Annotated in this window: 47 protein-coding genes (2 of these 47 running past the window's edge); 32 read left to right on the plus strand and 15 right to left on the minus strand. The window is 48.3% G+C overall.

Annotated elements, in window-relative coordinates:
- The 4 genes from TBC1_RS04715 to TBC1_RS04730 all read right to left on the minus strand — a co-directional run.
- Positions 1 to 1553 carry the 5' portion of a TonB-dependent receptor gene (locus tag TBC1_RS04715; protein WP_082189480.1) on the minus strand. It extends 790 nt beyond the left edge of the window, so the window shows 1553 of its 2343 coding nt (coding positions 1-1553); it begins with the start codon at positions 1551 to 1553; its stop codon lies beyond the left edge, outside the window.
- 12 nt (positions 1554 to 1565) lie between these two features.
- Positions 1566 to 2501, minus strand: a complete 936-nt coding sequence (locus TBC1_RS04720; protein ID WP_062039209.1) for a hypothetical protein — start codon at positions 2499 to 2501, stop codon at positions 1566 to 1568.
- Positions 2502 to 3386: a hypothetical protein gene (locus TBC1_RS04725; protein WP_062039211.1), complete on the minus strand. Its 885-nt coding sequence runs from the start codon at positions 3384 to 3386 to the stop codon at positions 2502 to 2504.
- Positions 3387 to 3545: 159 nt separating this feature from the next.
- Complete coding sequence (locus tag TBC1_RS04730; protein WP_062042781.1) at positions 3546 to 5024, minus strand: potassium/proton antiporter; 1479 nt, start codon at positions 5022 to 5024, stop codon at positions 3546 to 3548.
- Between the two features lie 233 nt (positions 5025 to 5257).
- Here TBC1_RS04730 and TBC1_RS04735 point away from each other — a divergent pair, with 233 nt between their 5' ends.
- Both TBC1_RS04735 and TBC1_RS04745 read left to right on the plus strand, forming a co-directional pair.
- Positions 5258 to 5845, plus strand: coding sequence for a c-type cytochrome (locus TBC1_RS04735; protein WP_062039216.1), 588 nt, complete (start codon positions 5258 to 5260; stop codon positions 5843 to 5845).
- A gap of 252 nt (positions 5846 to 6097) precedes the next feature.
- Positions 6098 to 9619, plus strand: a complete 3522-nt coding sequence (locus tag TBC1_RS04745; protein WP_062039222.1) for a hypothetical protein — start codon at positions 6098 to 6100, stop codon at positions 9617 to 9619.
- 93 nt (positions 9620 to 9712) lie between these two features.
- Here the strand turns inward: TBC1_RS04745 and TBC1_RS04750 are convergent, their stop codons facing one another.
- Complete coding sequence (locus TBC1_RS04750) at positions 9713 to 10228, minus strand: GNAT family N-acetyltransferase (RefSeq protein ID WP_172668826.1); 516 nt, start codon at positions 10226 to 10228, stop codon at positions 9713 to 9715.
- Positions 10229 to 10471: 243 nt separating this feature from the next.
- On the opposite strand from TBC1_RS04750, the gene TBC1_RS04755 reads away from it, so the two are divergent.
- The 18 genes from TBC1_RS04755 to TBC1_RS04835 all read left to right on the plus strand — a co-directional run bounded on the left by TBC1_RS04755 (position 10472) and on the right by TBC1_RS04835 (position 30421).
- The gene (locus tag TBC1_RS04755; RefSeq protein ID WP_172668827.1) at positions 10472 to 10816 is read left to right on the plus strand and encodes a hypothetical protein; all 345 of its coding nucleotides are present in this window, start codon (positions 10472 to 10474) and stop codon (positions 10814 to 10816) included.
- A 213-nt stretch (positions 10817 to 11029) separates the two neighbouring features.
- Positions 11030 to 13285: a TonB-dependent receptor gene (locus tag TBC1_RS04760; protein WP_062039231.1), complete on the plus strand. Its 2256-nt coding sequence runs from the start codon at positions 11030 to 11032 to the stop codon at positions 13283 to 13285.
- Between the two features lie 83 nt (positions 13286 to 13368).
- Positions 13369 to 15270, plus strand: coding sequence for an acetate--CoA ligase (gene acs / locus TBC1_RS04765; protein ID WP_062039234.1), 1902 nt, complete (start codon positions 13369 to 13371; stop codon positions 15268 to 15270).
- Between the two features lie 220 nt (positions 15271 to 15490).
- Positions 15491 to 17806: a hydrogen gas-evolving membrane-bound hydrogenase subunit E gene (gene mbhE / locus TBC1_RS04770; protein ID WP_062039238.1), complete on the plus strand. Its 2316-nt coding sequence runs from the start codon at positions 15491 to 15493 to the stop codon at positions 17804 to 17806.
- Positions 17803 to 18216 (plus strand): Na+/H+ antiporter subunit B, encoded by a 414-nt coding sequence (locus TBC1_RS04775; RefSeq protein ID WP_062039241.1) that lies wholly within the window; start codon positions 17803 to 17805, stop codon positions 18214 to 18216. The genes mbhE and TBC1_RS04775 overlap by 4 nt, the downstream gene beginning before the upstream one ends.
- Positions 18217 to 18219: 3 nt before the next feature.
- Positions 18220 to 18570 (plus strand): Na(+)/H(+) antiporter subunit C, encoded by a 351-nt coding sequence (locus TBC1_RS04780; RefSeq protein WP_062039243.1) that lies wholly within the window; start codon positions 18220 to 18222, stop codon positions 18568 to 18570.
- On the plus strand, positions 18567 to 20072 hold the full coding sequence (locus TBC1_RS04785; protein WP_062039246.1) for a Na+/H+ antiporter subunit D: 1506 nt from the start codon (positions 18567 to 18569) through the stop codon (positions 20070 to 20072). Before TBC1_RS04780 ends, TBC1_RS04785 begins: the two co-directional genes overlap by 4 nt.
- A gap of 14 nt (positions 20073 to 20086) precedes the next feature.
- On the plus strand, positions 20087 to 20425 hold the full coding sequence (locus tag TBC1_RS04790) for a Na+/H+ antiporter subunit E (protein WP_062039249.1): 339 nt from the start codon (positions 20087 to 20089) through the stop codon (positions 20423 to 20425).
- Positions 20426 to 20430: 5 nt separating this feature from the next.
- Positions 20431 to 20709, plus strand: coding sequence for a monovalent cation/H+ antiporter complex subunit F (locus tag TBC1_RS04795; RefSeq protein WP_062042783.1), 279 nt, complete (start codon positions 20431 to 20433; stop codon positions 20707 to 20709).
- A complete protein-coding gene (mnhG, locus tag TBC1_RS04800; protein ID WP_062039252.1) occupies positions 20702 to 21076 on the plus strand; it encodes a monovalent cation/H(+) antiporter subunit G in 375 nt (124 codons plus the stop codon). The genes TBC1_RS04795 and mnhG overlap by 8 nt, the downstream gene beginning before the upstream one ends.
- Positions 21077 to 21161: 85 nt before the next feature.
- The gene (locus tag TBC1_RS04805) at positions 21162 to 21494 is read left to right on the plus strand and encodes a cation transporter (RefSeq protein ID WP_082189483.1); all 333 of its coding nucleotides are present in this window, start codon (positions 21162 to 21164) and stop codon (positions 21492 to 21494) included.
- A gap of 356 nt (positions 21495 to 21850) precedes the next feature.
- Positions 21851 to 22072: a DUF4492 domain-containing protein gene (locus TBC1_RS04810; protein WP_062039255.1), complete on the plus strand. Its 222-nt coding sequence runs from the start codon at positions 21851 to 21853 to the stop codon at positions 22070 to 22072.
- A gap of 12 nt (positions 22073 to 22084) precedes the next feature.
- On the plus strand, positions 22085 to 23638 hold the full coding sequence (locus tag TBC1_RS04815) for a cytochrome ubiquinol oxidase subunit I (RefSeq protein WP_062039258.1): 1554 nt from the start codon (positions 22085 to 22087) through the stop codon (positions 23636 to 23638).
- A gap of 1 nt (position 23639) precedes the next feature.
- Positions 23640 to 24797, plus strand: coding sequence for a cytochrome d ubiquinol oxidase subunit II (locus TBC1_RS04820; protein WP_062039261.1), 1158 nt, complete (start codon positions 23640 to 23642; stop codon positions 24795 to 24797).
- Between the two features lie 26 nt (positions 24798 to 24823).
- On the plus strand, positions 24824 to 24961 hold the full coding sequence (locus TBC1_RS17930; protein WP_154669510.1) for a hypothetical protein: 138 nt from the start codon (positions 24824 to 24826) through the stop codon (positions 24959 to 24961).
- A 215-nt stretch (positions 24962 to 25176) separates the two neighbouring features.
- The gene (locus TBC1_RS04825) at positions 25177 to 28848 is read left to right on the plus strand and encodes a PKD domain-containing protein (protein ID WP_172668828.1); all 3672 of its coding nucleotides are present in this window, start codon (positions 25177 to 25179) and stop codon (positions 28846 to 28848) included.
- 169 nt (positions 28849 to 29017) lie between these two features.
- Entirely contained in the window at positions 29018 to 29740 is a 723-nt protein-coding gene (locus TBC1_RS04830; RefSeq protein WP_062039268.1) for an RsmE family RNA methyltransferase, read from the plus strand.
- Positions 29741 to 29758: 18 nt separating this feature from the next.
- Positions 29759 to 30421 (plus strand): DUF4159 domain-containing protein, encoded by a 663-nt coding sequence (locus TBC1_RS04835; RefSeq protein WP_062039271.1) that lies wholly within the window; start codon positions 29759 to 29761, stop codon positions 30419 to 30421.
- A gap of 24 nt (positions 30422 to 30445) precedes the next feature.
- Here the strand turns inward: TBC1_RS04835 and TBC1_RS04840 are convergent, their stop codons facing one another.
- Positions 30446 to 32449 (minus strand): cation:proton antiporter, encoded by a 2004-nt coding sequence (locus TBC1_RS04840; protein ID WP_062039275.1) that lies wholly within the window; start codon positions 32447 to 32449, stop codon positions 30446 to 30448.
- A gap of 225 nt (positions 32450 to 32674) precedes the next feature.
- Between TBC1_RS04840 and TBC1_RS04845 the strand changes: the two genes are divergently transcribed.
- Complete coding sequence (locus TBC1_RS04845) at positions 32675 to 33157, plus strand: DUF6252 family protein (protein WP_062039278.1); 483 nt, start codon at positions 32675 to 32677, stop codon at positions 33155 to 33157.
- 338 nt (positions 33158 to 33495) lie between these two features.
- Here TBC1_RS04845 and TBC1_RS04855 read toward each other — a convergent pair whose 3' ends face one another.
- The 6 genes from TBC1_RS04855 to TBC1_RS04880 all read right to left on the minus strand — a co-directional run bounded on the left by TBC1_RS04855 (position 33496) and on the right by TBC1_RS04880 (position 38883).
- Positions 33496 to 33855 carry an HU family DNA-binding protein gene (locus tag TBC1_RS04855; protein WP_062039283.1) on the minus strand — a complete coding sequence of 120 codons (360 nt, stop codon included), beginning with the start codon at positions 33853 to 33855 and terminating at the stop codon, positions 33496 to 33498.
- Between the two features lie 145 nt (positions 33856 to 34000).
- A complete protein-coding gene (locus tag TBC1_RS04860) occupies positions 34001 to 34519 on the minus strand; it encodes a DUF1648 domain-containing protein (RefSeq protein ID WP_062039285.1) in 519 nt (172 codons plus the stop codon).
- 476 nt (positions 34520 to 34995) lie between these two features.
- The gene (locus tag TBC1_RS17765) at positions 34996 to 35160 is read right to left on the minus strand and encodes a hypothetical protein (RefSeq protein WP_172668829.1); all 165 of its coding nucleotides are present in this window, start codon (positions 35158 to 35160) and stop codon (positions 34996 to 34998) included.
- The gene (locus TBC1_RS04865; protein WP_082189485.1) at positions 35145 to 35444 is read right to left on the minus strand and encodes a glycine zipper domain-containing protein; all 300 of its coding nucleotides are present in this window, start codon (positions 35442 to 35444) and stop codon (positions 35145 to 35147) included. The genes TBC1_RS17765 and TBC1_RS04865 overlap by 16 nt, the downstream gene beginning before the upstream one ends.
- 418 nt (positions 35445 to 35862) lie before the next feature.
- Positions 35863 to 36054 (minus strand): cold-shock protein, encoded by a 192-nt coding sequence (locus tag TBC1_RS04875; protein ID WP_062039294.1) that lies wholly within the window; start codon positions 36052 to 36054, stop codon positions 35863 to 35865.
- A gap of 204 nt (positions 36055 to 36258) precedes the next feature.
- Complete coding sequence (locus tag TBC1_RS04880) at positions 36259 to 38883, minus strand: valine--tRNA ligase (protein WP_062039297.1); 2625 nt, start codon at positions 38881 to 38883, stop codon at positions 36259 to 36261.
- A 726-nt stretch (positions 38884 to 39609) separates the two neighbouring features.
- On the opposite strand from TBC1_RS04880, the gene TBC1_RS04885 reads away from it, so the two are divergent.
- The 6 genes from TBC1_RS04885 to TBC1_RS04910 all read left to right on the plus strand — a co-directional run bounded on the left by TBC1_RS04885 (position 39610) and on the right by TBC1_RS04910 (position 48779).
- Entirely contained in the window at positions 39610 to 40482 is an 873-nt protein-coding gene (locus tag TBC1_RS04885; RefSeq protein WP_062039300.1) for a glycosyltransferase family protein, read from the plus strand.
- A 285-nt stretch (positions 40483 to 40767) separates the two neighbouring features.
- Positions 40768 to 44274, plus strand: coding sequence for a T9SS type B sorting domain-containing protein (locus TBC1_RS04890; protein WP_062039303.1), 3507 nt, complete (start codon positions 40768 to 40770; stop codon positions 44272 to 44274).
- 135 nt (positions 44275 to 44409) lie between these two features.
- On the plus strand, positions 44410 to 45591 hold the full coding sequence (locus TBC1_RS04895) for an ATP-binding protein (protein ID WP_062039306.1): 1182 nt from the start codon (positions 44410 to 44412) through the stop codon (positions 45589 to 45591).
- Positions 45592 to 46531: 940 nt separating this feature from the next.
- Entirely contained in the window at positions 46532 to 46966 is a 435-nt protein-coding gene (locus TBC1_RS04900; protein WP_062042789.1) for a DUF5606 family protein, read from the plus strand.
- 57 nt (positions 46967 to 47023) lie between these two features.
- Positions 47024 to 47833: a dihydroorotate dehydrogenase electron transfer subunit gene (locus tag TBC1_RS04905; protein WP_062039309.1), complete on the plus strand. Its 810-nt coding sequence runs from the start codon at positions 47024 to 47026 to the stop codon at positions 47831 to 47833.
- A 34-nt stretch (positions 47834 to 47867) separates the two neighbouring features.
- On the plus strand, positions 47868 to 48779 hold the full coding sequence (locus TBC1_RS04910; RefSeq protein ID WP_062039312.1) for a dihydroorotate dehydrogenase: 912 nt from the start codon (positions 47868 to 47870) through the stop codon (positions 48777 to 48779).
- 29 nt (positions 48780 to 48808) lie between these two features.
- Here the strand turns inward: TBC1_RS04910 and TBC1_RS04915 are convergent, their stop codons facing one another.
- On the minus strand, positions 48809 to 49165 hold the full coding sequence (locus TBC1_RS04915; protein WP_062039314.1) for a TM2 domain-containing protein: 357 nt from the start codon (positions 49163 to 49165) through the stop codon (positions 48809 to 48811).
- A 17-nt stretch (positions 49166 to 49182) separates the two neighbouring features.
- On the minus strand, positions 49183 to 49485 hold the full coding sequence (locus tag TBC1_RS04920; RefSeq protein ID WP_062039317.1) for a DUF2752 domain-containing protein: 303 nt from the start codon (positions 49483 to 49485) through the stop codon (positions 49183 to 49185).
- A 408-nt stretch (positions 49486 to 49893) separates the two neighbouring features.
- Here TBC1_RS04920 and fusA point away from each other — a divergent pair, with 408 nt between their 5' ends.
- The 4 genes from fusA (at position 49894) to TBC1_RS04940 (ending at position 55024) form a co-directional block, all read left to right on the plus strand.
- On the plus strand, positions 49894 to 51972 hold the full coding sequence (fusA, locus tag TBC1_RS04925) for an elongation factor G (protein ID WP_062039320.1): 2079 nt from the start codon (positions 49894 to 49896) through the stop codon (positions 51970 to 51972).
- A gap of 179 nt (positions 51973 to 52151) precedes the next feature.
- The gene (purD, locus tag TBC1_RS04930; RefSeq protein WP_062039323.1) at positions 52152 to 53435 is read left to right on the plus strand and encodes a phosphoribosylamine--glycine ligase; all 1284 of its coding nucleotides are present in this window, start codon (positions 52152 to 52154) and stop codon (positions 53433 to 53435) included.
- A gap of 7 nt (positions 53436 to 53442) precedes the next feature.
- A complete protein-coding gene (locus tag TBC1_RS04935; protein WP_062039326.1) occupies positions 53443 to 54423 on the plus strand; it encodes a hypothetical protein in 981 nt (326 codons plus the stop codon).
- A 1-nt stretch (position 54424) separates the two neighbouring features.
- Positions 54425 to 55024 carry a ribonuclease HII gene (locus TBC1_RS04940; protein ID WP_062039329.1) on the plus strand — a complete coding sequence of 200 codons (600 nt, stop codon included), beginning with the start codon at positions 54425 to 54427 and terminating at the stop codon, positions 55022 to 55024.
- Between the two features lie 46 nt (positions 55025 to 55070).
- On the opposite strand, the gene TBC1_RS04945 is transcribed toward TBC1_RS04940, so the two are convergent.
- On the minus strand, positions 55071 to 55922 hold the full coding sequence (locus tag TBC1_RS04945) for a hypothetical protein (protein ID WP_236695640.1): 852 nt from the start codon (positions 55920 to 55922) through the stop codon (positions 55071 to 55073).
- Positions 55923 to 56155: 233 nt separating this feature from the next.
- Here TBC1_RS04945 and TBC1_RS04955 point away from each other — a divergent pair, with 233 nt between their 5' ends.
- Positions 56156 to 57671: the 5' portion of a hypothetical protein gene (locus TBC1_RS04955; RefSeq protein WP_062039339.1), read on the plus strand. It continues 1244 nt past the right edge of the window; 1516 of the gene's 2760 nt are visible here — the first part of the coding sequence; its start codon is at positions 56156 to 56158; its stop codon lies off the right edge, out of view.

Genomic DNA, 57671 nt, shown 5'->3' on the forward strand with positions numbered 1-57671 from the left:
ATACGCGGACTTACAGCGCTGCGTGTATGTGTGGGCATGGCCTTGTTCTGGTATGCTTCCATAAAGAACGACTCCTGTGTGGGCGCTTCCGTGTAAAATAAGCCATCATAGAAACGCGCAATATCGTAACGCACCCCGGCAAGAATGCGCACCCTGTCATTGAACAGGCCGATTTCATCCTGGGCAAACATTGACCAGGTGTTCATTTTCCCCGCATTGTAAATGATATCTGTAGAAGTGTAATACTTGTCATAAGCATCCACACTTCCGTTGCGCAGGTCGAAACCTCCCGTCAGTTTATGATTTTTGCCCAGTTCACGCGTAACCGTGGTAAGCCAGCCAAAATCCCTTCTGGTACTGAGCACCTCATACCAGGTGTAATCATCTTTGAGATACTCATTAACCTTTTTGTAGTCCTCATTCAGGAAATAAGCGGAGGAGTGCAGGGTGTAACTACCCAGGTAGCCTTTATAATTCAGGGTGATTCCGTAAGAGTCGTGGTCCGTGGTATTGCCCCGCGGCTGAAACACCTTTTCTCCGGTTCCGCGATTGTCGTTGTAATAACTGAGGCTGGCCCCGATGCTGTGCCTGCTCCCGATGTTGTAGTTCGTTCTGAACGAAGCCCCCCCTTCACGCAGGTCGCTTTTTACAATGTAAGGGTTGGCCTGCTGCTCGGCATCCGGCTGGGTGATATAGCCGTCGCTGGCACGGTAAAAGGTGTTCGCCGTCCAGGTCCAGGAATTGCCGGGTTGTTTAACTTTGATCGCTCCCCCGGCATTTAATCTCCCGCCCATAGTGTTGAATGATCCATATGATAAGCCGGCGTTGACAAACAGCTTCTCAACTGATTTTTTTGTGATGATATTGATGATTCCGCCCATGGCATTCCCTCCATAGATGGCAGAGCCGGCGCCTTTGGTCACTTCCACTTTCTCAATCTGCGCGGCATCAATCATGTTCCAGTCGAAACCGCCCCCATCGCTTTTATTCATCGGAATGCCATCCACCAGTATCAGCACCCTTCCCTGCTCCTTGCCACTCATTCCGCGCATGGTAACCGTAGCTTTGGTACTGAAGATTCCGAATGAACGGCCGTAATTCACCCCCGGAACAACCTTCAGCACCTCATCAACGCTTTGAAGCGGAAGGGCCTGCATTTTGGCCGGGCCAACCTGTTCTATCCTTACCGGGGTATTGGCGATCCTGCTATCGGTACGGGTCGCTGAAACCACAAAGGTTTCCATATCGGTGGTCGCGGGTGAAAGCAGGATGCGGAGACCAGTTGCATCTGCGGCAAAACGCCCGCGAAAGGTCTGATATCCAAGGAAACTGATGGTAAGGGTTACAGAATCCCCTTGTAAAGTACATAACCTGAAAGCCCCGTCCTTATCAGTAGTGGTGCCTTTCCCGGCCTTCACCAGTATGCTTGCTCCCGGCAATGGCGAGAGACTCGCGGCATCGAGCACGCGGCCTCCGAGGCAGGGCTGGGCAATTATACTTTCGGCGGATAACAGCAGGGCGGCAAAGGCCCAGATCATATATCGGTTTCTCATTTTTAAGAAAAATTATTGCTGAATCTTGATTTCGAGCAGCATGGTCCCTTGTTCATGCTCATCGGCCAGAACAATTTTAAGCAGGCCGTATTTACCCTGCTGGGTCTTGAAAGGGATTACCTTGCCTGAATAGGCATATTTGCAGTTACCGCTCACTTTCGTGGGATTGTAACCTGTGACCAGTAAGCTGTCATTTACCGCAGCGTCAAAAGCCGCCGGAGAAATCAGGTCGTTATCTGAAGTATTGTAGTCGAAGAGGGTTGAATTCTTCTCAGGCCAGTTATTGATCAACGGATAATATCCTACCACCGAGGTGTATCCGGGACAGGTAAGCGAAGGCGATGGCAATCCGGAAGTAAAATAGAAGTAAGGAACAATATCAATGGTACTCTCTTTGCCTGCGACGGAAACGTCATCGTAAACCAGACCCAGGTCGGCATCGAGGTATGAAGGGGAAGTGAAATTCTGCTGCATACCCAGCACTAAATCAGCATAGTGGCGGATCGGCCCGTAACTGGTACCGGCCCCTTTGCGCACCACGATACTGGCAGTGGCGGTATCACGGTCGGCATTCATCACCAGCACCCGCCAAACCTCTGAAGCGGCCTGACCCTTCGGAAAACTGAAGTCGGCATCGAAGCCCTCATTGCCGGCATATATCCCCTTATCAAGCTGAACAGTCGTATCATTGCCCGTAATGCGTTCAATGCGCAGGTACGTGAGCGGAGACCCGCTTCCGGAAGCAAGTACGCCGATATTGATCTTGCCGCCAGGGGAGACTTCCTCGCCCGGAGCCGTATAGGCACTCCCGGATTTCAGAATGACCGAAGCACTGTTGATTTCCTCTTCCTGGCTGCAGGAAGCCAGAAAAAATGAACTTACCGAAAACAAACAAAACTGCAGGGCCAGAATAAAGCCCCGCAGTTTCAACAAAGATTTTGTATCCATTTACTGTTTCTGAATTTTAACGGCTATTTCAAGGGTACCGGTTTCCTCTCCCGAAACTGCAATCACCTTGATCAGACCATACAAACCCGACTGGATCTTAATGGCATATACATCACCGGCGGTCAGCACACTGGCTTTTTTACGAGCCTCGTCTGCATTATAAGCATCGATGATAACTGCGTCATTCTCAATAGCATCGAACTGGGCAGCGGTGAGTTCGGTTTTAAAGAAGTTGGTCAGGTTTTTGGTGGTATAATTATCGGGTGAAGAAGCGCCTTCGAAAACTCCGGTAATGTTCGATCCGGGGGAGCCCAGTGACATCATGTTCTGATGTGACACCGTGTTCTCAAAAAAGCAGAAAATGTCGATTTTCTCCTGATTCTGGAAAGCGGTAGCCTGGAAATATTTCGTTGCCTGATTTTCGCTGAATGAAAGGAAACTCTCGGCATCAACATTATCCTGTGCACCCATCAGAATGGTGGTGTAGGCGTTGATCGGCCCGAATTCTCCGGTAATGGTGATGGTTTCTTCTTTTTTGTTGCCGGCGATATCGGTGGCTGTGAATACCCAAACCTCCTGATCGGCAATACTTTTCGTTGTATAAAAATTAAACACAAAGCTCTGGGTATTGATGGTAGAATCGAGCAATACCTGATCGTTGGCTTTGATTCCGAATTTTACAATATTGTCGGTTCCGTTGCCCTGAAGGATAATCCCGAACCTGAGGGTGTCTCCGTATGAAGCAGTAACATCACCGGTAACAAAACCCGCTTGCTGGTTGAAAGCAATTGCCGGGGGAACCGGCTCGTCTTCCTCTTTGGTACAACTGCTGAACATCAGTCCTGACAACAGGGCAAATCCGCATACAATAAGTAGTCTTTTCATGGATGGTGGTTGGTTTAATCGTTGTGAATAAAATTTCATATCGCAGGCAAAAATAGCAGGTGTTTTCCGATTATCAAACCTGTTCGTGAATTTAGAAGGATTCTAAAGACCGGAAATATATGCCATCAATGAAATACAAGAAGAATCAGAATTATTATCTCAGGTAACCCTGTTAATTCCCAGACAAGTGTTAACGCTTGCCAGGTCCTCAGGGCGGTCGGTCATCACCAGCAGGTTATCACCCGGTTCAATGATGGTAGTTCCCTTGGGGGTAATGTATTTTTTATTCCGCTCGATCATAACGATCAGCGCGGTTTGCGGAAACCCAACTTCTACCAGGGGTTTACCCGCTGCACTGCAATCTTCGGGCACTGTAATTTCAACCAGTTCGTTGTGAAATCCTTCGGTAAGATCAAGCTCCAGCGGATATTTCTTTTTAGGCGGTTCCCACCGATACAGTCCAAGCCAGCGGGCGACAGGGGCCAGCGTTGTTCCCTGAACGGCAACAGAAGTCAACACAACAAAGAAAACAATGTTGAAGATCATTTCGGCATTGGGTAAACCCGCCATCAGGGGAAATATCGCAAAAATAATAGGCACAGCCCCCCTGAGTCCGACCCAGGATATCAGCAATTTCTCACGGATCTGCATCTTAAAGAAAGAGAGACTCAGAAACACGCTTAAAGGGCGGGCGACAAAAATAAGCGCGAAAGATACCAGCAACCCGATTCCGATCACCGGAATAATTCTGGATGGATAGACGAGAAGTCCAAGTGCCAGGAACATAATGATCTGCATCAACCATGCCTGGCCATCGAAAAACTTCAGGATACTGCGTTTGTGGATAAAACTGTGGTTGCCAAGAATCACTCCTGCAATGTAGATGGCAAGAAAACCATTTCCTTTGAGAAACGCGGCCAGCGAATAGATCAGCAGCACCATCCCAATAATCAGCACAGGATAAAGGCCATCATAGTCAAGGTGAATGTGGTTAAGCACCCATACCATCAGCCGGCCCAGCAGGGTACCAACCAGGCCTCCAAGACTCATTTGCATCAAAAAAGACAATACACCTTCCCAAATGCTTGTATCCGGAACCAGCAGCAATTGTGTCAGGGTTATGGTAAGGAAGAAAGCCATGGGGTCGTTGCTGCCCGATTCCAGTTCAAGCAAAGGCCTCAGCCGCTTTTTCAGTCCAAGGTTCTTGGAGCGGAGTATTGAAAATACTGCAGCCGCATCGGTAGAAGAGATAATAGCGCCCAGAAGAAGTCCTTCAACAAGCGAAAAATCAGTAAGTTGCCAAACAATCAATCCGACCGTTGCAGCGGTTAACAATACACCGGCAGTCGACAGGATAAGCCCCTTGAACAGAACGGGCTTCACACTTTCCCACCGGGTGTCAAGACCTCCGGAAAACAAAATGATGATCAGGGCAAAAACACCAAGCAACTGAACCAGTGCGGTATTTGAAAAATCAATACCTCCGGGCCCGTCAGTGCCTGCAAGCATACCGATCAGCAGAAAGAGGAGCAAAGAAGGAACCCCGAGTCTCCCGCTTGTTTTACTGGCTACAATACTGAGAAGGAGCAGAATAGCTGCTGTAAGAATCAGGTAATCTATACTTATTGCGGTCAACATTTCTTCATTATGAAGCATTCAATATAAAATCCAAAGTAAAGAAAATTTGCTGAAAATTGATTGCACTTCTCTTCAGATACCCTTAAAAACAAACGGATTAATTGTCAGCACACAAACAATCCCTCTTTTGAACAATCGGATTATCAGATGTGTTCAGTTATCATTCCCGGACAGGCACAGTACTTTCACATCAGCGACCTGTCCTATATAATATAAACTCCATATCTGTCGTTATGAAAACCATTTCCTTAATAATCGCTTTCGCAGCGTCCCTGAGTTTACTTACTTTCTGCGCACAAAAAGAGGTGCGTATTGAACAGAGTCAATCAGCAACCGCCGACACCAGCATGGAGGCCATGCTCGCCCACGGAAAATACCTCGTTACCATCAGCGGATGCCATGATTGCCATTCTCCCAAAAAAATGGGTCCGAACGGCCCGGAGCTCATCGATTCCCTGTTATTGTCGGGATACCCATCCGGCCGGCCGGTCAGGGAAGCAGATGCTGATGCTGTAAAGCAGGGGTGGGCACTTATGAACGAGGACCTTACCATGGCTGCGGGCCCCTGGGGTGTATCTTTCGCCGCCAACATAACATCTGACGAAACGGGTATCGGAACCTGGACGGAAGAACAGTTCAGCAAAGCCCTGAAACAGGGTTGGTATAAAGGGATTGAAGGAGGCAGAAAGCTGCTTCCACCCATGCCATGGCAGAATTTCACAGAGATGAAAGATGAAGACGTCAGGGCGATGTATCTGTATCTCAAAAGCACCAGGCCGGTCAGAAATATTGTCCCTTCGCCTGTGGCTCCCCGGCTTTAAGCATTCACTTCCGGACTGGCAAATCCGGTTTCCCTTTTACGGCATTCCATCAGTGCAGCCGGTTCGGTAATGGACCGGATGCTGTTGCTTTTTAATTGAGTATCTGAGAAAATCATTACAGGTATTTGTTTGACCCCTAATCCATTCTGAAAAATGATCAGACCCGCAATCGATTGCATAAATATTTGTGTATCAGTCGCTTGAATTATGAGTATTTTTGCAGATTCAATCTGTTCCCAAATTCCGGCCAAGATGAAAAACGATAATCACACCACTGCTTTTGCCGAATCCGGCCGCTCATTGACAGCCCGGGACCTGATCCGGTACATCAACCTGAAGCTGGCGACCATGGGTCAGCCGGTATTCGACGACCAGCAGGCCACCGGCATAGAAACTCCCCTGGCAGATCCTGACTTTCTGGATCTCACATCAAATCTTGTAAATATTTACCGAAGCCGTACGCGACTGATTGCCGATGTTTATTCTCCGGTTGACAGGCGCATTCAGGCTTTTATCAACAGCTATCTCGAAGATCTCAGGCTGCCTGAAGTCCCCAGGCTGCCAGCCAACACCCTGGTAAGTGACAAACCCGGGGTTGCGCGGATGCTGAGTCTTCCTCCCCACGAAAACCATTACAGCAGCGAGCTGCTTGACTCATACCGCATCCGGCAGGGGGTGTTGCACAATCCGCGGAACGACCGCCGGACCACCCAGGGCTCCTTTCATATCGTGGAAGGCGGGCTTCCGGTTCCGCCCGACAAGATTGAAGTTCCAAAAATCACCTGGGCAAAATTCCTGGAATCTGCCTTTAATCCACCTGCCGCGCTCAACCGCCTTCCTTTCACATCTGCCCAGGAAAAGCAGGCGGAAGTATTCGTCTCCCTGCTCCTCCGTCCGGTGGTTTGCCCCGAAGTGAAAGGGGTGCTGAAACGCAAAACCATGGAAGTCCGTTTTTTTGCACCTGGCAGCCTGGTTGCCAACATCGACTTTGTGGAATCCATCTTCGGGAATGCCGGCAACCCGTCGAATCCGGCCTGTGATGCGGCCTTGGATCCGGAAAGCTGGACCGGCCATACAGGATGCATCGTGCTGGCCCCGCAATTGACGACATTGACGAAGAAAGCACTGGGTCTTCCCCATTACGACGAGGCCACTGAACGTCAGCGCCGCGACGGAGTATGCTGGAAAGATGAAAACGAACTCTACAACGGCGGACAGGCCTTTAAGATTACCTGCCGTGACGAACGCGGGGTGGTAATCACCCTGATCGCGGATAATTATTTCGGTTATTCCAAAAAAGAGATCAAGACTCAGATCAGCTATAGTGCCAACCTGTTTGGCCTGGTTGAAGAAGAGCATTCCGGAGGGGCCATCGCCTTCAGGAGAAAAAATATTGGCTCGAACTTCAACGGAGCGTTATTTATGAAAAACCGGCTGAAAAAGTCTTTCTATTTTTCTGAAGTGGTTGAAAAGTTCGGTCCACTGATGCACCTGAAACCTGAGGGTTATGGTGTAGACAAAAAATTCGGAAATATCATATACATTCCCGAGGATACGGAAATAGACCTCTACAAAGGCACAGTCCGGTGGAATTACAAAGGCAGCAGTCAAACCATCCCGCTGAGACCCGGGCATTACTATATTTATCCGTCAGGCCACAAGCTGCATATGGAAAAACATCCTTCAGCGCCCTCGTGGCGGCTGGTGAGCACCCATGCCCGTGGCACATTCTGTCACAAGCCCAGCACAGTTTCGGGAGGCGGAAAGTCAGAGATCTCCAAATCCCTGCTTAACGCCATTATTTACGGGTCTTTCTTTGTGGATAATTTTGATCGGGATATGAAAGCGGCCGATGAAATCATCCGCCGGGACTTTTCGGGAAGGTGGAAGAATCCTGAAGAGCACAGTGCGATTTCACGCCCCCTTCTTTCACCTGACCGTACGCTTGGTTCGGTGATCAAACTGCTGAATCCTTCATCCCAGTATACTGATGAGTACAATGATTTCGTCAGGTCGATACCGGCGCATGTCAAAGCGCTGGTTTTCTATGTAAAGCGCTTTTACCGGCCGGAGCGCACCAGTGACGACTGGAAGGAATTCTTCTCCACCGACGTTATCAACGGACGCAAAGGCCATGAACTGCTTTTCAGCAACCGCAAGTTGAGCGCAAGCTACCTCAGGGTGGGTTTTGCAGCCGACAATTCATGGTACCTTCATAAATTACGTTCCGACTTCATTGCCGCAGCCAAAATTCAGATGGAAGATGACATTACCGCTTCAGTCACCCTGCCGGTAAAGCATCTTAAATACCTTAACCCCGACTACACAAATCCCAGCGTTAAGATCACGGAAAACTGCGAAAGCAAGTTCTTCCAGCGACCCGATGAAGCCATTCACAGAGGTTACGACAAAGAAACCGAGGCAGACCTGTCACAGCGCAACAACTTCTGCAGCAATTACCAGCCATTGACTTCTGAAGACGGCAAACGTCTGATTGAAGATGCCATCAACTTTGACCGTTATACCCGTCCCATTCAGAAACTGATTATAGAAGGCAGTAATGACAGTACGGGGAACTATTTTATCACGCCTTCGCATCCAAGAATTGTTAATGGTGCACCTTCCAAAAATCCCCGATACCTTCAGATCAGGCCCGACCTGGTAAATCCCATAGATGATCATCTGGCAGAGGTCGGCATGCGGTTTTCGATGCGCATTCCCCTTTCCGAGCAGATTTACAATCCCATCCATGCCGTATTGCCGGGCCGGCGCAACAATCCGCCTGATCCTGCAGGCAATATCCGAGGGCTGAGTGTTTACGGCCCCATCCACTACCAGGAACTGCCGGAGTTGTTTATGGACTATATCTGCAGCCTGACCGGTAAATCACCGTCAACAACCGGTGCCGGTTCGGAGGGCGCGCTCACCAAAGGGCCTTTCAACATGCTGAGCCCTGTAACTGACCTGAACAATGCCCTGCTGAGCTACATCCTGACCGGATATAACGCTTTTTCGTCGGCTGCCGGGTTTATCGGTACCAAATCAAGGTTCGACCATGATATCTCCCTGCTGATTCCTGAATTATGGAGCCGCATGGAAGTTAAAGACCGGGATCCTGAAAAACTCATTGAAGAAGGATCACTCGAAAAACTGGAAGATTTTGATTACAAGGGCAAAAAAGTGCTTGCTTCACGCTTGGGTTACAGAATTACGGAAAATTTCACTTTCAGCTACCTGAAAAGCATTTTTGATGAACCTCAGGCTGTGTTCAATGAATTGATGCTTCGGCCTGAAAAACAGGACATGGACGCCTTCGTTGACGGAATCAACAATATTGTGGAAGCTCAGCAAAGGGTGGCCCGGGAATATTTTGAGGATGGGAGCGTTGAAGCTGCCATTCCCCCGCTGAAAGCCCTGCTCCATATCATGGCATGGGGAAGTTACGAAGGCAAAACAGCTGAACATCCGGATGTAAGAGGACTTTTTGACAGGGAATACGTGCTGAATTCAATCTGGTATCATGAAAGACTCCAGCGCAAACAGCAGATCGATATCAACTTTCTGGACAAGAGCCTGACCTACCTCAGGCATTTTACTGCACAGGGGATCAATGCCGAGTATATTGAAGCCCTGGACCTTAATGAAAGAATCAGCAATATTGAAAAGGAGCTGGAATTTATCAGTTCAGACGCCTATATTGAATTCCTCACAGGAACCATCGGTGCAGACCCGCTTTTCAGAAAACAGGAGCAACCGGACAACGTGAATGCATGAAATACCGTGAATCTTCTGTTCCAAACGGCACATGATTATTCCTTGATCAACACCGGAAGGTATTTGCGATCGTCTGGTTCCGGAAAGGATCATTCACTGGCCTTCTGCCTGGTCCCTGAAGGCCAGTGTCATATTTACGGACCGCCAGGTTTCACCGCTTTTGCTGAGTATTGACGATTTCAGCGGGTTACGGACGAAGCCTGCCTTTTCGTAACAATGAATGGCCGGGAGGTTCCAATCATAAACATTCAGTTCTATTTGATGAAATCCGAACTCCTCCCGGCAGATACGTACCAACTCTCCGACAAGTTCCTGGCCGAGTCCCCTTCCGCGTTGTCCGGGGTCCGCGATTAAAAGACGGCATAGCTTTCCGCGGGTAGCTGAAAGACGATAAATCTCGGCATGCCCGAGCGGTTTGCCTGAAATGCAGTCCATTACTACATAAGGGAACCTGCTGCTCTCAGCAAGGTATTGCTCAAGCTGAAAGTTATTCAGGGGATATTGAAAAACAGGACCGGCAAACTGATACAACAGCTGTTCGTTGTCGATCCACGCGATCAGCCTTGCAAAATCACGCCTTTCGAAAGGCCTGAGGCAAATATTTTTCATCTTATTACATGCTGAATAAGCGAAATCAGGTCTGCAATTCCCTGTAAATAATCCGTTTTTCTCAGGATAATATTTATCCGGAATTAACCGGGATAAAGATAAATAATCCGGTTTCATGGCACGTGGCATTTTCAGGATATGAAGCAATGCCTCGGTTCTCCGGTTGAACACTTCTGCTGATTCGCTGTTTAAGAACCGATGTTCAACAAAGATCAGGGTAATTTCCGTGTAAGCATTAATTCCATGAAAAAGGCACTGGCCATTTTATTGCTCTTACCGTCGCTCTGGCTGATCACCAACGGGTTGATCAACCGGCATTTACACAGAATGCCGTCGGGACTGATTGTAGAACATGCCCACCCTTTCAAAAGCACCGGAAACACACCTCTACAGAAACATTCGCATTCAGAGGAAGAATATTTTTATTTCGATCAGATAACAACCCTGCAAACCTTAATCATCGTCGCCATCACTATTCTGATGGCAACCGTTTTAATCATGCCGTTAAGGATTGAAAAAAAATCTGATGATGTTTTACAGTTTTTCAATCCCGTTTACCGTTTGCGCCCTCCTCCAGTTATTTTATAAAGTCTGAATTCACAGTTAAAGCTTCCCGGCACTTTCCAGAATTTAACATGATCAGGAATCCTTGCCTGAAATGCCATAACAGAAAATTTTTGCATAATTAACAGTGCAGCTCTCATTCTCTGAAATACATAAGAGCTGGTACTAACGGATTCAGACTTCTTGCCTTGTTGCCAAAATAAAAAAATTACAATTCCTTACAATTTTTCTAACTGAATGAAAATTAAGACAATCAACTTATCCCTGTTTTTACTGCAATGGACAGCAATTTTTGCCCAGTCAGATGCCACGCTATTCGGACATGTTGTGGATGAAACCGGCACGCATATCCCGTTTGTCAACCTCGTCATAAAAGACTCCCGAATCGGTACAGCCACTGATATTACGGGGCATTACATGATGAATAACATTCCTCCCGGAACTCACACCCTTATGATTCAGCACGTCGGGCACAAAACCAAAGAAATGGAATTTACCATTTCGAAGCGGGAAAGCAAAGAGTTTGACATTACTCTTGAGACAGTTACCGTCGCCCTGGAACAGGTAGTGATCAGCGGCAGCCTGAAGGAACAGTCGCTGCGCGATTCACCGGTAAAAATTGAAGTCCTTGGAGCCGCTTTCCTCCGGAAAACCCCATCCAACAACCTGATGCAGTCCATTGGCATGATCAATGGGGTACAGCAGGTAACTGCCTGCGGGGTATGCGGCACCAACGAGATTCGCATCAACGGGCTCGAAGGTTCCAACACAGCGGTGCTGATTGACGGCATGCCCATCATGGGAGCGCTGGCATCGGTCTACGGGCTGAACGGCATCCCCAACGCCCTGATTGAACGGGTTGAAGTAATCAAAGGAGCCTCCTCAACACTTTACGGTTCCGAAGCCATTGGCGGCATCATCAATATCATCACCAGCAGCGCGGAAACGGCACCCAGATTTTTTTTCAATACCAACTGGAGTAACCTCGGCGACCGGAATGCCGATATCGGGTTCTCGCCCTTTCGCGGACGAAAATTTGACGCCCTTTTCAGTGGAAGCATCCATACAATGGAACGCTTTACCGATCTTAATAAAGACAACTTTGCCGACAAAGTCATCATCAGCCCTTCCGTATCGCTCTTCAACAAATGGAGTTTTCAGCGGCCTGCCGGAAAAACTGCCTCATTTGCCGTAAAATTCTACCATGAAAACAGGGCTGGCGGAACTCAGGAATTTCTGGGTGCATATAATTTCAAACCTGACAGTAAAGTCCGGGGAAGTGACAGCCTTTACGGCGAGACCATTTTCACAAACCGTTATGAACTGACGGGATCATACAGTCTTCCGGGAAGTGCCGGTTTGCGGCTGGATATTTCGCAGAGCGGACACTGGCATGACAGCTGGTATGGAACAACCTTTTACAAGGGCGAGCAACACATCAGTTTTGCAAACCTCATCTGGTTGACCAATGCCGGGGAGAGACATAGTATTACTTCAGGATTTACCGCCCGTTACCAGGTTTATGACGACAACACACCGGTAACCGCCTCCGGCAGAGACAAACAGTTTATACCGGGCATCTTTGTGCAGGATGATATCAGGATCAACACAAAGACAAATCTGCTGGCCGGAGCACGTTTGGATCATCACAACAGGCACGGACTGGTCTTTTCACCACGGCTCAGCGCTAAATATGAACTTTCCGGGAATACGATATTCAGGATAAACAGCGGCACCGGTTTCCGCACGGTGAATATATTTACCGAAGACCATGCCGCCCTTTCAGGATTCCGTGAGGTCGTGATCAGCGAAAACCTTAAACCGGAGCAATCCTGGAATGTCTCGATCAGTCTGAATCAGACAATCAATCGCCTGGTAGGGCGCTGGGTTGTGCTGGATGCCGACCTGTTCTACACCCGCTTCAGCAATAAAATCCTGGCTGACTATGATACTGATACGGAGAAAATCATTTACCGCAACCTTCCCGACGGTGATTATGCCGTAAGCCGCGGGGTGGCTGTTTCAGCCAATGGGAGAATCAACGGATTTTTTACCTGGTCAGCCGGATTTACCTGGCAGGATGTGTTTGCGGTGAGCAATACCGGATCAGAAAAAACCGGAAAAGAAGCCCAGCCGTTAAGTCCTGAATTCACAGGCAACTGGTTGTTGAGCTGGGATGCCAGGAAAATCAGAACCACCGTGGACCTGACCGGAACTTTTACCGGAAAAATGCTGTTACCGACAGTTGATCCTGAAGTGGTGAACGATGATCGCCTGTCAAAACCATACAGCCTCATCAACTTACTGGTAAATTACAACCTCAACCAGAGTGTAAGGGTTTATGTAGGGATAAATAATATTCTCGACTGGCGGCAGAACCGCAATCCGGTCATCAACTGGCAGTCTCCGTTTTCGGATGACTTCGATGCCGCCAATGTATACGGGCCGCTTTATGGCAGAACCGTCATGATGGGGATAAGATTGCTGATGTAGGCGAAACTCCGGCACGGCAGTATTCCCGTTCCAAGGTGCAACAATCCGCTTAACCTGATTGTTAAGTAAAAAAAACAGCTTATATGGAAAAGCCCAGCAATACCCTCAAAAAGATTTACCATCCCTCGAAGGAAGTAAAAAAAAGAGCAAATGTAAAGGACTATGAACCCCTGTATCAGGAATCGATCAGCAACCGGGAAGATTTCTGGGCAAAAGAGGCCAAACGGCTGGAATGGTTCAGGAAGTGGGACAAAGTCCTTGATGCATCCAATCACCCTTTTTATGAGTGGTTTCAGGGTGGGCGCATCAACATCGTACACAACGCGCTCGACCGGCACCAGAAAAACGCCACCCGCAATAAATTGGCCATAATCTGGGAGGGGGAGCCGGGCGATCTGCGCACTTTCTCCTATCACGCGCTCCACCGGGAAGTTTCGCGGTTTGCCAATGTCCTTAAATCTATGGGAGCCAGGCCGGGTGAAGTGATTACCATTTACATGCCGCAAATTCCTGAAACAGTTATAGCCATGCTGGCCTGTGCCAAAATCGGCGCCATTCACAGCGTGGTTTACGGAGGATTCAGCGTGGAAGCGCTGGCTGAGCGTATCGAAGACGCCAACAGCCGCATACTGGTTACTGCCGACGGAGGATTCAGACGCGGAAAAGCTGTCGGGCTGAAGAGCATCGCCAATGAAGCGATGAAACGATCACCGACCATCGAAGTCTGCATTACCGTGAAACGTACCGGTGAAGAATGCTATATGGAGAATGACCGTGATTTCTGGTATCACGACCTGATGTCGATGCCGCTGGCTTGTTCCGATTGCGCTACGGTGGAAACCGATGCTGAAGACCCGTTGTTTATACTCTATACTTCCGGCACTACCGGGAAACCCAAAGGCCTGGTCCACACCCACGGGGGATACGCGGTATATACCGCATCCACATTCAGGTATGTTTTCGACATAAAACCGGAGGATCGCTTCTGGTGTGCTGCCGATCCCGGCTGGGTGACCGGACACAGCTACATGGTTTACGGCCCGCTTATCAACGGGGCCACCATGATGATGTACGAAGGCGCCCCTAACCACCCTTACCCTAACCGTTGGTGGCAGATGATTGAAAAATACGGCATCAACATATTATACACCTCACCTACCGCCATTCGCGGCCTTATGCGTTTTGGTCCATCGTGGGCCGACCGGCACAACCTGAGTTCTCTGCGGCTGCTTGGATCCGTAGGTGAACCCATCAACCCCGAAGCCTGGAAATGGTATTACGAGGTAATCGGCAAAGGCCGGTGCCCCATTATGGACACCTGGTGGCAGACGGAAACCGGTGGTCATATGATCACCCCGCTTCCCGTGATACCGCTGAAACCGGGATCTGCCACCAAACCCTTCTTCGGCAACGAAATGGCCATAGTGGACGACAGGGGCAATGAAGTAAAAACCGGGGAAGAAGGCAACCTAGTCATCAAAAACCCATGGCCGGGAATGGCCCGGACCATTCTGGGCGATCCGGATCGTTTTGTGGAAAAATACTGGGAAAAATATAGTGAACAGAAATGGTATCTGGCAGGCGATTCGGCAAGAAAGGATGAAGACGGATATTACTGGATTATCGGAAGGATTGACGATGTAATCAAGGTAAGCGGCTACCGTTTGGGATCCGCCGAAATTGAAAGCGCCCTGGTAAGCCATCCGGCAGTGACCGAAGCTGCAGCCATCGCGCTGCCCGATGAATTGCGCGGCAATATCATTCACACTACCGTGGTCCTGCGACAGGGAGTGGAAGCCGGTGATAAACTGTCAGAAGAACTTAAAGCTCATGTTGAGCACGAAATCGGCCCCATTGCCCGTCCGGCATTTGTCGTGTTTACGGATGCCCTGCCTAAAACAAGAAGCGGAAAAATTATGCGCCGCGTGCTGAAAGCCAGGGCGCTAGGACAGGATACCGGCGACTTAAGTACCCTGGAAGAGTAGTTTCCTGACAAATACTTCTTCCTTTAACCTCCCTGGTTTCCGGGAATATCACCTCTCCCGGACAGCCGGACTTTCTTCTTTGCAGACCGGACAAATATGAGTCTTCACAAACCATGTTTATTAAATCTTCTTAAAAGCTTAAACAAAAAATCAGTATATTCGTTAACCCAATACCAAAAACACGGCCGGCTGGCTGATTGATGATATAAATACCGATTGGATGAACGGGATTCTGGTTTATTTGCTGATATTGCTTATTGCTGCATTATTGTCGCCCGTCATAATTCAAAGGGGTGGCAGGCATGCTGCATGGCTGCTCGGGCTGATCTCGGCAGCTGGCTTTGCCATGTTTCTCACTTATGCACCTCTTACCTCTGCAGGTGAAGAACTTTCCCTGACCATCAACTGGTTGCCGGAACTTTATCTTAATTTCTCGCTCTACCTCGACGGGCTTTCGCTGTTTTTTGCCCTGCTCATCACAGGCATGGGAGCGCTGGTGCTGGTATTTGCCGGCAAATATATGCAGCCCTATCCGCTCAGGCACCGGTTCTTCTTCCTGATTCTGCTGTTTGAATTTGCCATGCTGGCGTTGGTAATTTCGGGCAACCTGTTTACCATGTTTATTTTCTGGGAACTCACCAGTGTAAGCTCATTTCTTCTGGTGGGATTCAGCCATGAGAAACCCGAAGCCCGCAACGCTGCCCTTCAGGCATTGCTTATAACCGTTGCCGGCGGTCTGGCGATGATGGCAGGCTTTATCATACTGGGGCAGGCAGCCGGGACACTTGAAATCCCCCTCCTGCTGAAATCAGGAGATATCATCCGCAATCACCCGCACTACCTTCCGGCCCTGCTGCTCATCCTGGCAGGCGCTTTCACCAAATCAGCACAATTCCCTTTCCATTTCTGGCTTCCCGGGGCCATGCAGGCCCCTTCGCCGGTAAGCGCGTTTCTGCATTCTGCTACCATGGTCAAGGCAGGCATTTATCTGCTGATGCGCCTGAGCCCGGTTATGGGCGGCACCCCTGAATGGAAATATATTCTTACCATTACCGGAGCCATAACTATGCTGCTGGGTGGATATTTCGCCTATTCGCAGACCGACTTCAAAAAAGTGCTTGCCTACACTACCATCAGCGCGTTGGGAATTCTGGTGCTGATGCTGGGAATTGATACGGACATCTCGATCAAGGCAGCCATCATATTCCTGCTTGTACATGCCCTTTATAAAGGCGCTCTCTTTATGATTGCCGGGCTGATCGACAAATCTGCCGGCTCGCGCGATCTGCGGAAACTTGGCGGGTTGTTCAGGGTAATGCCAGTAGCCGCTGTTGCGGCCATTATAAGCCTGCTGAGTATGGCCGGGCTTCCGCCCATGATCGGATTCATAGGTAAAGAACTGATTTATGAAGCGAAAATCGGATTGCCTGACATCGGCAATTTCCTGCTGCTGGCCGGTGTGCTTACCAATGTGATTATGGTCGCCATCTCCCTGGCCCTGATTTTTAACCTTTTTCTCGGTCCGCTGAAATACCCCGGGGAAAAACCTAATCGTCCTGCACTGGCGCTCAGGATAGGACCAATGATCCTGGCGTTCATCAGCCTGATCTTCGGGCTGTTTCCATCAACCGTAGCCGGCCTGCTTCTCCGGCCGGCCATCACATCCATCAGGCCGGGCATCGACACCCTCAAGCTGGCATTGTGGCACGGCTTTAATGAAGTCCTGCTTGTGAGTTTTATCACCGTTGCTGCCGGCGTTGCCCTTTTCCTGCTTTACCGGAAGGTAAATCCCGCCCTCACCCGCTTCAACAACGAGGTAATTACGTTCAGATTTGCCGATGCATTCAACAAAGGGCTCGATTTCTTCCTTTCACTGACCAAAAAGAAAACCGCCCTGGTGCAAAGCGGCTATCAGCGCTATTATCTTATTGCCATCTTCATCATGACCTCTGCACTGGCCTGGTATCAGATAACTTATACCTGGAATGAACCAGCGTTTACGATAATTTCCCCGCCGGGCATTTATGAATTACTGATCGTTGCCCTGATTGTTGCATCAACCTTGTTTGCCACCCTGGCCAGATCGCGGCTGGCGGCCATTCTTTCGCTCGGAACAACCGGCTATGGCATTGCCTTGCTTTTCATTATTTACGGCGCAATCGACGTGGCTATTACCATGATACTTGCCGAAACGCTGGTGCTTGTTTTATTTATGGCGGTAATCTACCACCTGCCGAAATTCACCAACTTTTCTTCAAAAATGACGCGCCTGCGCGATGCAGTTATTGCATTATCTGCAGGGGGATTTATGACAGGTCTGGTACTGAAGGCCGGACAGATAAACCTTAATCCCAAAATATCGGAATTCTATAACGAAAATGCCCTTTCGATGGCACATGGCAAAAACACCGTCAACGTCATACTGGTTGACTTCAGGGCGCTGGATACGCTCGGTGAAATTACCGTACTTGTGATCGCTGCCATCGGTGTTACCGCATTATTGAAACTCATAACAAAGAAAGGGAGCGCAACATGAGGTCACATCTGCTGCAAATGGCGGCTTCCAGGATACTTCCCGTCACAATGATTCTGTCCCTTCTGGTATTTTACCGCGGGCACAACGATCCCGGGGGAGGTTTTATCGGAGGATTGATGGCCGCAGCCGGATTTGTATTTTATGCCCTGGCTTTCGATACCCGGGAAGCAGAGAAAAAACTCAGGGTCAGCCCGATGATGCTGATTGCTTCCGGCCTCTCCGTTGCCTTTATCAGTACCCTTCCGGCTCTCTTTGCGGGCAACCCCTTCTTTACAGGTGAATGGATCAGCATCAGCTTACCCTTCTCAGCAAAACTGAAACTGGGAACACCCATGCTCTTTGATTTCGGCGTTTACCTTACAGTATGGGGGATTATGCTCACCGTCATTTTTAACATTATGGAGGAATAACCAGTGGAAACCATACTCGCATTTGTAATCGGACTATTGTTTGCAGCAGGGGTTTACCTGTTGCTCCGCAGAAGTATCGTAAAGCTGATTCTGGGCATTATGCTGCTCAGTCATTCCATCAACCTGTTGATTTTTACGGCCGGTGGTTTACACAAGGGCAACCCCCAGTTTAGCGACACGGTTATGGAAGCAGGCCTCAGCAATTCTACCGATCCCCTTCCCCAGGCGCTGATCTTAACGGCCATAGTGATCGGCTTTGGGATTACCGCTTTCTTTCTGGCACTCATGTACCGCTTTTATCAGGTTACAGGAACCGAAGACCTTGACGAACTAAAAGAAGGAGACACCAAATGATATTACCCGCATTACCGGTACTCTTTCCGCTGATTACCATTATTTTCCTGCTGATCAATTTCCAGCGGAGAGAATGGCAGCCTTGGATCAGCCTTACCGGATCGCTGCTGCAACTGATGCTGGCTATTTTCATCCTGATCAGGGTAAAACATGAAGGCATTCTGGTATTGCATACAGGAAACTGGCTGGCCCCTTTCGGCATTACCCTTGTCATGGATGCCTTCAGTTCCATTATGATCCTGCTCGCCGGCATCATCGCGGTAAGCATCAGCATCTATTCTTTTGAGGCCATCGACAGGCAACGGCAGTCTTTCTTCTATTTTCCGATGGTTCACGGCCTGCTGATGGGCGTGAACGGAGCTTTTGTCACCGGCGATATTTTCAATCTTTACGTCTGGTTCGAAGTTATGCTGATGGCCTCCTTTGTACTGATTACCCTTGGCGGTGAGAAAAAACAACTGAGGGGCGCCGTAAAATATGTAACGCTAAACCTGGTTTCTTCCCTGCTTTTCCTTGCCGGGATAGGGTTGCTCTATGGCAAAACAGGCACCCTCAACATGGCCGACCTTGCCCTGAAACTTTCAATCGCCGATAACAATATCCTGATCAACACCTCGGCCGTGCTGTTTTTCGTCGCCTTCTCAATAAAATCAGCTGTATTTCCGTTTTTCTTCTGGCTTCCGGCATCCTACCACACCCCGCCGGTCGCCATCACCGCCCTGTTTGCCGGATTGCTCACCAAAGTCGGGGTATATGCCATGATCCGTTTCTATACCCTGTTTTTTGTGCAGGACAAACTTTTCTGGCATCCGCTTTTCCTGTGGATCGGCGGATTCACCATGGTGGTTGGCGTACTGACAGCCGCCTCGCAGTACGATATGCGCAAAATCCTTTCATTCCATATCATCAGCCAGATCGGATACATGATTATGGGCCTGGGCATCTTTACCGTGGCCGGCGTTGCAGGCGCCATTTTTTATATGGCCCACAACATCATCGCCAAAACCAATACTTTCCTGGTAGCCGGACTGATTAACCGCGTTACCGGCAGTTACGACCTCAAATCCATAGGCGGATTATACAAAGTCAGGCCCTGGCTTGCAATTCTGTTTATTATTCCGGCATTCGGACTTGCCGGCATTCCTCCCCTTTCAGGATTTTTCGGAAAGCTGATCCTGATATCGGCAGGTTTCAGCGCCGGCGAATATGTCATTTCATTTGTGGCACTGGCCGTTGGCCTCTTCACCCTCTTTTCTATGGTAAAAATCTGGAATGAAGCCTTCTGGAAAGCCAGGCCTGAAAACAGTGACCCATTTAAAGGTGAAAACGGGAAATTGCCTGTCTCCATGGTGTTACCCGTTGCGTTTCTGGGATTGCTTACACTGACAATGGGATTTGCCGTCAGGCCAATACTGGATTTTGCAATGGATGCATCCATGCAACTGCTCAACCCCGGGCCCTACATCGAAGCTGTGCTGGGAAACAATTACCTGAGTCAATAAAAAGAGAATCTGCTATGCCGAAAATCATCGAAAATACAATTGACTTCTTCATCTTCCTGCTTTTTTACCTGAAGGAAATGGTGATAGCCAACCTTGTACTTGCCCGCGACATTCTAAGCCCTGTAATGAAAATCAGTCCGGGTATTGTGAAAGTCCCCATTGCCGCCAAAAGTGACAGTCAGGTACTAATCCTTTTTAACCTGATTACCATGACACCCGGAAGTCTGTGCATGGACATCAGCGACGACAAGAAGAACATCTATGTGCACGGCATGTATGTTAAAAACCGCAATGCATTTGAAAAAGAAATAAAAGAAGGCATTGAGAAAAAAGTACTGGAGGTATTCGAATGAATGCAATGGCAAATCAACTTCCTGATTGGGTAACCCTGACAAGCCTTGTAATTCTTGCGCTGGCTATGCTGCTGGCGCTGATCGGCCTCTTCAGGGGGCCATCCCTGCCCGACCGAATTGTGGCCCTTGATCTGATTGCCTCGCTCAGCATAGGATTTACCATAGTTTTTGCGGTGTCTTCCGGAAATTACCGGTATCTTGATATTGCTGCAATTGTAGCTCTGGTCATCTTTATCGGAACAGTGGCCTATGCCTCTTACCTTAAAAAAAAGTATTATGATTAAGGTCATTCTCATCTCGGTTTTGCTTATCGCCGGCTCACTGTTTTCCTTGCTGGCGGCCATCGGAGTACTCAGGTTTCCGGATATTTATACACGCATGCACGCAGCCACCAAGGCTCCTGCCTTTGGGATCCTTTTACTGCAAACGGCCGCCGCCATCTATTTCTCAACCTTTTACACAGTTGCCATCAGCCTGATGGTAATTGTGTTCATATTCCTTACCGCCCCGGTTGCCTCCCATGCAATAAGCAGGGTGGCGCATCTCCTCGGCACACCCAAATGGGATAAGACCGTAACCGACGAGCTTGAAAATGACCCTGATGTGTCAATTCCTGAAAAAATAAGCGGAAGCCGGGCAAAACAATCGTAAATCCGGCAAGGGGATACACAAAGTATTCGCTATATTTGTCCTGAGTCACCAATATTTCTCTAACCTCTTAAACGCTAAGCAAAGTATGAAAAAATTTCTTGCGGTTTTCACTGCCGGCCTGTTGTTCATGGCCTGCAACCAGACCAATCAATCCGAAAAAGCCAACTTAGATGTGGCCGCCATCAAAACCATTGAGCTGCATGTTACCGGCATGACCTGCGAAGGCTGCGAAAACACGGTGATGAAAGCCGTAAACGAGCTCGAAGGCGTAACCGAATCCATGGCTTCATACACCGAAGAACTGACCGTTGTGAGCTATGACACTACGCTCACCAACACTGAGGCAATAACAGCGGCTATAGAAAAGGTCGGATATACGGTAGAAGGCCCGGCGACAAAACAAGTGTTGGTGGAATAATTTCAGGCGTAAGTAAGCATAAAAAGCCAAGTAATTTTTCAGGATGCCCATATTACTCCCGGATGGTTTTCAGCACCAATCCGGGATTTTTTTGTCTAATCATTCAACATCATAATAACACATTTCTAAAACATATTACGGTCATTTGTTCATTACGGTCATTTTTGTTTAATTCTTTACTGACATTCATCATATTTATTTTATTACATCTGATTTATTTTCTTTGCTTTAATATAATGGTATTCATGTACCCTATTATTAGTTCATTAAACAATTTAGACATTTTATAAATTACAAATCCGGGATGAAAAACGAAAGTTTCTCGGTATATTTGAAGTCCATCATCCGTACCTTTTATGAAGAAAAAAAATATCATTCTCAGGATTTTCACTTTTTATTATGAAGGGTTCAAAAGCATGACCGTTGGCCGCACTTTATGGGCCATTATTCTGATTAAACTATTCGTCATGTTCGTAATCCTTAAAATATTCTTTTTCCCGAACTTCCTTAAGACGAATTTTGACAACGATGAAGACAGGAGCAATCATGTGATTGAGCAATTAACAAATCCTAAATAAATACACACAATCATGACAGAAACCTTTGACTATTCACTGATTGACTGGTCGCGCGGACAGTTTGCGCTTACAGCCATGTATCACTGGATTTTCGTCCCGCTCACGCTTGGCCTTGGGTTTATTATGGCCATCATGGAGACCATCTACGTGCGCACCGGTAATCCGGAATGGAAGCGCATCACCAAGTTCTGGATGACGATTTTCGGGATCAATTTTGCCATTGGCGTGGCTACCGGCATCATCCTCGAATTTGAGTTCGGTACAAACTGGTCGAATTACTCCTGGTTTGTCGGAGATATCTTCGGGGCCCCCTTGGCCATTGAAGGCATCATGGCATTCTTCATAGAGTCAACTTTTATAGCCGTAATGTTTTTCGGCTGGAATAAGGTGAGCAAAAAATTCCACCTGGTTTCCACCTGGCTGGTTGCTTTCGGTGCAAGCCTTTCAGCCCTTTGGATACTGGTAGCCAACGCCTGGATGCAGATGCCGGTGGGTATGAAATTCAATCCCGATACGGCAAGGAATGAAATGGCGCACTTCTGGGATGTACTGTTCTCTCCCATGGCCGTGAGCAAATTTACCCATACTATTTCTTCTTCCTACATGCTTGCCGCGCTGGTTGTGATTGGAATCAGCTCATGGTTTCTGCTCAAAAAGAGACACCTGGTCTTTGCAAAACGAAGCATCGTGGTAGCCGCCGTATTCGGATTGGTGACCTCATTGTTAACCATTCTTACCGGAGATTACAGCGCCAAGGTTGTTGCCCGTCACCAACCCATGAAATTTGCCGCGTTCGAGGGCCTTTATGTCGGTCAGCGCGGTGCGCCGCTGGTCGCGATCGGGGTGGTTTCATCAACGCCTGAAGATCCCAACAATGAAAATATCAAGGATTTCGTTTTCAAACTTGAAGTACCGAATTTCCTATCCTACATGGCGTTTCAGGATTTCAACGCCTTTATTCCCGGCGTTAAGGACCTGATGGAAGGAAACGAAGAACATGGCATCCCATCTGCTGCCGAAAAAATTGCCCGCGGCAAACTCGCCATTGATGCCCTGGCCGAATACAAGACTGCCAAAGAAGCCGGAGATGAAGTCAAGTTGACTGAGGCCAAAGAAATCCTCGATCAGAACTTTCAGTATTTCGGCTACGGTTACTTTGTGGATGACCCCTCGAGGCTGGTCCCCAACGTCCCGCTGACTTTCTACAGTTTCCACCTGATGGTCGCCCTTGGCATGTGGTTCCTGGTGTTTTTTGCCATCGTACTCCTGCTTGTATACAAGGGAAAAATTTCCAGGTCGAAGTTCTGGCTGACCATAGGCATTGTCAATATCCCCCTGGCCTATATCGCCTCGCAGTCGGGATGGGTTACCGCCGAAATGGGACGTCAGCCATGGGTAATTCAGGACCTGATGCCCACCATGACCGCCGTATCAAGGCTCGACACCAACGCGGTGATAACTACCTTTGTCCTGTTTGCGGTAATCTTTACCACCCTGCTCATTGCCGAGCTCAGGATTATGTTTAAACAAATCAAGTTAGGACCCAAACAAGAAGGAGGACATTAAGATGTTTGAAACTTTTGAATTACTGACACTTCAGCAATACTGGTGGATCATCATTTCACTGCTGGCCAGCCTGCTTGTTTTCCTTATGTTTGTGCAGGGCGGTCAGACCCTTATTTACACCCTGGGCAAAACCGATACCGAACGTTCGATGATCGTAAATACATTGGGCCGTAAATGGGAGCTCACCTTTACCACCCTGGTAACTTTCGGCGGCGCATTCTTTGCCTCCTTTCCCCTCTTCTATTCTACCAGTTTCGGCGGTGCCTACTGGGTGTGGATGGCCATTCTTTTCGCGTTTATCATTCAGGCCATTTCTTATGAATACAGAAGCAAACCCAATAATTTCCTTGGCAAACGCACTTTTGAGACATTTCTCTTCATCAACGGGGCGCTGGGAACTATCCTGATAGGCACGGCGGTCGGCACATTCTTCAACGGAGCCATGTTCTCGGTTGATAAGCTCAACCTGACCAATATCTACGATTCTGCAATTTCCCGTTGGGAAACGCCTTTCCATGGCCTGGAAGCGGTACTCAACTTCCACAATGTCGCACTCGGCCTCTCGGTATTTTTCCTGGCAAGGGTACTGGGCATCCTTTACATCGTCAACAGTGTCAGCGATGAAAACATTCACGGGCGCGCCAGAAAACAGATGTTATACAATGCCTTACCTTTTCTGGTATTTTTCCTCTATTTCGTGATACACCTGCTGCTGAAACAGGGCTTTGCCGTAAACCCGGACACAGGAGAAGTCTTTATGGAAAAATTCAAATATTTCCATAATCTGATTCAGATGCCGGTAGTACTGGTATTGTTCCTGGCCGGGGTCGTGGGCGTACTGGCTGGCATTGGCAGGTTTCTTTTCTGCAGGAGCAACAGGGGCATCTGGTTTACCGGAGCCGGCACCGTACTCGCTGTTTTCGCCTTATTCCTGATTGCCGGGCTAAACAATACAGCTTTCTACCCATCTTTGCATAATCTGCAGCATTCGCTGACCATCCGCAACAGCTCATCGAGCCATTACACGCTTACCGCGATGAGTTATGTTTCTTTGTTCGTTCCGGTTGTAATCACCTATATCTTTTTCGCCTGGAAATCAATCAACAACAAACCGATTGAGAAAGCCGAACTGGATGAGGAAGGCACCCATATTTATTAAAATGTTAAACCTAATAACGCAAAAAAATGTATCTCGATAAAATCCTCTGGTTTCTGGCCTGGCCGGCTATGATCATAGCATCCTATTACCTGAGCCTCTGGGCACTTAAAATTCTTGATAAACAAATCAAGAACGACCCCCTCGGCGAAGACACCATGCCCTGACGCCGGCCCTGCAACTTAAAGTCATTTCTTTTAAATGTGCGAAGTAAGGAAGTTCCGTTCAGGGACTTCCTTTTTTTTATCCCCGTAAACCATAGAAAGCCCTATGGGACTATGTATGGATAAATTCGGAATTAAATATGAATGCGAACTGCGTATGTAAACTGCAAATGATTATTTTTGTGGACCATACTACAATAAATCAAACAAATCCATCCATGAAAAAAACGATCTGGGCAGGAGTGATGCTGACCGCTTTACTTACGGGACTCATACTCAGCACACCTGCTTCGGCGCAAAATGCCGTTAACGACACTGCAAATTACCCCTACTGGGTTGAGATGATGCAGGATCCTTCTGCCAACTTTTTTGAAACGCAAAAAGCATTCAACACATACTGGGAAGGCCGGGAAATTACCAAGGGAAGTGGCTACAAACCTTTCAAGCGCTGGGAATACATGATGCAGCCAAGGGTGTCGGCCGATGGTACCCGCCCCGCCGCCGACCGCGACATCAGGGCATACAATGAATACATCAGCAGAAACAGCAGCCGCACAACAGCCGGCAACTGGACCCCGCTGGGACCATTCACCGTGCCTTCGGGATACAACGGTTACCGTGGCCTTGGCCGTGTCAACGCTATTGCCTTCCATCCCACAGATGCCAACACCATTTACATCGGCGCTCCCTCAGGAGGATTCTGGCAAACCCATGACGGTGGCCAGACATGGGAAAGCTATACCGACATACTGCCTACCCTTGGAGTATCGGCCATAGCAGTTGATTATGCCAACCCTGACGTTATTTATATGGGCACCGGCGACCGCGATGCCGGCGACGCCCCCGGACTCGGAGTCTGGAAAAGCCTGGATGGCGGTTACACCTGGGACCTGTCATCCAACGGCATGGGCAATGCCACCGTTGGCAGGTTGCTGATCCATCCTGTTTTCAATAACATCATACTTGCCGCAACCAGCAACGGATTCTACAAATCCGTTGACGCCGGTGCAAGCTGGGTAAAAAAGGCCAACGGCAACTTCAAGGAAGTGGTTTTTAAGCCAGGCAATCCCGATATCGTTTATGCTGCAGTAGGAGGAACTTTTTACCGTTCGACCGACAACGGCGAAACATTCACGGTAATCAGCAATGGCCTGACCGGCGGCAGCCGCGGGGTCATCGGCGTATCACCTGCCGACCCGGAAATCGTTTATTTTCTTGTTACCAACAGCGATTCCTATAAAGGCATTTACCGCTCAAACGACAGCGGACTATCATTCACCCTGCGTTCAACCACGCCCAACATCATGGCCTGGGACTGCAACGGAGGCAGCGGCGGACAGGCCTGGTATGATCTCGATATTTCGGTTGACCCGGAAAATCCCGACATCATCCACGCCGGTGGGGTCAATATCTTCAAATCAACCAACGGGGGAACCAACTGGTTTATCACCGCCCACTGGTATGGCGGATGCGGCGTTCAGTCGGTTCATGCCGACCTTCATGTACTTGAATATAATCCGCTGAACAACCGCCTTTATGCCGGGAACGACGGCGGGGTTTACTGGACAGCCAACGGAGGACAATCGTGGACCGAAATTTCAAACGGTCTGGTGATCAGTCAGGCATACAAGATCGGACAGAGCGCGACCAACAAAAACTTCGTAATCAACGGCTATCAGGATAACGGCACCTCGACCTACACAGGCACCGAGTGGATTGCCGTAGGCGGCGGAGACGGTATGGAATGCGCCTTCGACCCCACCGACGACCGTTACAGCTATTCAACGGTCTATTATGGTTCGATCAACCGTATCTTCAACCATAACTCCCAGGGACAGATTGCCGGGCAGGGTTCCAATGGCATCACCGAAAGCGGCGCCTGGGTAACCCCCTTCCTGATTGATCATTTCGATGGCAATGTGATGTTTATAGGCTACAAGAATGTGTGGAGAAGCACCAACATCAAGGCGGGCAATACCAACAGCGTAAGCTGGGCAAAAATTTCCAATATCAACACCAGCAACCTGAGTGTACTCAGCCAGTCGAGGGTAAATACCAACATCATGTATGCTGCCAGCGGAAACCTGCTTTATCGCAGCGACAATGTGAAAGAGAGCGCGGTTACCTGGAACACCCTGACCCCTAACCTTCCCTCAGCGGAAACCATTACCGCCATTGAAACCAGCCCGGTTGATGAAAACACGGTCTACATTGTTCAGCAGAACAGCATCTTCAAATCAACAGACAAGGGATACAACTGGACCGAAATCACCGGCACCCTGCCCGATGTGCAGATGAATACACTGGTTTATTACCGCAACAGCCCCGAAGGACTTTACCTGGGTACAGATATAGGGATATTTTACAAAGACGGAACCATGACCGACTGGATCATGTTCTCCGATGGTTTCCCGGCTGCCGGCAAGGTAACTGAACTTGAGATCTATTATGATCCCGCAGGCCCCAACGGAGATGTGATCCGTGCCGGAACTTACGGAAGGGGATTATGGGAGTCTCCCGTAAATTATTCCGCCCCCATGGCCGATTTCAGCGCTTCTGAAACGGTAGTGCCGGCAGGCTGCGCCGTGAATTTCAACGATCTCTCACTCGGCATCCCCTTTGAATGGTACTGGTCGTTCCCCGGAGCAAATACCCCTTCCTCAACGGTAAAGAACCCGACAGGGATTACCTGGGCCACCGAAGGAACCTACTCGGTAAGCCTTACCGTTGCCAACCCTGCCGGTACAAGCACCGAACTGAAAACCGGATTTATCACGGTCAGCAACAGCATTCTGCCCGCGACCGACTTCTCGGCCGATACAAGGGTTTTCTGCTCAAACGACAATGCCATTGTACAGTTTACCGATAACACTGCTTACTGCCCCGAATCCTGGCAATGGAGTTTTGAACCGGCAGATGTAACCTTTGTCAACGGAACAACCGAAAATTCACAGCATCCCCAGGTATCGTTCAACAGCCCGGGCAATTACACAGTTACACTCGAAGCTGCCAATGTCAACGGAGCAACATCTGTTACCAGAGAGCAGTATATTCAGGTGGGCGGTGTCGCCATTCCCTTTGGCGAGGACTGGGAAAGCAATTCGTTGCAGACCAATGGATGGCAGGCAGAAAACCCCGACAACAAAACCACCTGGAGCCTTACACAGGCACAGGGAAGTTCCTCACCGGGCAATGCCATCATGATGAATTTCTTTGATTACGCTTCCGCCCCCGGCCCCCGCGACAGACTGATCTCCCCGCCGCTCAACCTGGAGGGGTTCACCGCTGCGTTCCTTGGCTTTGAACATGCATATGTCCGCAGGTATTCACAGATTACCGATTCGCTGGTAATTTACCTATCCTCCGATTGTGGGCTCAACTGGCAAAGGGTATTTGCCATCGGCGAAGACGGAAGTAATAATTTCAGCACCCATGCGGTGGTGGATACCGGACTGTTTGTTCCGGCACTTCCCGGTGACTGGTGCGGCAACCCGGGCAATCCTTCCTGCTTCCTGATCGACATCAGCCAGTGGGCAGGCCTTAACGACGTGCGCATTGCCTTCGAATCGGTGCACCGCCGCGGCAACAGTCTTTACCTTGACAACATCTACGTGACCGACCTCGTTGGAAGCGACATACGGATCAATCCTGTTTCAGGAATCAGTGTCTTCCCGAATCCCGGAAAGAACGTTTTCAATATCCTGTCCGAAACTATGCTTACAGGAACGGAACTCAGCTTATACAATGTCTATGGCAAAAAGATGCTTACCCGCAATGTTGGTAACGGTCAGCAGTTTACCCTGCAAACCGGCGAACTGCCGGCCGGTATCTACCTGCTGAGCATTACTTCGCGCGAAAAACGCCAGCAACTGAAACTGATCATTGAATAGTAAAAGTTTTAAGCAGAAAGAGCCGCAGCCATCCTGCGGCTTTTTTTTATCCCTTTCAATTCAGGCAGGAACTGAACAACACATAACAAGATAATGGAAGAACAGGTCAGACAAAAGTCCATCAACCGGCTTCTTTACTATCTTTGTGAGTCCGATAAAGAAACCTGACATGCACCTGTTTTACCTGCCCGGAAAGAACCTCGGCGAAGTTTACCGTAACGGCGAAGTGCTGCAAGAGTTGCCTGCCGATGAAGCTGGCCACCTCAGGGTAATGCGGCTCAAAACCGGTGAACGGCTCAGGCTTACCGACGGACTCGGCAACTTTGCTGAGGCCATCCTCGAAGATCCGGGACCCAAAAAATTCACGGTCAGGATAACCGGGATAACCCCGGAAGACCCGCGCAGTTTCCGGCTGATCATGGCGGTTGCCCCGACGAAAAACATCGCCCGCTTCGAATGGTTTATCGAGAAGGCAACCGAGTTCGGGGTGGACGAGATTATCCCGGTATGGTGCGAACATTCCGAGCGCACAAAGCTGAGGACCGACCGGCTGCAGAAAGTAGCCGTCGCAGCCATGAAACAGTCGCTCAAGGCTACCCTGCCTTTAATCCATGAACCCGTGTCATTGCAGCAGTTGTTCAAACGCCCCGAAGCCGCTGATCACCGCTTTATCGCATGGATCGACGATCAGGTAACCCTGCACCTGAAAGACAGTTGTCAGCCACGGAAAGACACCCTGGTCCTGATCGGCCCGGAAGGCGATTTCAGCAAACAGGAAGTACAACAGGCCGTTCAGGCTGACTTCAGACCGGTGAGCCTGGGCAAAGCCCGCCTCAGGACAGAAACCGCCGCCCTGACCGCCTGTTTTATTGTTAACCTGATCAATACTTAATTTACCAACACAAAACTGATGCGAAAAGTAAAACTAAAAATACTGCTGCTGGCCCTGCCCCTGCTGCTGATGGCAGGATCTGCCCCCGCTCCTGTACAGATCGCCCTGCTGAAATACCGCGGCGGCGGCGACTGGTACGCCAACCCCACAGCGCTGCCTAACCTGATAGAATTCTGCAATAAAAATCTCAGAACCAATATTGACCCTGACTATGCCACAGTGGATGCCGGCAGCCCCGACATCTTTAACTATCCGTTCGTACATATGACCGGCCACGGCAACGTCCTTTTCGACGGGCAGGAAGCGGCTAACCTGCGCAATTACCTGATAGCGGGAGGATTTCTGCATATCGACGATAACTATGGCATGGATCCTTACATCAGGCCACAGATGAAAAAAGTATTTCCCGAACTCGATTTCATTGAACTTCCCTTTTCGCACCCCATCTACAATCAGCGGTTTCCTTTTCCAAACGGGCTTCCCAAAATTCATGAACACGACAACAAGCCACCGCAGGGCTTCGGACTGATATGGGAAGGAAGACTGGTATGCTTCTACTCTTACGAAACCGACCTGGGCGATGGTTGGGAAGACCCTGCCGTACACAACGATTCGGAAGAGACACGGCTGAAAGCGCTGAGGATGGGGGCCAACCTGATTCAATATGCATTTACAAAATAAAAAAATCACGCTGCAATCTATCTCTTACAAGACAAAATACCTGTTCACCTCAGATATTTTCTCAGGACTTCCAAATAAAAAGAGCATGTCATCGGTTCTGATCGTAGTAGAGGGGGTAATTTCAGTAATATAACGCTTATCCCTGCGAATAGCGAGCACTGTGATATTAAACTTTGACTTGAGCCCGCTCTCAATCAATGTTTTGCCCACGATTCGATTATTATCCTGCTGTACCGGAAGTACTGCAATCACCATGTCCGGTATGTGCGATTGTATCTGCGCCTGACCTTCCATACCAATTCCTTTACTACTCAGCACTTCATAATTATGAGCCCTGATCTGCCCGGTAAAATGCTGGATTTTGTCCCATGGTATCAGGTAACGGTTCAACACCCGGGTAAATATCTGAATTGATGTTTCAAACTCTTCAGGAATCACTTCATCGGCACCAAGCCTTAGTGTTTCCTCAATTTCCGTAACATATCGGGTACGCACAATCACATGGGCTGTTTCGGTAAGCCTGCGTATCATGCTGATGATCTTACGCGTGGCATGAGGGTCAGAAATGGCGATCACCACTACCCTGGCTTCATGGGTATTTACATGCTGCAGAATCATTTCATCAGCAGCGTCACCAAATACAATCGGCTCCCCTTCGGCCTTTGCCTGATGGAAAATTTCCGGATCAAGTTCGATTACAGCGTAGGATATCCCTGCTTTGGCAGCAGCCCTGGCTACATTGTGGCCGTTGATCCCGAACCCGACCAAAAGCAGATGATCGTGCCATGTTGTTGAAGAAGAATCTTCCGGCAGTTTCCTGCGGTTACGGACCTGCATCAAACGATCGCGCACCCGGGCCGGTAAACCCGCCCTGATCAGCCAGTCGCTTATTGCAGGGGCATAAGCAATCATAAAGGGGGTCATCCCCATAGTTAGTATGGATATCGCCAGAAAATTCTGGTAAACATCCTGCTCAAGCAAATTATGGCGCAAACCAATGGTTGACAGCAAAAAGGCAAACTCCCCAACCTGAAAAAGTGTAAAACCGGAGATCAGCGCGGTTCGTAGCGGATAACGCATCAGCATCACCGTTACTATGATTATCAATAGCTTAAGTACGATCACCGCCAGGGTAAATAAAAGCAGAACCGGAAGATTTCCGACAAAATATTGCAGGTCAGTGAGCATCCCCACCGATACAAAGAAAAAGCTGATGAAGATTTCCCGGAAAGGGAGGATGCTTGCCGTTGCCTGATGACTGTACTCTGACTCGGATATGATCAACCCGGCAAAAAATGCTCCCAGCGCCAACGACAATCCAACCGAAGAAGTAAGCCAGGCTGTGGCAAAGCAAATGACCACCATGGTTAAAATAAAAAGTTCGCGACTCCTGGCCTTCACTACCCGGTCGAGCAACAATGGTACAACATACCGGGCCAGAATATACAGCAAGCCAACCACCATCAGAAACTTGCCCGACATCAGCAACAACGACATCAGTAAATTGCCGCTATTGCCGGCAAGCAGTGGGGTGACCAGTATCATAGGGACAACGATCAGATCCTGAAATATCAGAATAGCAAGCGCAATTTTTCCGTTGGGCGTATTCATCTGCCCCCGCTCCTGCAATAGTTTCAATACGATAGCTGTGCTGCTCAGCGAAATCAGGAAACCCATAAAAACCGCCTTTGGCAACGACAGTCCAAGAAGATAAGCAAATGCGGTTGTCAGTATTAGCGTTCCTCCCACCTGCATCAAGCCACCCAATAACACCGTATGCCTGATCTTTATCAGCCCCCTGATGGAGAACTCAATCCCGATGATAAACAATAAAAATATAATCCCGATCTCCGACAATATCTCTACTTCATGGGCTGCCCCGATCAGGCTGAGTCCATTAGGGCCGGCGATCATCCCTGTAATCAGAAAGCCGAGAATGGATGGCAGCTTCATCCGCTGAAAAATCAGTATAATCAGCACAGATAAGCCCAGAATAATTACGACTTCTTTTAAAAGGGGAAGTTCCATAAAGGAAAACAGTTTTTGGCAGAACCCGGCAATGCTCTTTCAAATATAGAATATTTTGCCTTACAGACCGGAAAAAACCGGATGCCGGCCGAAAACGGATTCCGCATACTATTCCGGCATTTTTAATTTGCTATATTTGCCGCATACATCTTTGCCATAGACTAAAACAAGATATTTCTGACAGATGCTGAGTGATCTCTTAAACAATTAATCAATCTTAACTTTATGAAAAAACTGAAATTTGCCGGCCTGTTGCTGGCCGCTATGACCATGATTGTTGCATGTTCAAAAGATAATGATGATGAAAACAAAGAAGAACCCGCCAGTCTTTCGGTAGAGTACAACGGCGTAACCTGGGAATCCACAACCGTTACGGCTGTTTACACTTCAGCGAATGGCAGCACCTCCATCAGCGCTTCAAGAAATTCGCCTTCCGACCAGGTGGCGGTTTCATTCAGCATAACCACAGGCACTGAGGAAATTACGGAACCAGGCGAAGGGGCCATGTTCAGCATTTCCACACCCGGGCTGGGCACCTACACCACCTTGTTTGTCAATGGCGTGGTGGGCGAACTGACGATTACCAAATACGACATGGAGAAAAAACTGGTTTCGGGTACATTCCACTGCAGGGCTAAAAACTTCGACTACGATGTTGTGGAATTTACCAACGGACAGTTTACCAATGTTCCTGTAACAATCTATTAAAATTATTCCGGGACACTCAAAATCCTCCCGGGCATTATAACCAGCAGCAATCAGAAATCATACGGTCCGCCGGCCCTGAAAAGTGCCGGCGGGCTCTTTTTTAAAACGGGCAGGCAAAGAAATAATGGGTTGGGTAACATCGCATAAAACTATCGGACCGTAACTTTGCCCGGATCCTGACACGCTTATTCCGCGCGATTTTAATCCCGCTTGTGAATTGCTTTTGAATTGCATCTTTGAGAGGAACATTACTGCAAGTTGATTCCCGGTTTTCATCACCAACATACTTCAAGCCAGACGCTTGCGCAAAGCGCGTCTAAAGCTGCAGGACCGGAGCCTCAAAGTATGGTCGTTTCAATCCACGCGCCCGGACGGAACACGATGCGGCTGCCACGGATCAGCCCGCTGTTGAACTGCGCTTTCGTTCCGGCACCTTCGCCATATAAGGTAAAGCGGAAACTGCCGAAGTCGCAAAGGTTAACAATGCGGCCTTTCCCCAGCTCCGCGACCATCTCCTGTATCAGCGCATCCGGCACAGCCAGGATATCGGAAGAGGTGACCGTGCACCTGGCCGCCATATTTTTGCTGAGTTGTTTCAGATGAATGCTGCCTGAGGCTTTGGCCTGGGCATAGTACTTGCGCGGCACCGCTGAATCCATCGGATTGGGCCGCGCTACCAATACATAATTAACCGGCATAACTAAAGATTAAGATGATAATTGACAATCAATAAATGATTGAACCGAAAACAGCAGACCTGCTGCAAACTATCATATGAATATCCTTCTGCATTCCCTGAACACCGTTTCCACCCCTGTTATTTCCGGCACCGGGCTGAAATGTTCAGGTTTTCCGGAGCCTGCCGGTTACGAATAAGAGCACGGGAATAAATGTCAGTGCAATAAAAACCGGCAGAAACCATCCGCCCAGTCCCGCTGAATTCCCTTTTGCCTGCTGAATGGTCCGGAAGGCCAGATAACCGAAGGCCGCAGCCATGATCAGCTTCGTTGAGACCAGCAGAAGTATAATGCCGCCATATTTCCGCCCCGCCTCCAAAGGGCTCAGGGTTTCTTTAAGGCTCAGCATACGGGGCAGGAAGCTGACGAGGCTGACCACGATAAATATTACCGTGGAAATCACCGGCAGCATAAGTATGGCTGACTTTGCACCGTATGCGTCGGCCTGCCCGGCCGCGTCGAAATGCGTGGGGATAATGTAGGGCAGATGCTCGTAGCTGATCAGTACAAACAGCCAGGTGGCGGCAAGCACAACCCACCCGGCAGATTCAAGGACAACTCCGTAGCGGGGAGGCCGGTAAGGCTTCAGGGGATTGCGGATCTTCTTGTTTTTTCTTGTTAACATAACTGTGTGATATCAGGCCCGATCGAAGGTAGTAAGCAGTCCGCTTTTATACCATCAGAATAGAGGCACAGGCTTTTATCCCTGCCTGCTTCTTATTAAATTATTATTACCGGAAGGATCTCTTTTCAATGAATCTGAACAAGTTGTGTTTAGAATTATAAGCTAAATTCCCATATGCTGATCATTCAATTCATCCGGTATTATCAATCTGCTCCGGGCATTCAAATAATACTCCCGGGTTCTAAAGATTTATATGTTAAAATTATGAAAAAAATCAGCACAAAAGCAACGGATATATAAAAATCTGCCTCAAAAGCAATTTATTAATATTTTTCTGACATTCCCGTTACTTGTATAAGTTCATCAGCCAACCGCGCACAATGGTTTATGATATTTTCATGTCCGGTTATTGTCAGCTACTTTAATTACAGCTTCTGAGACAGATTTTGATGCTTCAATGAACCTTGCCGGTAAATTTAAAAAACATACCCGAGCGACAGGCCGAATCCAACATTCTTTGTATTGTTATCGGGCTTTTGGCCGTTGAATGAGGGCTCAATGTTGGCGATGCCCAATGAGGCTTTCAGGATGACCTGCAGTCCTGCTGGCAGTTCATATCCGGCCATCACTTTGGCGCCCATATCAAAAGGCTTGTAATACTTGGCCAGTTCATCGTCATCAGGCACTTTGCGCATGATTTCCCCGGCTTTTTTTCCATCTGTTTAACGATAAAGGCCCCGGCCACTCCACCGACGGTGGCGCCGATAACCGCACCGGCGCTGGTATTGCCTGCCGTTTTTCCTATGATGACTCCCAGGGCGGCTCCGGTGGCGGCTCCGACTGCAGCACCACGCTGCGTGCGGGTGGTTTTAGAACCCGCTATCACCATCGATAATGCAACTAAAATCATCAAAAATCGCTTCATACTAATTGATTTAAGGTTTGAATCAAAAAGTACGATTCCCTCAACTCCTTCAAAGTAACACAGAACTAAATAATTCTCCGGTGCACCTTAGCAAGAAGAAGGCCGGAAAGTATCCTGAATGTCGAATTGAATTTGCCCGCAGCTCTGAAATGCAGCTTTAAGATGATAATGCCGAAAAAAATTCATTAATGATAAAACTTATATCGCTTTATTACAGCTCATTAATAAAAACAAAATGATAAAATACAGGGAAACAGATCAGCGGGATATAAATGATGAAATAAGCCGGGAATGAATGGCCGGATGTTGTCAGCGTATGGCAGCTTGTCTGAAATTTTCCACAGCCTGAGGAGTCCGGTGGTAAAAAAAAGAGGCTGTCTCCCGACAGCCCCATAAGATTAAAGCGCAAACTATAGAGTTAGGCTAATTTAACCTTTACGGCATTTAAGCCTTTCTTTCCTTCCTGAAGTTCAAACGTTACTGAATCACCTTCATTGATACGGTCGATGAGGCCGGTAGCATGAACGAAGTACTCTTTTCCTGACTCGTCGTCAAGAATAAATCCGTAACCTTTTGATTCGTTGAAGAATTTTACTTTTCCTGTTTTCATGATATTGGTAAAAATTAAAAAATAAGCGCAAATATAATCTAATTCTCAATTACCAAACAAATACAGTAAAAAATTTTCACATTTTTCACCGGCAGATGGTTTTTACACTTTGATTACAATCCGTCCGTCTCAGTAATACACAATATTTCAACATGTTACAGGTAATTCCTGATTTCTGCAACACGCGTAATAAACACCGGAAATCTATTTCAATTCTCCGAGCCGGGCTTTGAGCAGTTGAATTTTTGCTTCAGCATCGGCCTGCTTACGCTTTTCATTATCAACAATTTCAGGTTTTGCATTGCTGACGAAGCGTTCGTTGCCCAGTTTTTTCATCACTGAATCAAGAAATCCCTGCATATAATCCAGTTCTTTTTGCAATTTTTCACGCTCCTCAGCCAGGTCCACGCCTTCGCCAAGGGGAATGTAATATTCAGTGGATTTTACAAGAAAACCTGCGGCAGCCGATGGTTTATCATCCACATATCTTAAGGCGCTCACATTCCCCAGCTTGGCCACCACCCCGTCATAAGCGGATGCAGGGTTCTCCCCTTTAATAAGCAGTTCAATACTGTCCTTAAAGGCAATGTTTTTCTCCTTGCGCATGTTTCTGATACCGATCACGACCTGTTCTGCATGTTCGAAGGCCGACAGCAACGCTGAATCATAAGTTCCGGAGACCGGTATTGTACTTACCATAATGCTTTCGCCTGGTTTACGCTCTTCGAGCAGTTGCCATATTTCCTCGGTAATAAAAGGCATAAAGGGGTGCAGCACCTGCATCAGCCTGCCGAAAAATGCTGTGGTTGCCGACATGGTAGCCGGGTCGATGGGTTGCTGATAGCCGGGCTTCACCATCTCGAGGTACCATGCGCAAAAGTCGTCCCACACCAGTTTATACACTGCCATCAGGGCTTCCGACAGCCTGTATTTACTGAAGTTCTCCTCAATCTGCGCCAGGGCATCGTTAAACCGCGACTCAAACCACTGCACAGCCACCGTGGCATAGGCGGGCTGGGGTAACTCCGGGTCGATGGTCCATCCTTTGACCAGCCGGAGTGCATTCCATATTTTATTGCTGAAGTTGCGTCCCTGCTCGCAGAGGCTTTCATCAAACGGAAGGTCGTTCCCTGCCGGGGATGTGAGCAGCATTCCCACCCTTACTCCGTCGGCGCCGAACCGTGAAATCAGCTCCAGCGGATCGGGCGAATTGCCGAGTGACTTCGACATCTTACGGCCAAGCTTATCTCTTACAATCCCAGTCAGGTAAACATTTTTAAACGGGATATCATGCTGATATTCAAGCCCTGCCATGATCATCCGGGCAACCCAGAAGAACAGGATCTCCGGCGCGGTTACCAGATCGTTGGTCGGGTAATAGTATTTTATATCGGGATTACCCGGATTACGGATGCCGTCGAATACAGAGATGGGCCACAGCCAGGAGGAAAACCAGGTATCCAGCACATCCTCGTCCTGCCTGAGGTCCTGAGGGAGCAATGCGGAATTTCCGGTGAGAATACGGGCTTTTTCGAGCGCCTCCTCAATCGATTTCGCAACGATAACCTCTCCTGTTTTAAGATAATAGGCGGGAATCCGCTGTCCCCACCAAAGCTGACGGCTGATGCACCAGTCGCGTACATTCTCCATCCAGTGGCGGTAGGTATTTTTGAATTTCTCGGGATGAAACTTCACCGTGTCGTTCATCACCACATCCAGGGCCGGTTTGGCCATTTCATCCATTTTCATGAACCACTGCACCGAAAGCTTGGGTTCAATCACCTCGTCGGTACGCTCCGAGAAACCAACGTTATTCACATAGTCCTCAATTTTAAGGATATGGCCGTGATTCAGCAGGTCTTCAACAATCCGTTCGCGCACGGCAAAACGGTCCTGTCCGACGTATAGCAGGGCTTTCTCGTTCAGCGTTCCGTTGTTGTTGAAAATATCGATGGACTCCAGATTGTGTTTCAGCCCGATATTGTAGTCGTTGATATCGTGGGCAGGCGTGATTTTAAGGCATCCGGTACCAAACTCGCGATCCACATATTCATCGGCGATCATAGGAACCGACCGTTTGACCAGGGGCACCAGTACGCGTTTCCCGGCAAGGTGTTTAAACCGCTCGTCTTCAGGATGGTAACATACCGCCGTATCGCCCAGAATGGTCTCGGGACGGGTGGTGGCGATGGTAACCCATTCGTCGGCGCTGTCTTCAACCTTATAACGGACGTAATAAAGTTTTGATTTAACTTCTTTGTAAATCACCTCCTCATCGCTGAGGGCGGTCAGGGCTTTGGGGTCCCAGTTCACCATACGCACCCCGCGGTAGATAAGTCCCTTGTTGTACAGGTCAATAAACACATCGATCACCGACTCGTACATGGATTCGTCCATGGTAAACTTTGTGCGTTCCCAGTCGCAGGAAGCGCCGAGTTTCTTCAGCTGTTCCAGGATGATACCACCGTGTTTTTCCTTCCATTCCCAGGCATGTGCCAGAAACTCTTCACGGGTAAGCGACGATTTTTCGATGCCTTCTTCTTTAAGTTTGGCCACCACCTTGGCTTCCGTCGCGATGGAAGCATGATCCGTTCCCGGCAGCCACAGGGCGTTTTTCCCCTGCATCCGGGCACGCCGCACCAGCACATCCTGAATGGTATTGTTGAGCATGTGGCCCATGTGAAGCACTCCGGTAACGTTGGGCGGAGGGATCACTATGGTATATGGTTCGCGCTCGTCCGGAACCGAATGAAAGAATTTATTGTCGAGCCAGTATTGGTACCATTTGTTCTCAATGCCCGAAGGGTCGTATTTGGCGGGAATTTCCATGTGTAATGAAAGCTGATTTCTTAGAAGGTGCAAAAGTAGTAAAAAAAACGGAGCCGGAAGCCGGATTGAAATTCACGCTGAGAGTAAGATTTTGAGACTGCCGGAGTAGAGGTTGAGGTTGTGTTTCGGCTTGGCTCGGCTGGTTTCGGCTTGGCTCGGCTGGTCTCGGCTGGTCTCGGCTCCGCTCGACCACCGTCGCTCGACCACCGTCGCTCGATCACCGTCCCTCGACCACCGTCGCTCAGCAACCAGGGTTGGGGCTGAGGTTGAGGTTGTGCTTCGGCTGGTCTCGTTCCGATAGTCCCGATGGCGATCGGGATCGGAATCGCTTGACCACCGTCGTTCAGCAACCAGGGTTGAGGCTGAGGTTGTGTTTCGGCTTGGTTCGGCTGGTCTCGGCTGGTCTCGGCTACGCTCGACCACCATCGCTCGACCACCGTCGCTCACCAACCGTCGCTCAGCAACCAGGGTTGAGGTTAGAATTATAAAATAACTGGTTTACCTGAAATTATGTCCGGCATCTGAGACCTCCTGATCCTGTCAATACTGTCAACCAATTAAATCCTGTCAATCCTGTTAATCCTGCCAAACTATTAAATCCTGTAAATCCTGTGAATCCTGTCTTTATGAAAAACAACCATCAGCACGGTCAATCATATCAATCCGAATTCAAAAATCAAAAATCCGAAATATCAAAACTCCTTACTTTTGCAAAAACTCAAACCAATGAAAGTCTCCGGTTTCACCTTTATCCGCAATGCCGTTAAATTCGATTATCCTGTGGTGGAAGCCATCACCTCCATACTTCCGATCTGCGATGAATTCGTGGTGGCAGTCGGCAATTCCGAGGACGGCACCCGTGACCTGATCCTGGGCATAGGTTCCCCCAAGATCCGGATCATCGATACCGTTTGGGACGACAGTCTGCGTGAAGGCGGACGCGTGCTGGCTTTGGAAACCGATAAGGCCTTTGACGCCCTGAACAGCGACAGCGACTGGGCATTTTACATACAGGGCGATGAGGTGTTGCACGAGCAATACCTGGAGCCTGTCAGAGAAGCGATGCTGCGTTGGAAGGATGATCCACGGGTGGAAGGACTGCTGCTGAATTACACCCATTTTTACGGCTCCTACGACTACATCGGCGACAGCCGGCGCTGGTACCGGCGCGAGGTGAGGGTAATCCGCAACGATAAGTCAATCCGCTCCTACCGCGACGCCCAGGGCTTCCGCAAAGACGGCCGTCCGCTGAACGTGAAACCCGTTGAAGCAACCATGTATCACTATGGCTGGGTAAAACCACCCGAGCTGCAGCAGGCCAAGCAGGAATACTTCCATAAACTCTGGCACAACGATGAGTGGGTGGAGAAGAAAATCCCGAAAGCTGACAGTTTCGACTATTCCGGCATCGACTCCCTGGCCCTTTTCAAAGGAACCCATCCGGCTGTAATGCAGAACCGCATCAACCGGCTTAACTGGCTGTTCAGTTTCGATCCCACCCAAAAACGCCTGCCCTTTAAATCAAGATTGCTGCATTTCATCGAAAGCCTTACTGGATGGAGGATTGGAGAGTACCGGAATTACCGGGTAATAAAATAAATGTGAGAATGTGAGAATGTGAAGAAGTGATAATTTATGCATATGAAAATTTAAGAATAACTTGAATTAGGAAATTAGCAATACGGAAATCATTGAGAGATAAGCCTTTTCATACCGCACTAATATATTCGGCAAAGCGGAGCGTCTGAAGAAAAGTAAAGCATCCGGACCAAGGCCGGATATTTTCCCGGATAATTTCATGGCATTTTACTCATAAAGAACTGACGATTTTATAAATAATAGCTATTTTTGGGAAAATCATCTGCAATAGTTAAACAATTTTACATGAAGCGATTGCTGATACTGGGCCTTTGCATTATTTCCCTCAGTGTTTCGGCCCAGCGCGAAGCCGATAACTGGATTTTCGGCTGGAGTTCCTGGATCAGTTTTTCCTCGGGCTCACCGGCATACGTTCCCGCTCCCAACGGACTCTTTTCATTCTATGGTTCAACGTCCTTATCCGATAGTGCCGGAAATTTATTGTTTTATTCTGACGGGATAGAACTTTTTAACAGAAACTATGATTTAATGTTGAACAGCGACGGGTTGATGGCTGCAGCTTTTGCGACCAACCCGTGCATTGCATTTCCCAAACCGGGCGATCCGGGCAAATTCTATTTTTTCACGGTTGGCGGAAGATCAGGCACTACCAACAGGGCAGGCTCGGAATACTCGGTCATCGACATGGCCCTTGACGGGGGTCTGGGCGGAATCATTGAAGGCCAGAAAAACATACCCCTGATTGCCGCCGACAGCACCTACGAAACCATTCAGGGAGTAAAACACGGAAGCCGGGATGCCTACTGGGTCATCCTGCGCAACCACCGCAGCCCCAATAAGTTTCTCAGCTATCTGGTGGATCAGTCAGGAGTAAACCAGACTCCGGTAGTTTCAAACTGCATCCTCAACTTTCCGGCCGAAGGAAATCAGTCGGAATACATGAAAATTTCGGCTGACGGCAAGTATCTTGTGTTTGCTGACCGCAACGGCACCGCAGGGCATCAGGGAATGACCGAAATATACCGTTTCAACAATGTTACCGGACAACTTACACCGGTGCTGCTATTCAACAGGGGGTCACAGTCGGTACAGGGCATTGAGTTCTCGGCAAATTCCGACTATCTTTACATGAGTGAAGGAATCTACCGGCCGTCGGTTGCTTTGCATGAAAGATGGATCGCGCAGTATGAAATGAGTAAAGCAGCTGACCTTACCCAGTTCATGGATGCAAAAGTTGTAATGGTCAGAGACTCATCTGTTTTTGGCTACGGAAACCTGCTTTTAGCAAATAACGGTAAAATATATTTTGCCCAGTCCGAAGATAACGGAACCAGTATCAACGGATATCTTTCAGCCATCAACAATCCTTCGGCAAAAGGCGAAGCATGCAATATTGAATTAATGGTCGTTGAAACCTTCAATCCCTGGGAGGGACTCCCGACTTTTATCAGTTCATTTATGGCCGAATTCGAGTGGGCGGGAAGCTGTGAAGGTGATACCATTAAGTTTGATTCAAGATTTTCACCGGCACCCGTTTCCTGGCTCTGGAATTTCGGCGATCCGGCAAGCGGCGCAGCCAACACAAGTACGGACGCCGACCCCTGGCACATCTACACAACGCCCGGCGAATACGAGGTGTCGGTTACCGTTGTTTTTCCTAACGGCACGCAGCATACTTCCACCAGAAGCGTTCATATTTTCGGTTTGCCTGTTTTTTCGCTGGGCGATACCATAAAAATCTGTGCAGGCGGAAACACGGTACTGACCCCCGGACCCGGATATGCTTCTTATCTGTGGAGCAATGGCTCCTTCAGTCCGCAGATAACCGTGAACACTCCCGGCGAATACTGGGTTGAAGTTCGTAACGAAGGTGATTGCGCGTTTACCGATACTGTTCAGGTGGTGCATCACCCTTCAGCCGTCCTTATTACAGACAATCTTGTTGTAAGCCCGACCACCTGCGGCGGACAGACGGGGGCCATAACCGGACTCGGCATTAACGGGCAGGCACCGTTTACTTATAACTGGACGGAAATAATTTCCGGCAACCCTGCAGGCCAAACACCCAACCTTTATAATCTGGGGGTGGGTGTTTATCAGCTGACTTTCACCGATGGAAATGGATGCAACATGCCTGCAACCAATTTCGAAATCAGGGATGTCGGAAACCTCCTGATTGACACGGTTACAAATACAAACGCCCTGTGTAATGAGGCCAATGCGGAAATATTTGTCATTGCCGTATCCGGGCTGGGTTCAAGAATTCAATACTTCATCAGGCGTGAAAACGATACCCTGACGCAATGGCACAACGGCCTGTTTACCGGCCTTGCCCCGGGGATTTATTATGCCTGGGCCTCCGATTCAACCGGATGTACCAGCGTTTACGGGCAACCGGTAATGGTCACAAGCCCTGACGGGCCGGAGATCACAGACCATCTGATGCTGCCTGCAACGGCCGGACAGTCGGATGGTACAATTATCCTTACAGCGCAGTCCGCGGCAGGCGACACCATTTACTATACCGTAAACGGCATCACGCAGATCAACGATGGCTACTTCGACGACCTCCCCGCCGGGGATTATCTTTGCGAAGTAACCGATGAAAACGGATGCAGTACCTACATTTCCATCACCATCACCACCCTTGAAATTGTTTATCTCAATGCCATCGTCGGTGACGGGTCGGCCTGTTCGGGCAACCCGGCGTTTTCCCCGCTGTATGTCAGCAATTTCAACGGGGTCAGATCGTTTAAGGTTACGCTTGACTACAATCCTGCCATCATGGAATGTCTTGGATATACGGATGTCCACGGTCAGCTTCAGGCCGGCATGCAGCCTTACCTGATCCCTGAAGCCGGAAAAATTATAATTGAATGGTCAGGTTCCGGCGTCGTGTCGCTCCCTGACAATGCGAAAATACTGGATCTGGTTTTCGAAGCCGGTCCGGAAGGGGCCTCAGAACTGAGATGGGATGCCGCACCGGGTGTAAACCTGTTCCTCGATAACAATGGTCTTTCGATTCCGGTTGATTACACGAATGGAAACATGGTCGTGACATCAGCACCCGGCCTTGCTGAATCTTATGTAACTGCAATCTGCGAAGGCAGCAGTTTTACCTATACTCTTGAAATCTCTGGTGGCACCGGTGAAATGACCTATCAATGGAAAGCACCTTCCGGGGAAACCTCTGCGCAGGCCGGACTTACTGTGACCAATGCAACGATTGACAATGCCGGCACATACGCACTGATAGTTACCGACGCCCTTGGCTGCAGCGATTCCACCCTGCTCACCCTGCAGGTTATGCCGAATCCACGCGACTGGTTTTTGCAGGATACCATTCTGTTTGAAAACGAATACCTGCTTGCCGGCCCTGCGGGTTATGCCTCTTACCTGTGGAGTACCGGCGACACCCTGCCCGAAATCACCGTAAACACCGAAGGCCTTTACACCCTTCAGCTCACCACTCACGACCTATGCGCGGGTGCTGATTCCACTTATCTTAAAATGCCGGAAGCCGAATCACCTTTTCTTGTCCCCAACGCCTTCACCCCCAACAACGACGGACTTAACGACACCTTCCGCCCGGTAGTTGATTACGAAAGGGTGCGGCAGTTCAGCATGGTAATCTACAATCGTTGGGGGCAACTGATCTTCGAAACCACCAACCCGGCAGAGGGATGGAATGGGAAGGATGCACCGGCCGGAGTGTATAGCTGGGTGATCAGTTATTCGGATATGGCGGGGAAGGTGGTGAAGATGAGGGGGAGTGTGGCGTTGGTGAAGTAAAACCTTGCCCTACCCTCTCCTCAAGTTAATGCCATTTGGCATTGCAAAGAAATAGCGCGGTGCGATATTATTGTAACAATAGCATACATTTTATCCCCTTTTTTGTATTATATTTGTACAAATTTTCCAAAAGCAATGATAATCAGAAAAGCATTTCCCCTTCTTGCCAGGCATCTTTCGAAAAAACAAATTACTGTGATCACTGGCCTCAGGAGGGTTGGTAAGTCTACCGCCCTGAATTATCTTCTTGATCAGGTTCCACATAAAAATAAACTTTACCTTGACTTTGAAAGAATCGAGAACAGGGCATTATTTAATGAAGATTCCTATAAAACGATTGAGCGTGGCCTGGAATTCCTCGGATTGGATCTGAGCAATTCCCCTGTTTTGGCACTTGATGAAATACAACTGGTGCCTAATAGTACCAGCGTAATCAAGAGCCTTTATGATTCTTTTGATATTAAGATTTTAGCTACCGGTTCGAGCTCATTTTATTTAAAAAATCATTTTTCTGAAAGTCTGGCAGGTCGCAAACAAATATTTGAATTGTGGCCGCTGGATTTTGAAGAATATTTACTTTTTAATGATGCAGATATTCGCAAATTGAAGGATGCATCTCTTATAGATTTTCATCATGTGTTTTATGAGTATTATAATCACCATTATGAGCATTATATTAAATATGGAGGATTTCCTGAGGTAGCATTGACACATGATCCCGAAGATAAAATCAACTACCTGAAGGACATTCTGAACTCCTATATTGAACTTGACATAAAGCTGCTATCAGATTTTTCAGCCAGTGATGGGTTGTATAAATTAATCAAACTTCTGGCAAACAGGGTTGGAAGTCGTGTTGATTATTCAAAGATAGCTGCAATCACCGGTCTGAACCGCCATAAGGTGAAAGAATATATCAACCTGCTGGAATACACCTACTTCATTCGATTGGTTAAACCTTTTACATCAGGTATTGATAAAGAAGTAAGCAAACAGGCAAAGATCTATTTTACCGACAACGGGTTATTAAATATAACGGGCACGTTGAGTAGCGGTGCTATATTTGAGAACGCAATATGTGGGCAACTTTCATTAAGAGGTGATTTGAATTTCTTTGAAAAATCATCAGGAACCGAAATAGACTTTATACTTGACCGGCAAACAGCCTTTGAGGTAAAAGAAACCTGTACGGCTTCAGACCTTAAAACTCTTGAAGCAAGAGCTGCAATGGTTGATTTGAAAAATTATAAACTTATAGGTCGTTATCCTCCACTATCTGGTTTCAGAAACTTTATCTGGGGAGGGAGTATTTATTAAATCGTGCAGGAATTTCAGATAAACGGATAACTTGCCCCCTTCACCGGTAGGATTATCTGATAATTACCCCATGAGCTTTAAAAAAATGCTGACTTGAAAGGGAGTGTAGCCCTGAATATAATAGCACCTCAACCCGGCTTCTCATGAATTCTGCCGGGGTCGGGCTTTGCCCTCTTAGTGATGGTATAGAAAGAATGTGCCAACGGGGATTTATTTGCCGGGTAATAAGTTATTCGGATATGGAGGGGAAGGTTGTGAGGATGAGGGGGAGTGTAGCCTTGATGAGGTAACTCCATAACCTACATCTGACGAAGGAGGAATCTCAACCCGGGAATCCCTCTATTCCATCAATTTTCTCGCTACGCTCAAAATGACGAACCGCTTTTTATTCAGCGGGAGCGGGTGGCGGCTGAACTGAAGCAGGCATCCTTTTTGCCGCCACCCGCGTCAGTCTTTTACCAACAGGCAAGCCGTCATTCCGACGAAGGAGGAATCTCAATCCGGGTATTGCTCTTTTCCATCAGATTTCTCGCTGCGCCCGATATGACGGGCCGCCTTTTATTAAACTGGAGCGGTTGGCGGCTGATCAGAAGCAGGTGTCCGTATTGCCGCCACCCGCGTCAGTCTTTTACCAACAGGCAAGCCGTCATTCCGACGAAGGAGGAATCTCAAGCCGGAAATTGCTCTTTTCCATCAGATTTCCCGCTAGGCTTGAAATGACGGATCGCCTTTTATTGAGCAGGTGGCGGCTGAAAAGAAACAGGTGACTGCTTTGCCACCACGCGCTCCCCATAACCACCTGCTGCACAAAGTCATTCCGACAAAGGAGGAATCACAAATCGACAGAGGGCGGGGGCTGAGGCAGATTCATACACATTTTAAAATTCGCGAATGCAGAATTCCCGATATTTTATACTTTTGCAAAAAATCAGGAATTTTTATGGACTTGAAAGAGATTATGGCCATTGGCGGCAAACCGGGACTCTACAAAATGGTCGCCCAGGCGAAAAACGGAATTATAGTTGAATCACTGATTGACCAGAAGCGGATTCAGGCGTTTGCCCACGAGAAAATCAGTTCTCTTGAAGAAATCAGCATTTTCACTGAAACTGAAGACAAGCCGCTCAGGGAAATCCTGAAAGATATTTATACGAAGTTAGAAGGTAAAGCAGCACCGGATTTCAGGAATGACAATGCAAAGCTAAAGACCTTCTTCGGAGAGATGGTTCCGGATTATGATAAAGAAAGGGTGTACGTTTCGCATATGCAGAAAGTAGTGTCATGGTACAACCTCCTGCAGCAGCATAACATGCTGGACTTCTCCGAACCTGAAACCACTTCGGAAAGCGGCGGCGAATCCACAGTTGATGAATAAAAGTCAGTCCGTAAAGTTTACGGACTTTTTTTTACTTTTATCCCATGACCCTGACCTATGAAAAAATACATACTTGATCTTAAAGTGCTCTCCAACAGGGCACTTAACCAGAATCACCACCTGCTCGAACTGGGGAGTAACGAACCTTTGCCGGTGATGTTTCCCGGTCAGTTTGCTGAAGTGCGGGTGGATGGTTCGCCCTCTACCTATTTGCGGCGGCCGTTTTCCATCCACCGGGTCGATCGCGGCGCCAATACTATGCATCTGCTTATAAAATCAGTCGGCGAAGGTACCCGGCATTTGTCGGCACTCAAAAAAGACGATATCCTGAACATTATGATGCCCCTGGGCAACGGTTTCACGCTTACGCGCAATTCGGAAGTACTGCTGGTGGGCGGAGGATGCGGTGTAGCTCCCTTATACTTCCTTGCAGAACAGCTTTTCAGACAGGGCAATAAGGTGAATATGCTTATCGGCGGCAAATCGGCGGGCGACGTACTGCTGGCCGACGATTACCGGGCGTTTGGCACTGTTTACGTCTCCACCGAAGACGGCACCCTGGGCGAAAAAGGTATGGTTACCGCTCACCCGGTTCTTGCTAAAAGGGTTCAGTCGTTCAGCAAAATTTATTGTTGCGGCCCCGACGGTATGATGCGGGCTGTAGCACATATCGCTGAAACAAACCATATCGACTGCGAGGTTTCCCTCGAAAACACCATGGCTTGCGGAATAGGCGCCTGCCTCTGCTGCGTGGTGGAAACACACAAGGGTAATCAGTGCGTCTGCACGGAAGGACCTGTATTTAATCCGAAAAAGCTTATAAACTGGACATCCGAAACCGAAACCGGATGCAGCCTCGATCAGTAATAAATATTCACCGGAATAATTTAAACATCAATCCATGCCTGACCTGAACGTTAAAATTCACAACCTAACGCTGAAAAATCCGGTACTGACTGCTTCCGGCACCTTTGGGTACGGCGAAGAGTTCGACGACTTCATCGATGTTAACACACTGGGAGGTATTATCGTTAAAGCCACCACCTCTAAACACAGGGAAGGAAATCCTTATCCCCGTATGGCTGAAACGCCAATGGGAATGCTTAATGCGGTAGGTCTGCAGAACAAAGGGGTGGACTATTTTGTGGAAAACATTTACCCTAAGCTGCTAAAATATAACAATTGCGTCATAGCCAATGTATCCGATTCAACCGTGGAAGGTTATGTTGAAGTAGCGGAGAAAATAAACCGCCTCGATCATATTCAGGCCATTGAACTGAACATCTCATGCCCCAATGTGAAAGAAGGGGGAATGGCATTCGGCACCAGCTGTCCTTCAGCAACTGCGGTAACCCGTGCCGTACGGGAAGTTTACGACAAAACCCTCATAGTAAAACTTTCTCCCAATGTAACCAGCATCACCGATATCGCTCTGGCAGTGGAAGAGGCGGGAGCCGATGCGATATCGCTTATCAATACCCTTCTGGGGATGGCCATTAACCCGGAAACAAGAAAACCGGTACTTTCCACCGTTACTGGCGGTTTATCAGGACCAGCCATAAAACCCGTCGCTTTACGAATGGTATGGCAGGTGGCTAAAGCCGTTAAGATCCCCGTGATCGGGATTGGGGGCATAGGTTCAGCCGCCGACGCCATAGAATTCCTTCTGGCCGGGGCTTCGGCGATACAGGTTGGCACTGCCAACTTTAACGACCCCCGGACTACGGTTAAAATTATAGCCGGCATCGAAGACTATCTCCGCCGGCATAGCATTGCAGAGGTTAAAGAACTGACCGGAGGACTGTTGCTTTAACTTCTTAAGTTCCGGCAGTACTTAACCAATCAGTCAGTAAGTGATTTAGCAAGAGGAGCTACCTCGGAGGCAACCTGCCGGTTATACTCAAAAGCCAGCGATTGATAGTTAACCGCATCGACGATGGTGCCGATAAAGCACAACCCGGCCGTCAGAAAATAGAGAATTCCCATCCCGACCTGATTCAGAATAAACCGGTGAATGCCGGCAACGCCGAGCAACCCTACCAGGCATGTCAACAAAACCATCTGTGGGTCTTTACGACGGGCACGGTATATGGCAGCAAACTGCTGTGCCTGTTTATCGCTGAAGTCCTTGATCAGCATCTGAATGTGATTCAGTTCCATCCCCTGCAGTTCGGGCAGGTGTAAAAGTACGTTTGCCATGATTTTAAAGTTTACTGTTAATAATAAAAAACTGGTTTTCTTAGTATTGTAAAAACTCTCCAGAGCAGAATTGCGACAGCGGCCAACCCCAGAGGATGTGCATGAAACGATTGAACGAACTCGCCCCTGAACAACCAGGCGATGGAATGTCCCAGACCGCAACCCGGGCAGAAGCCAAGCCCCGACAACCTCAGCGGGCAAAAGCTTGCATGCGCTTCAGCAGGCTGCATTGTCGCCATCAGCGTCAAACCGGTGATCCAGACAAGGGCTTCGAACCTTGACCTGAAGTACTGCCAACCGTGCCGGAGTTTCTCTTTCATCGCTTGCTGCTATGAATGACAAATATAGATAAGTCTGCGTCCTGTGTGCAATTTAAAATAGCTGAAATGTGAATCAGCGGATGTGGGCGGGGCAAAAAAGCGCTTGGACGGTAGAAACTGAATCCGGAACCGGAACCCCATAATGCAAACCTGCATTATAGGATCTGCGCTTTGTCAAGTCTTAAAAACAATGGATATAATGATTCAATTTCTGCCAAACAAAATAATTTCATCAGCTAAGCAGGTGTTATAATAAAATTTGTACCTTTGCCGGCCATTTCGGAGCACCGGTTAGTATTGACTTGAGTAAACTTAACGATTATTTAACATCTTGACAATCAATAGTTCACGAAGTTACACTATTTTTGCCCGCCCGATCATAAGTCTTTAATTCAGCTTTAACATAAGATGCCTTTAAACAACCTCAGAAACATTGGTATTGCCGCACACATTGATGCCGGCAAAACAACCACCACCGAACGACTGCTTTTTTTTACCGGCGTAAACAGGAAAGTCGGTGAAACCCACGACGGGCAATCAACCATGGACTTTATGAAACAAGAGCAGGAGCGCGGCATCACCATTGCCTCCGCAGCCATTTCCTGTTCATGGAACGGTACCCAGATCAATATCATCGATACACCCGGTCACGTTGACTTCACCGTTGAGGTGGAACGTTCCCTGCGTGTAATCGACGGCATGGTTGCCTTGTTCTGCGCGGTAGGCGGTGTGGAGCCCCAGAGTGAAACCGTATGGAACCAGGCAGAGCGTTATAAAGTCCCCAGAATCGCGTTTGTAAACAAGATAGACCGTACCGGGGCCGATTACCACGATGTCATCAAACAGATGAACGACAACCTCGATGCCCGTGCCGTTGCCTTTCAGATTCCGGTTGGACAGGAAGATGAATTCAAGGGAATCATCGACCTGATGAATTGCAAACTTTATACATTCAACGAAGCCGAGACCATTGTTTCTGAGATCCCCGAAGAGTTCAGGACTCAGGCGCGCGATTTCAAAGCCCAACTGGTTGAACGCCTGGCCGATTTTAATGAGGAAATTCTGGAATTGTTTCTGGAAGACAAAGAAGTTCCGGGTGAATTGCTGAAAAGGGCAGCCCGTGAAGCCACGCTCAAATTACTGATTACTCCTGTATTCTGTGGTGCTGCCTATAAAAACAAAGGAATCACCCAACTGCTGGATGCGATTGTAGATTATCTGCCGTCTCCGGTAGACAAAGGCGCCGTTGTAGGCATGGATGTTGACGATCATGAAAAAGCCCGTCACCGCAATCCTTCGCCCAAGGAGCCATTTGCTGCCCTTGCCTTTAAACTCATCCACGATCCTTATGTAGGTCAGCAGACTTTTGTCAGGGTTTATTCCGGTTCACTCCGGTCAGGCATGCAACTCATGAATTCCACCAAGGGCAAACCCGAGCGCATCGGACGTATCCTGAAAATCCGCGCCAAAGACCGCGAAGAGGTCAGTGAGGCAGGCCCGGGCGATATTGTCGCGCTGATCGGTCTGAAATACACCAAAACCGGCGATACGCTCTGCGATATGGAACAACAGCTTCATCTTGAATCCATCCATATTCCACCCAGTGTAATTGAGCTGAAAATCAACCCTGCTAGCAGGAAAGACCAGAGTAAACTGGGAGAAGCGCTCTCCAAACTGGTGAATGAAGATCCTTCGTTTCACGCCCGCTTTGATGAAGAAACAGAAGAAACCATTATCTCAGGGATGGGTGAGCTTCACCTCGAAATCATCGTTGACAGGCTGAAGCATGAATTCGGTCTTGACGTGGTGGTTGGCGAACCTGCCGTGGCTTTCCGCGAAACCATCAGCCAGGAAGTGGAAGTCGAATACCGCCACTCCAAACAAACCGGTGGTAAAGGTCAGTTTGCACAGACCCAGATCCGCATCGAGCCCAATGAAGGCAAAGGTTATGAATTTATCGACAAAATCAAGGGCGGTGCCATTCCCGGCGAATATATCCCGTCGGTTAACAAAGGCATCCTGAAAACCCTTGCCGACGGTGTACTTGCCGGCTTCCCGGTGGTGGATGTAAAAGTTGTACTGCTCGACGGACAATTCCACCCTGTTGACTCTTCCGACTTTGCCTTCCAGACCTGTGCTTCCATCTGCTTCAAGCAGGGATTTATGAAAGCAAACCCGCTGCTGCTTGAGCCTGTGATGAAGATAGAAATCAATACGCCCGACGAATACATCGGTGACATCACCGGAAACCTTACCAAGAGAAGGGGCAGAATTGAATCCATGCGCCGTCACCGCAAAGGATCACAGAAACTTAACGGTTTCGTTCCTCTGCAGGAGATGTTCGGTTATGCTACAACACTTCGCAACCTCTCGAGCGGCCGTGCAAACTATTCCATGGAATTTTACCAGTATATGCCGGTAAGCAAAGCCATTCAGGAAGAAGCGTTGAAAAAAATCGCCGAAAAGAAAAGACAGGAAGGAAAATAACCTTTTATCTTTACATATAAACTTCTGAATAATAATTTATTATCGCATCAGAAGACTTAACAAACAACCGGGGTGTCACAAAAAAAAATGGCACCCCGCTTTTATTCTCCTCTGCCCGACTCACTGAATGCGCAGACTTCTAAAGCATATTTTGCTTTACTTTGCAAAAAAAATACAATATGAATGTCCTGATTCTTGGTTCGGGCGGGCGGGAACACACCCTTGCATGGAAAATTGCACAAAGTCCTGAAGTTCAAAAGATTTTTGTCGCACCCGGTAACGCCGGAACCGGCCTGATGTGGACCAATGTCCCCATCGGCATCAACGACTTTGACGGGATCAGACGCTTTGTCCTTCAGGAAAGTATTCAGATGGTCATTGTTGGCCCTGAAGAACCCCTTGTTAACGGGATCTATGACTTTTTCATCAATGACAGTTCAATCAGCCATATTTCAGTAATAGGCCCTTCAAAACTGGGTGCACAACTCGAAGGCAGCAAGGATTTTGCCAAAGCTTTTATGCGGAGGCACAATATCCCGACCGCTGCCTACCGCTCTTTTACCAGAACGGAATTTGAAGCCGCACGCTTGTTTTTGCTGAAGATCAAGCCTCCTTATGTATTGAAGGCCGATGGACTTGCTGCCGGCAAAGGGGTGATCATCTGTAATACCATTGGCGAGGCTGAGAAAGAACTGGAGGAAATGCTGGTCAATGCCCGCTTCGGGAAGGCATCCGAAAAAGTAGTTATTGAGGAGTTTCTGCACGGAACCGAAGTTTCGGTATTTGTATTGACAGATGGAAAAAACTGGAAATTGCTGCCCGAGGCAAAAGATTATAAACGCATCGGCGACGGTGATACCGGGCCCAACACCGGCGGAATGGGATCTGTTTCCCCTGTTCCCTTTGCGGATGAATCCTTTATGAAAAAGGTGGTTGACAGAATCATCAACCCTACCGTAAATGGGCTCAAGTTAGAAAATATTGATTACAAGGGATTTATCTTCGCAGGCCTGATGAATGTGGGAGGTGATCCTTACGTAATTGAATACAATGTTCGGATGGGGGATCCCGAAACCGAATCGGTAATTCCCAGGATAAAATCTGACCTTGTTCCCCTGCTGAAATCACTTGGATGCGGCACCCTGAAGGATCAAATCATCGAAATCGATGGCAGTTCAGCAGCCACCATTATGCTTGTTTCGGCCGGTTATCCGGGCGATTATCCCAAAGGACTGGAGATTTATGAACTTGACAAGGTAGATGAAAGCATTATCTTCCATGCCGGCACGGCACTGAATGAAAATGGCGACCGTATCATCACTTCCGGCGGAAGGGTTCTGGCGATCACTTCACTTGCATCCACTACTGCCGAAGCACTTGAGAAATCATACCGCTCTGCTGCCATCGTGGATTATCTGGGCAAGACTTATCGCCGGGATATTGGCAAAGACATCCTGAAATAAAAATCTGATGTTAAGGAAATTTTCCAGATCGGGCATTTACTTGCAGATATTGTTTATTCTGGCAGTCTCCTTCTTTTACCTTTTTTCCCCCCATCCCGGATTTACAGGTCAGGTATTTCCTGAAAATGCCGCCCCGCTTGGCAGATGGCTCTCAGGAGTTTTGCCGGATAATGAGTTGGCAATCAGTATTACATCACTGATACTCATTTTGTTGAATGCGGCTGGGTTCAATATGATCCTTAACCGCCACGACCTGGCACCGCGCCAATCAATCTTCACAGCCCTGATCGCTTCTGTTTTATTCCTGTTTACCGGGCAGGCAGAAGCTATGATCACTCCGCTTACCGCCCTGCTCCTGTTGCTCTTTAGCCTGCACAGCACCATGAAGCTTTACGCGGAATCATACCCATACACCCTGGTTCTGAATGCTTCAATCTGCGTGGCACTGGCATCCATGATTTATCCTTTGGCAATATTATTTGCCTTTTTTATATGGATGGCATTCTTCACCTTACGGATCAGTTCATGGCGCGAGTGGATCATCTCATTGACAGGCCTGATAGTCCCTTATGTTTACCTGGCTTTCTGGTTTTTCTGGAACGATCGCCTGAACATTGGCTTAATTGAATACCAGGCTTACTTCAATGAATTTAACATAACCTGGAACAAACCAGGAATTCTTGAAACAGGGGTGCTTTTCCTGCTGGGGGCGATGCTCATCATTTCGCTGCCGGTGTTTCTGAGTGATGCAGGAGAAAAAATCATCAGCATCCGGAAAAAGATGTGGATCAGTGCCCAGTTTTTATGGGTTGCCCTGGCAGTGATGTTATTAAGCGGAAAAGCTGCCTTACTGTTTTTACCTTTTTGCTTCTTACCAATGGCCCTGATGTTTGGCTATCTGGTTATAAAAAGCCGCAGATCATGGCCTTACGACATACTCTTTGGCCTGTTTCTGGCAGTGGTAATATTGCTCAGACTTGGATTCTGATATGCTAAAAAGCCGATTTTCAGAAACTTATATAGTTGAAGCCGGATGCGATGAAGCAGGCAGGGGATGTCTGGCCGGTCCGGTATTCGCAGCAGCGGTGATTCTGCCTGAAAATTACAGGAATCGTGGACTAAATGACTCAAAAAAACTGTCGGCCGGGCAACGGGAAACCCTTCGGAAACAGATTGAAACGGATGCCCTTGCCTGGCACGTGGCCTCGGTATCTCCCGGAGAAATCGACAAGATCAATATCCTCAGGGCGTCATTCCTGGCAATGCATAAGGCCATTAAAGGCTTGTTAATTGCTCCTTCCCTCCTGCTGATCGACGGTAACAGGTTTGTACCTTACCCTGAAATTCCGCACCATTGCATCATTAAAGGTGACGGCATTTATATGTCCATCGCCGCAGCATCCATTCTGGCGAAAACCCACAGGGACGACTTTATGCTGGAATTACACAAAGCGTATCCTGAATACGGCTGGAACCGGAACAAAGGCTATCCCACTGAAGCGCACAGAAAAGCCATCGCCGCATCAGGACTAACGCCATGGCACAGAGTCAGTTTCAGGATGAAAGGGCAACTTAAACTCGCTTTTTAGCCTGAACCTTGCTGCAAGCGCTCAACAACCGCCCTGCAGGACACAGCTATTCCGAAAAAGTCAGGAGATCGCGAAAACAGATCTTCACGAAGAAATTGTACTGTGGATAAAATCCATTGGCCGCTTCCAGATTGATCTGTTTGTAGTAGACTGTTAATCCCGGTTCGATAGCATTGGCCTGACTGAATTCAAACCGGGCGCCGATGGTGCCGAAAACGCCGAATCCGATACCTCCCTGCCTGATTTCGTAAGCCTGTTGGGTACCTCCGGGCACGTAAGGCCTTGTTCCGTATACATTCACAAGATTATACACCTTTTCTTCGATGCGCAACGCCGATTCTTCAACAAGGGTGTTGTTCATATTAATGCCTCCGCCGAGGGTAAAGCGGGCTACCCTTGAATTCCCGAATGCATGCGTAAATCCCAGGTCCACAAGATTGCGCTCTTCGGTACCATAGATACTGTAGAGCCGGATATCCGGCTCGGCCAGATAATCAACAGGAGGATCAACCTCAACGGAGATCATATCGCGCGCCCTCAGCTTGGCATAGGAGAACTGAAGGTAAATTCCAGTATGGCAATTGAGGTCATATTTCGCGAAAAGGCCAAAACTAAACGCCGGATTATACCGCATTTTCTCAGGATACTCGCGGATAAAAACCGTGTCGTTTGCATTCAGCATATAATAGATCTCATCATACCAGTACTTATTCCTGAAAACATAATTTGCATTGTTTTCATTTCCCGGTTTCCCTGAATAGAAATCCGCGGTTCCGTTTCCGGGAATGTAAAATCCGGCTATGCCGCCATATTCCAGCCCGCTGCGCGATTTACATGTTTCTTCATCGGCATAGTAATGATCCTGGGCTGCTGACAACAATGGAAAAATCATTGACAAACAGAGAGATAAAAATTTAAGCTTAATTATTCCGAAAAATTGATGATACATACTTCAGGGATTACAGTTCAAACCTACACAATATTTTGCAGAATCCGGCAAATAGCGGTAAAAACATTGCTTAAAAAAGACCAGCAAACTGTTATCAACAACCCATTGTTGATTAGTTCCGCCGAATATCCCTTAAAAACCAGCGAAAGCAAGCTAAATTTGAATACTCATAGCAAAATGATATGAAAAAAATCTGGATCATTCTGCTTTCGGTTGTGCTTTTGGCCGGACTGATTGCTGCCGGTATAGGTCTCCGCTCATATTACCTTTTTCTTAAACAGCCGGTTGCTCCGATATTCAATGCCGTTCCTGAAAATGCAGTGGTTTTTGTAAAATCGGGATCCATTGCAGACTTCATCGAAAAAACAAGGTCTTCGGGATTGATTGAGATCCTTGAAAATATGGAGACCCATAAAGGTTTCCATAACTTGTCTGCGTGGGTAGATTCGGCCAGTCAGCAAGACGATTACCTGCGAAAGCTGATCGAAGAAAATGAATTCCTGATCAGTTTCTCACCCGATTCGTCGGGCAGGCCGTCATTCCTCGTTGCGATAAAAATTGGTAAAATCAGGAGCGGAACACTGAAGCATCATTTGACCAATATTGCAGAAAAGTCAGGATATATCATATCTTCGGTGAATCACCGGCCTGCCGGACTTTACCGCATCTGGGGAGATTCAGGCGAAACCTGGTATTTCAGCTATCGCGGTCTTTTCGTGATCAGTCCTGACAGAACCCTGCTTGAACAATCCATGGAAGCCATCCATAACCTCGCTCCGGCTTCAAAGAATCCGGCTTTGGCAAAACTGTCCGGAACTGCCGGAAAAAGAGTTGACGGGGTATTGTTTTTCCGCAATGACCTGTTGTTCAGCCATCTTACAGGATTGGATAAGAATCCTTTCCTGATCCAAGACTCCCCTTTTAATGGATGGAGCGCACTTGACCTATCAATCCGAAAGGAAAAAGTGCAACTGAGCGGATTCACCTGGAACGGTGATGAAGCCTCTGTCCTGAGCAGGCAAATCCCTGCCGGACCCGTTGACTTCAGCAATTTTCCGTCATCAGCGGTTGCCGGGTTCACATTGCTGATGAGCGATCCCGCCGCCTATACAAAACAGTTTATCTCCGGCGACACCCTGCATGTAACCGGTTACGATACAATCAATGCTATTCCCGTCAGGGAGGTTTTCAGGCTGAATGAGCACTTATGGTCCTGGATGGGTAACAGCATCAGCTATGTCAGCAGAACACCCAACCTGCGAAACAATCATTCATCAGCCATGCTGCTGATCAGCAGCCGGAACCGCGACAGCGCGGAAATGGCTCTCCGGCCTTTCCTGCAGGCTAAGGGAGGAAAGACTGAAAAACTGATGGCTTATGGATTGCCCTCGAAGTTATGGGGTCCCTGGTTCGACCTGAAAGACCCGTTGTATTGTTATATAGGTCAGGATGTGGTCGCATTATCCCACTCCCGCGATTTCCTGAACACCTATGCCAGTGAACAGGAAACTTTAGCCGGAGAAGTTAAAAAATCCAATTTTGTCCCCCTCGCGAATGAATTGAGCGATAAAGCCAATGTTTTACTCTACCTGAAACCAGATCTGCTTGCCGGATCAATCAGAAATCAGCATAAAAAAGGCGATGATAATCCTGCAGCCCTCTGGACATCATATTTATCCGGCTGTGACAAACTGGTAA

The sequence above is a fragment of the Lentimicrobium saccharophilum genome, from assembly GCF_001192835.1.
GTDB classification, from domain to species: domain Bacteria; phylum Bacteroidota; class Bacteroidia; order Bacteroidales; family Lentimicrobiaceae; genus Lentimicrobium; species Lentimicrobium saccharophilum.

Excerpts from the sequence above, each read along its gene's own strand:
- TBC1_RS04860 (WP_062039285.1), bottom strand. The coding sequence starts at position 34,519 with ATGTTAACAAGAAAAAACAAGAAGATCCGCAATCCCCTGAAGCCTTAC.
- TBC1_RS04790 (WP_062039249.1), top strand. The coding sequence starts at position 20,087 with ATGCCGAAAATCATCGAAAATACAATTGACTTCTTCATCTTCCTGCTT.
- TBC1_RS04720 (WP_062039209.1), bottom strand. The coding sequence starts at position 2,501 with ATGGATACAAAATCTTTGTTGAAACTGCGGGGCTTTATTCTGGCCCTG.
- TBC1_RS04825 (WP_172668828.1), top strand. The coding sequence starts at position 25,177 with ATGAAAAAAACGATCTGGGCAGGAGTGATGCTGACCGCTTTACTTACG.
- TBC1_RS04835 (WP_062039271.1), top strand. The coding sequence starts at position 29,759 with ATGCGAAAAGTAAAACTAAAAATACTGCTGCTGGCCCTGCCCCTGCTG.
- mnhG (WP_062039252.1), top strand. The coding sequence starts at position 20,702 with ATGATTAAGGTCATTCTCATCTCGGTTTTGCTTATCGCCGGCTCACTG.
- TBC1_RS04785 (WP_062039246.1), top strand. The coding sequence starts at position 18,567 with ATGATATTACCCGCATTACCGGTACTCTTTCCGCTGATTACCATTATT.
- TBC1_RS04905 (WP_062039309.1), top strand. The coding sequence starts at position 47,024 with ATGAAAAAATACATACTTGATCTTAAAGTGCTCTCCAACAGGGCACTT.
- TBC1_RS17765 (WP_172668829.1), bottom strand. The coding sequence starts at position 35,160 with ATGGGCGCCAAAGTGATGGCCGGATATGAACTGCCAGCAGGACTGCAG.
- TBC1_RS04730 (WP_062042781.1), bottom strand. The coding sequence starts at position 5,024 with ATGTTGACCGCAATAAGTATAGATTACCTGATTCTTACAGCAGCTATT.
- TBC1_RS04810 (WP_062039255.1), top strand. The coding sequence starts at position 21,851 with ATGAAGAAAAAAAATATCATTCTCAGGATTTTCACTTTTTATTATGAA.
- TBC1_RS04745 (WP_062039222.1), top strand. The coding sequence starts at position 6,098 with ATGAAAAACGATAATCACACCACTGCTTTTGCCGAATCCGGCCGCTCA.
- TBC1_RS04725 (WP_062039211.1), bottom strand. The coding sequence starts at position 3,386 with ATGAAAAGACTACTTATTGTATGCGGATTTGCCCTGTTGTCAGGACTG.
- TBC1_RS04910 (WP_062039312.1), top strand. The coding sequence starts at position 47,868 with ATGCCTGACCTGAACGTTAAAATTCACAACCTAACGCTGAAAAATCCG.
- TBC1_RS04775 (WP_062039241.1), top strand. The coding sequence starts at position 17,803 with ATGAGGTCACATCTGCTGCAAATGGCGGCTTCCAGGATACTTCCCGTC.
- TBC1_RS04885 (WP_062039300.1), top strand. The coding sequence starts at position 39,610 with ATGAAAGTCTCCGGTTTCACCTTTATCCGCAATGCCGTTAAATTCGAT.
- TBC1_RS04845 (WP_062039278.1), top strand. The coding sequence starts at position 32,675 with ATGAAAAAACTGAAATTTGCCGGCCTGTTGCTGGCCGCTATGACCATG.
- TBC1_RS04750 (WP_172668826.1), bottom strand. The coding sequence starts at position 10,228 with ATGAAAAATATTTGCCTCAGGCCTTTCGAAAGGCGTGATTTTGCAAGG.
- TBC1_RS04865 (WP_082189485.1), bottom strand. The coding sequence starts at position 35,444 with ATGAAGCGATTTTTGATGATTTTAGTTGCATTATCGATGGTGATAGCG.
- TBC1_RS04755 (WP_172668827.1), top strand. The coding sequence starts at position 10,472 with ATGAAAAAGGCACTGGCCATTTTATTGCTCTTACCGTCGCTCTGGCTG.
- mbhE (WP_062039238.1), top strand. The coding sequence starts at position 15,491 with ATGAACGGGATTCTGGTTTATTTGCTGATATTGCTTATTGCTGCATTA.
- TBC1_RS04855 (WP_062039283.1), bottom strand. The coding sequence starts at position 33,855 with ATGCCGGTTAATTATGTATTGGTAGCGCGGCCCAATCCGATGGATTCA.
- TBC1_RS04935 (WP_062039326.1), top strand. The coding sequence starts at position 53,443 with ATGTTAAGGAAATTTTCCAGATCGGGCATTTACTTGCAGATATTGTTT.
- TBC1_RS04820 (WP_062039261.1), top strand. The coding sequence starts at position 23,640 with ATGTTTGAAACTTTTGAATTACTGACACTTCAGCAATACTGGTGGATC.
- fusA (WP_062039320.1), top strand. The coding sequence starts at position 49,894 with ATGCCTTTAAACAACCTCAGAAACATTGGTATTGCCGCACACATTGAT.
- TBC1_RS04830 (WP_062039268.1), top strand. The coding sequence starts at position 29,018 with ATGCACCTGTTTTACCTGCCCGGAAAGAACCTCGGCGAAGTTTACCGT.
- TBC1_RS04890 (WP_062039303.1), top strand. The coding sequence starts at position 40,768 with ATGAAGCGATTGCTGATACTGGGCCTTTGCATTATTTCCCTCAGTGTT.
- TBC1_RS04915 (WP_062039314.1), bottom strand. The coding sequence starts at position 49,165 with ATGGCAAACGTACTTTTACACCTGCCCGAACTGCAGGGGATGGAACTG.
- TBC1_RS04805 (WP_082189483.1), top strand. The coding sequence starts at position 21,162 with ATGAAAAAATTTCTTGCGGTTTTCACTGCCGGCCTGTTGTTCATGGCC.
- TBC1_RS04840 (WP_062039275.1), bottom strand. The coding sequence starts at position 32,449 with ATGGAACTTCCCCTTTTAAAAGAAGTCGTAATTATTCTGGGCTTATCT.
- purD (WP_062039323.1), top strand. The coding sequence starts at position 52,152 with ATGAATGTCCTGATTCTTGGTTCGGGCGGGCGGGAACACACCCTTGCA.
- TBC1_RS04760 (WP_062039231.1), top strand. The coding sequence starts at position 11,030 with ATGAAAATTAAGACAATCAACTTATCCCTGTTTTTACTGCAATGGACA.
- TBC1_RS17930 (WP_154669510.1), top strand. The coding sequence starts at position 24,824 with ATGTATCTCGATAAAATCCTCTGGTTTCTGGCCTGGCCGGCTATGATC.
- TBC1_RS04735 (WP_062039216.1), top strand. The coding sequence starts at position 5,258 with ATGAAAACCATTTCCTTAATAATCGCTTTCGCAGCGTCCCTGAGTTTA.
- TBC1_RS04875 (WP_062039294.1), bottom strand. The coding sequence starts at position 36,054 with ATGAAAACAGGAAAAGTAAAATTCTTCAACGAATCAAAAGGTTACGGA.
- TBC1_RS04815 (WP_062039258.1), top strand. The coding sequence starts at position 22,085 with ATGACAGAAACCTTTGACTATTCACTGATTGACTGGTCGCGCGGACAG.
- TBC1_RS04940 (WP_062039329.1), top strand. The coding sequence starts at position 54,425 with ATGCTAAAAAGCCGATTTTCAGAAACTTATATAGTTGAAGCCGGATGC.
- TBC1_RS04895 (WP_062039306.1), top strand. The coding sequence starts at position 44,410 with ATGATAATCAGAAAAGCATTTCCCCTTCTTGCCAGGCATCTTTCGAAA.
- TBC1_RS04880 (WP_062039297.1), bottom strand. The coding sequence starts at position 38,883 with ATGGAAATTCCCGCCAAATACGACCCTTCGGGCATTGAGAACAAATGG.
- acs (WP_062039234.1), top strand. The coding sequence starts at position 13,369 with ATGGAAAAGCCCAGCAATACCCTCAAAAAGATTTACCATCCCTCGAAG.
- TBC1_RS04900 (WP_062042789.1), top strand. The coding sequence starts at position 46,532 with ATGGACTTGAAAGAGATTATGGCCATTGGCGGCAAACCGGGACTCTAC.
- TBC1_RS04795 (WP_062042783.1), top strand. The coding sequence starts at position 20,431 with ATGGCAAATCAACTTCCTGATTGGGTAACCCTGACAAGCCTTGTAATT.
- TBC1_RS04920 (WP_062039317.1), bottom strand. The coding sequence starts at position 49,485 with ATGAAAGAGAAACTCCGGCACGGTTGGCAGTACTTCAGGTCAAGGTTC.